The sequence below is a fragment of the Nisaea nitritireducens genome (genome assembly GCF_014904795.1).
Lineage (GTDB): Bacteria > Pseudomonadota > Alphaproteobacteria > Thalassobaculales > Thalassobaculaceae > Nisaea > Nisaea nitritireducens.
On record NZ_JACZFS010000007.1, the window covers coordinates 1 to 57,671 of the forward strand.

General features: G+C 60.2%; 49 protein-coding genes (1 of these 49 running past the window's edge). 27 read left to right on the plus strand and 22 right to left on the minus strand.

Annotated elements, in window-relative coordinates; translation table 11 throughout:
• The 7 genes from IG629_RS00890 to IG629_RS00920 all read right to left on the minus strand — a co-directional run.
• The coding region (locus IG629_RS00890) for an SDR family oxidoreductase (protein WP_193170115.1) at positions 1-681 on the minus strand (681 nt) is incomplete at its 3' end.
• 80 nt (positions 682-761) lie between these two features.
• Positions 762-1,502, minus strand: a complete 741-nt coding sequence (locus tag IG629_RS00895) for a type 1 glutamine amidotransferase (protein ID WP_193170116.1) — start codon at positions 1,500-1,502, stop codon at positions 762-764.
• Positions 1,492-2,106 (minus strand): bifunctional nicotinamidase/pyrazinamidase, encoded by a 615-nt coding sequence (gene pncA, locus IG629_RS00900; protein ID WP_193170117.1) that lies wholly within the window; start codon positions 2,104-2,106, stop codon positions 1,492-1,494. Before pncA ends, IG629_RS00895 begins: the two co-directional genes overlap by 11 nt.
• Before the next feature lie 157 nt (positions 2,107-2,263).
• Entirely contained in the window at positions 2,264-3,181 is a 918-nt protein-coding gene (locus IG629_RS00905) for a methionyl-tRNA formyltransferase (protein WP_193170118.1), read from the minus strand.
• Between the two features lie 87 nt (positions 3,182-3,268).
• Complete coding sequence (locus tag IG629_RS00910; RefSeq protein ID WP_449867035.1) at positions 3,269-4,936, minus strand: formate--tetrahydrofolate ligase; 1,668 nt, start codon at positions 4,934-4,936, stop codon at positions 3,269-3,271.
• A gap of 317 nt (positions 4,937-5,253) precedes the next feature.
• Positions 5,254-5,901: a polysaccharide deacetylase family protein gene (locus IG629_RS00915; protein WP_193170120.1), complete on the minus strand. Its 648-nt coding sequence runs from the start codon at positions 5,899-5,901 to the stop codon at positions 5,254-5,256.
• A 48-nt stretch (positions 5,902-5,949) separates the two neighbouring features.
• The gene (locus IG629_RS00920) at positions 5,950-6,975 is read right to left on the minus strand and encodes a DUF2817 domain-containing protein (RefSeq protein WP_193170121.1); all 1,026 of its coding nucleotides are present in this window, start codon (positions 6,973-6,975) and stop codon (positions 5,950-5,952) included.
• 167 nt (positions 6,976-7,142) lie between these two features.
• Between IG629_RS00920 and IG629_RS00925 the strand changes: the two genes are divergently transcribed.
• Positions 7,143-7,544, plus strand: a complete 402-nt coding sequence (locus IG629_RS00925; RefSeq protein WP_036553030.1) for a GFA family protein — start codon at positions 7,143-7,145, stop codon at positions 7,542-7,544.
• A gap of 24 nt (positions 7,545-7,568) precedes the next feature.
• On the opposite strand, the gene IG629_RS00930 is transcribed toward IG629_RS00925, so the two are convergent.
• From IG629_RS00930 to IG629_RS00945, 4 genes are all read right to left on the minus strand, one after another.
• On the minus strand, positions 7,569-8,003 hold the full coding sequence (locus IG629_RS00930; RefSeq protein WP_193170122.1) for a hypothetical protein: 435 nt from the start codon (positions 8,001-8,003) through the stop codon (positions 7,569-7,571).
• Positions 8,004-8,296: 293 nt separating this feature from the next.
• Entirely contained in the window at positions 8,297-11,422 is a 3,126-nt protein-coding gene (locus IG629_RS00935) for an efflux RND transporter permease subunit (RefSeq protein ID WP_193170123.1), read from the minus strand.
• Between the two features lie 12 nt (positions 11,423-11,434).
• A complete protein-coding gene (locus IG629_RS00940) occupies positions 11,435-12,613 on the minus strand; it encodes an efflux RND transporter periplasmic adaptor subunit (protein ID WP_193170124.1) in 1,179 nt (392 codons plus the stop codon).
• Between the two features lie 95 nt (positions 12,614-12,708).
• Positions 12,709-13,299 (minus strand): TetR/AcrR family transcriptional regulator, encoded by a 591-nt coding sequence (locus IG629_RS00945; protein ID WP_193170125.1) that lies wholly within the window; start codon positions 13,297-13,299, stop codon positions 12,709-12,711.
• A gap of 273 nt (positions 13,300-13,572) precedes the next feature.
• Here IG629_RS00945 and IG629_RS00950 point away from each other — a divergent pair, with 273 nt between their 5' ends.
• The 4 genes from IG629_RS00950 (at position 13,573) to otsA (ending at position 18,197) form a co-directional block, all read left to right on the plus strand.
• Positions 13,573-14,175 carry a PAS domain-containing protein gene (locus IG629_RS00950; RefSeq protein ID WP_193170126.1) on the plus strand — a complete coding sequence of 201 codons (603 nt, stop codon included), beginning with the start codon at positions 13,573-13,575 and terminating at the stop codon, positions 14,173-14,175.
• Positions 14,176-14,251: 76 nt separating this feature from the next.
• Complete coding sequence (otsB, locus tag IG629_RS00955) at positions 14,252-15,019, plus strand: trehalose-phosphatase (RefSeq protein WP_193170127.1); 768 nt, start codon at positions 14,252-14,254, stop codon at positions 15,017-15,019.
• Positions 15,016-16,803, plus strand: a complete 1,788-nt coding sequence (locus IG629_RS00960) for a glycoside hydrolase family 15 protein (protein ID WP_193170128.1) — start codon at positions 15,016-15,018, stop codon at positions 16,801-16,803. The genes otsB and IG629_RS00960 overlap by 4 nt, the downstream gene beginning before the upstream one ends.
• Positions 16,800-18,197, plus strand: a complete 1,398-nt coding sequence (gene otsA, locus IG629_RS00965; protein WP_193170129.1) for an alpha,alpha-trehalose-phosphate synthase (UDP-forming) — start codon at positions 16,800-16,802, stop codon at positions 18,195-18,197. The genes IG629_RS00960 and otsA overlap by 4 nt, the downstream gene beginning before the upstream one ends.
• On the opposite strand, the gene IG629_RS00970 is transcribed toward otsA, so the two are convergent.
• The 5 genes from IG629_RS00970 to IG629_RS00990 all read right to left on the minus strand — a co-directional run bounded on the left by IG629_RS00970 (position 18,194) and on the right by IG629_RS00990 (position 22,627).
• Positions 18,194-19,369: an NAD(P)/FAD-dependent oxidoreductase gene (locus IG629_RS00970; RefSeq protein ID WP_193170130.1), complete on the minus strand. Its 1,176-nt coding sequence runs from the start codon at positions 19,367-19,369 to the stop codon at positions 18,194-18,196. The two genes, otsA and IG629_RS00970, sit on opposite strands and share 4 nt — an antisense overlap.
• A 16-nt stretch (positions 19,370-19,385) precedes the next feature.
• Entirely contained in the window at positions 19,386-20,213 is an 828-nt protein-coding gene (locus IG629_RS00975; RefSeq protein WP_193170131.1) for a GNAT family N-acetyltransferase, read from the minus strand.
• 24 nt (positions 20,214-20,237) lie between these two features.
• The gene (locus tag IG629_RS00980; RefSeq protein WP_193170132.1) at positions 20,238-20,909 is read right to left on the minus strand and encodes a GntR family transcriptional regulator; all 672 of its coding nucleotides are present in this window, start codon (positions 20,907-20,909) and stop codon (positions 20,238-20,240) included.
• A gap of 12 nt (positions 20,910-20,921) precedes the next feature.
• Positions 20,922-21,593 carry a haloacid dehalogenase type II gene (locus tag IG629_RS00985; protein WP_193170133.1) on the minus strand — a complete coding sequence of 224 codons (672 nt, stop codon included), beginning with the start codon at positions 21,591-21,593 and terminating at the stop codon, positions 20,922-20,924.
• A 167-nt stretch (positions 21,594-21,760) separates the two neighbouring features.
• Positions 21,761-22,627, minus strand: coding sequence for a 5'-nucleotidase, lipoprotein e(P4) family (locus IG629_RS00990; RefSeq protein ID WP_193170134.1), 867 nt, complete (start codon positions 22,625-22,627; stop codon positions 21,761-21,763).
• Between the two features lie 300 nt (positions 22,628-22,927).
• Between IG629_RS00990 and IG629_RS00995 the strand changes: the two genes are divergently transcribed.
• From IG629_RS00995 to IG629_RS01030, 8 genes are all read left to right on the plus strand, one after another.
• Complete coding sequence (locus tag IG629_RS00995; RefSeq protein WP_193170135.1) at positions 22,928-23,413, plus strand: bacterioferritin; 486 nt, start codon at positions 22,928-22,930, stop codon at positions 23,411-23,413.
• 176 nt (positions 23,414-23,589) lie between these two features.
• Complete coding sequence (locus IG629_RS01000; RefSeq protein WP_193170136.1) at positions 23,590-26,169, plus strand: hybrid sensor histidine kinase/response regulator; 2,580 nt, start codon at positions 23,590-23,592, stop codon at positions 26,167-26,169.
• Positions 26,170-26,384: 215 nt separating this feature from the next.
• On the plus strand, positions 26,385-28,433 hold the full coding sequence (locus tag IG629_RS01005; protein WP_193170137.1) for an ABC transporter substrate-binding protein: 2,049 nt from the start codon (positions 26,385-26,387) through the stop codon (positions 28,431-28,433).
• Positions 28,434-28,539: 106 nt separating this feature from the next.
• Positions 28,540-29,550: an ABC transporter permease gene (locus IG629_RS01010; RefSeq protein ID WP_193170138.1), complete on the plus strand. Its 1,011-nt coding sequence runs from the start codon at positions 28,540-28,542 to the stop codon at positions 29,548-29,550.
• A 4-nt stretch (positions 29,551-29,554) separates the two neighbouring features.
• Positions 29,555-30,751, plus strand: coding sequence for an ABC transporter permease (locus tag IG629_RS01015; RefSeq protein ID WP_193170139.1), 1,197 nt, complete (start codon positions 29,555-29,557; stop codon positions 30,749-30,751).
• Positions 30,751-31,758 carry an ABC transporter ATP-binding protein gene (locus tag IG629_RS01020; RefSeq protein ID WP_193170140.1) on the plus strand — a complete coding sequence of 336 codons (1,008 nt, stop codon included), beginning with the start codon at positions 30,751-30,753 and terminating at the stop codon, positions 31,756-31,758. Before IG629_RS01015 ends, IG629_RS01020 begins: the two co-directional genes overlap by 1 nt.
• Positions 31,755-32,741 (plus strand): oligopeptide/dipeptide ABC transporter ATP-binding protein, encoded by a 987-nt coding sequence (locus IG629_RS01025; protein ID WP_319024987.1) that lies wholly within the window; start codon positions 31,755-31,757, stop codon positions 32,739-32,741. The genes IG629_RS01020 and IG629_RS01025 overlap by 4 nt, the downstream gene beginning before the upstream one ends.
• Before the next feature lie 341 nt (positions 32,742-33,082).
• Positions 33,083-34,753: a hypothetical protein gene (locus IG629_RS01030; RefSeq protein ID WP_193170142.1), complete on the plus strand. Its 1,671-nt coding sequence runs from the start codon at positions 33,083-33,085 to the stop codon at positions 34,751-34,753.
• A 14-nt stretch (positions 34,754-34,767) separates the two neighbouring features.
• On the opposite strand, the gene IG629_RS01035 is transcribed toward IG629_RS01030, so the two are convergent.
• Positions 34,768-35,472 (minus strand): DUF7666 domain-containing protein, encoded by a 705-nt coding sequence (locus tag IG629_RS01035; protein ID WP_193170143.1) that lies wholly within the window; start codon positions 35,470-35,472, stop codon positions 34,768-34,770.
• Between the two features lie 295 nt (positions 35,473-35,767).
• On the opposite strand from IG629_RS01035, the gene IG629_RS01040 reads away from it, so the two are divergent.
• Genes IG629_RS01040 through IG629_RS01050 form a run of 3 tightly spaced genes read left to right on the plus strand, consistent with a single transcriptional unit; the run spans position 35,768 to position 40,312 of the window.
• Positions 35,768-36,193 (plus strand): response regulator, encoded by a 426-nt coding sequence (locus tag IG629_RS01040; RefSeq protein ID WP_036553042.1) that lies wholly within the window; start codon positions 35,768-35,770, stop codon positions 36,191-36,193.
• On the plus strand, positions 36,190-37,110 hold the full coding sequence (locus IG629_RS01045; RefSeq protein WP_193170144.1) for a chemotaxis protein CheW: 921 nt from the start codon (positions 36,190-36,192) through the stop codon (positions 37,108-37,110). The genes IG629_RS01040 and IG629_RS01045 overlap by 4 nt, the downstream gene beginning before the upstream one ends.
• Positions 37,111-37,114: 4 nt before the next feature.
• Complete coding sequence (locus IG629_RS01050) at positions 37,115-40,312, plus strand: chemotaxis protein CheA (protein WP_193170145.1); 3,198 nt, start codon at positions 37,115-37,117, stop codon at positions 40,310-40,312.
• A 13-nt stretch (positions 40,313-40,325) separates the two neighbouring features.
• Here IG629_RS01050 and IG629_RS01055 read toward each other — a convergent pair whose 3' ends face one another.
• From IG629_RS01055 to IG629_RS01065, 3 genes are read right to left on the minus strand one after another with little or no spacing between them, the layout of a single operon-like run.
• Positions 40,326-41,411, minus strand: a complete 1,086-nt coding sequence (locus IG629_RS01055) for a CheB methylesterase domain-containing protein (RefSeq protein ID WP_193170146.1) — start codon at positions 41,409-41,411, stop codon at positions 40,326-40,328.
• The gene (locus IG629_RS01060) at positions 41,408-42,250 is read right to left on the minus strand and encodes a CheR family methyltransferase (protein WP_193170147.1); all 843 of its coding nucleotides are present in this window, start codon (positions 42,248-42,250) and stop codon (positions 41,408-41,410) included. Before IG629_RS01060 ends, IG629_RS01055 begins: the two co-directional genes overlap by 4 nt.
• Positions 42,231-43,922 (minus strand): methyl-accepting chemotaxis protein, encoded by a 1,692-nt coding sequence (locus IG629_RS01065; RefSeq protein ID WP_193170148.1) that lies wholly within the window; start codon positions 43,920-43,922, stop codon positions 42,231-42,233. The genes IG629_RS01060 and IG629_RS01065 overlap by 20 nt, the downstream gene beginning before the upstream one ends.
• Before the next feature lie 629 nt (positions 43,923-44,551).
• Between IG629_RS01065 and urtA the strand changes: the two genes are divergently transcribed.
• The 5 genes from urtA to urtE all read left to right on the plus strand — a co-directional run bounded on the left by urtA (position 44,552) and on the right by urtE (position 50,146).
• Entirely contained in the window at positions 44,552-45,766 is a 1,215-nt protein-coding gene (gene urtA, locus IG629_RS01070) for an urea ABC transporter substrate-binding protein (protein WP_156901227.1), read from the plus strand.
• Positions 45,767-45,889: 123 nt separating this feature from the next.
• Complete coding sequence (gene urtB, locus IG629_RS01075) at positions 45,890-47,506, plus strand: urea ABC transporter permease subunit UrtB (RefSeq protein ID WP_226886361.1); 1,617 nt, start codon at positions 45,890-45,892, stop codon at positions 47,504-47,506.
• A 3-nt stretch (positions 47,507-47,509) separates the two neighbouring features.
• Complete coding sequence (gene urtC / locus IG629_RS01080; protein ID WP_193170149.1) at positions 47,510-48,688, plus strand: urea ABC transporter permease subunit UrtC; 1,179 nt, start codon at positions 47,510-47,512, stop codon at positions 48,686-48,688.
• Entirely contained in the window at positions 48,685-49,449 is a 765-nt protein-coding gene (gene urtD, locus IG629_RS01085) for an urea ABC transporter ATP-binding protein UrtD (protein ID WP_051284300.1), read from the plus strand. The genes urtC and urtD overlap by 4 nt, the downstream gene beginning before the upstream one ends.
• 1 nt (position 49,450) lies before the next feature.
• Positions 49,451-50,146 (plus strand): urea ABC transporter ATP-binding subunit UrtE, encoded by a 696-nt coding sequence (gene urtE, locus IG629_RS01090; RefSeq protein WP_028464479.1) that lies wholly within the window; start codon positions 49,451-49,453, stop codon positions 50,144-50,146.
• 18 nt (positions 50,147-50,164) lie between these two features.
• Here the strand turns inward: urtE and IG629_RS01095 are convergent, their stop codons facing one another.
• Entirely contained in the window at positions 50,165-52,060 is a 1,896-nt protein-coding gene (locus IG629_RS01095) for a sensor histidine kinase (RefSeq protein ID WP_193170150.1), read from the minus strand.
• Positions 52,061-52,349: 289 nt separating this feature from the next.
• On the minus strand, positions 52,350-53,114 hold the full coding sequence (gene fabI, locus IG629_RS01100; RefSeq protein ID WP_193170151.1) for an enoyl-ACP reductase FabI: 765 nt from the start codon (positions 53,112-53,114) through the stop codon (positions 52,350-52,352).
• Between the two features lie 163 nt (positions 53,115-53,277).
• Between fabI and IG629_RS01105 the strand changes: the two genes are divergently transcribed.
• The 6 genes from IG629_RS01105 to ureE all read left to right on the plus strand — a co-directional run.
• Complete coding sequence (locus IG629_RS01105) at positions 53,278-53,922, plus strand: glutathione S-transferase family protein (RefSeq protein WP_193170152.1); 645 nt, start codon at positions 53,278-53,280, stop codon at positions 53,920-53,922.
• A 193-nt stretch (positions 53,923-54,115) separates the two neighbouring features.
• Positions 54,116-54,979 carry an urease accessory protein UreD gene (locus tag IG629_RS01110; protein ID WP_051284302.1) on the plus strand — a complete coding sequence of 288 codons (864 nt, stop codon included), beginning with the start codon at positions 54,116-54,118 and terminating at the stop codon, positions 54,977-54,979.
• Between the two features lie 39 nt (positions 54,980-55,018).
• Positions 55,019-55,321, plus strand: a complete 303-nt coding sequence (locus tag IG629_RS01115; RefSeq protein WP_028464482.1) for an urease subunit gamma — start codon at positions 55,019-55,021, stop codon at positions 55,319-55,321.
• A 9-nt stretch (positions 55,322-55,330) separates the two neighbouring features.
• Positions 55,331-55,651 carry an urease subunit beta gene (locus tag IG629_RS01120; RefSeq protein ID WP_193170153.1) on the plus strand — a complete coding sequence of 107 codons (321 nt, stop codon included), beginning with the start codon at positions 55,331-55,333 and terminating at the stop codon, positions 55,649-55,651.
• Between the two features lies 1 nt (position 55,652).
• Entirely contained in the window at positions 55,653-57,365 is a 1,713-nt protein-coding gene (gene ureC, locus IG629_RS01125; protein ID WP_193170154.1) for an urease subunit alpha, read from the plus strand.
• A gap of 7 nt (positions 57,366-57,372) precedes the next feature.
• Positions 57,373-57,671, plus strand: partial view of an urease accessory protein UreE gene (gene ureE, locus IG629_RS01130; RefSeq protein ID WP_193170155.1) — the 5' portion only. Its footprint extends 241 nt past the window's final position; the window shows 299 of its 540 coding nt (coding positions 1-299); it begins with the start codon at positions 57,373-57,375; its stop codon lies off the right edge, out of view.

A 57,671-nucleotide genomic window follows, 5' to 3' on the forward strand; every position in this document is an offset into this window, starting at 1 on the left:
CGCATAGACGATGGCATCCGCTATGTCCTCCGGCGCGAGTGTCCCGGGGGCATTGTCATAGAAGTTTCGCGCTCTGCCGCCATCGCCCCATCGGCTTTCCGCGAATTCGGTGCGGGTCAGGCCCGGCAGGATTTCGGTCACCCTGATATCCGTCTCCGCGAAATCCATTCTGAGGCCGTCCGTAAAGGCGCGGACGGCGAATTTCGAGGCATTGTAGATGCTACCGCCGGGATAGACCCGGAGGCCCGCCGTCGAGCCCAGGGTGACGATATGGCCTGAGCCGCGTTCCGCCATCTGGTCGATGATCGCCCGGCAGACCCGGATCGTTCCGTTCACATTGGTGTCGATAATATCCGTCCAGGTATCCGCATCGGCCCGGTCGAAACGGGCACGGCCGCCGACATCGTGGCCGGCACAGACCACGACGCCGTGGATGTTGCGCCAACCTTCGGGCATGCGCTCGACCATCGAGGCGGCGGAAGCCGGATCCGCGACGTCCAGTTGCAGCGGCAGGCAGTGGCCCGGACGATCTTTCGCCAAGGATTGCAGGCGGTCCATCCGGCGTGCGGCGGCGACAACGCGCGCGCCTTCGGCGAGGAGGCCCTCCACGGTTGCGGCGCCGATGCCTGAGCTGGCTCCAGCAACCAGCACGACCTTGTCTCTCAGCTCGAATTTACCCATCGGACGCCCGTATTCCCACATTACATCGCAATTGTTAGCTCACCTTCGCCGCCGCCTTCCGGCCGGTCAAGCGGGATCCCTCATGCATTCCGCTTGATGCGGGCATCTGCGACAAGATCGATCCAGCTATTGGTAAAGGCGGCGCAGAAAGTTCGGGCGCCGGCTTCATACTGTTCCAGTTCCTTTGCGATTTGCGGACGCCACCCCGGGCGCTGCGCATCGAGATAACCGGAATGTGCCGTGCTCCAGCGTTCCGCCAAGGTGCGCCCGACTTCGAAATGAAACTGTGTACCGTAGCTGACGAGACCGACCGAGTAGGCCTGGTTCTCATATGCTGCGCTTGTCGCGAGATGAGTGGCTCCCGGCGGCAGGGTGAAGGTATCGCTGTGCCACTCGAAAACCGGGACACTCGGGTCGATAGTACCGGTCAGGGGATCCGCCCGGCCCGCAACTGTCGGCGTGATCGGGACATAACCGAATTCCAATGGCTGGCCGACGACATTGCCGCCGCCGTGAGCGCGGGCGAGCAATTGTGCGCCCAGGCAGATGCCGAGGACCGGACGGCGTGCCGTATCGAAAGCGCGCATCAGCTCCAGCAGCGGAGGGAAATAGGGAGAGCCGCTGTCGTCCAGTGCATTTTGATCGCCTCCGAGCACGATCATGCCGTCATGATCGTCCGGCCCGGCGGGCAGGGACGTCCCGTTGAAAGCCTGCACGATATCGAGCGTGACGCCGCGTTCGGCGAAGGTGGCGGCCATTTCGCCGACATCGGTACCGCTGTAGTTTTCGATGACGAGAACGCGCATCGCTTCAGATGGCATCGGATGTTGTCACTGTAATGCCGTGCTCTGCCAGCTCGGCCCGGGCGGCGGCAAGCGATCCATCGAGATCGATGGCCCGGCATCCGTCTTCCAGTAAGGTGACCCTGAAGCCGAGTCTTGCAGCGTCGACAGCCGAGAAACGCACACAGAAATCAGTGGCGAGCCCGACCATGATCAGGTGCTCGACAGCGCGCTCCCGCAGGTAGCCGGCAAGTCCGGTAGTCGTGGTGTGATCGTTCTCGAAGAAGGCGGAGTAGGAATCGATCTCGCTCCGGTAGCCTTTACGGATGATCAGGTTGGCGCGATCTGTCTCTAGGTCGTTGTGAAAGGCGGCCCCTTTGGAACCCTGCACGCAATGGACCGGCCAGAGCACTTGCGGCCCGTACGGCATGTCGATCAGGCTGAAGGGATCGTGGCCCGGGTTGTTTGCGGCGAAAGAGCTGTGATCGGCCGGGTGCCAGTCCTGTGTCAGCACCACGTGATCGAAACGCTGCATCAGTCGGTTCGCAACCGGTACAACGGCATCCCCATCAGAGACGGCAAGGGCTCCACCGGGGCAGAAATCGTTCTGCACGTCGATCACGATAAGGGCGATTTCACTCATGGCATTGCTCCGTTCCATCTTCTCAAGGGCACTCTAGAGATGAAGATGTGTGAACAGAACCCGTCCCGTTCGTCCTGGCCATGAAAAGAGAACGGCCCCGCTTGTGGCGGGGCCGAGGGAACATTGGGCAGGAGTTCTTTCAGGGAGTTATGCGTGCTCAGATGCCAAAGCGGGCGCCGACTTCGAGGCCCTGTTCGGCGATAAAGTCTTTGGCGGAGATCTTCTTGCCGCCGTCATAGCGCACGCGCTGGACAAGAATGCCGCCGCGTCCCGCATTGATGACGAAGCCGTCATCGGTGATGGCGCAGATCCGGCCTGTCCGTCCGGAGCCGTCGGCCTTCTGGCTGTCGAAGATCTGCAGCTCTTTGCCGTTCAATGTCGTCCAGGCGCCGGGCTGCGGGTTGCAGCCGCGAATCTGGTTGTAGACTTCGCCCTGGCTGCGGTTCCAGTTGATCTCGCCATCCGCCTTGCGGCACCAGCCTTCGTAGGTGGCCTTGGATTCGTCCTGCGGCGTGTGCGGCGGGTTTCCGGCGCGGATCAGGTCGATGGACTCAAGCACGGCTTCGATACCGAGCGGGAAGACCTTGTCGAAATAGACCGAGCCGAGCGTGTCGTCCGGAGTGATCTCGACTTCCTTCTGGACGCAGATATCGCCTTCATCGAGGCCGTCATCCGGATAGAAGATGGTGAGGCCGGTCTTGTCCGCGCCCCAGATGATCGGCCAGTTGATGGAGGACGGGCCGCGATGCAGCGGCAGCAGGGACGGATGGAAGCAGAGCGAGCCATGCTTCGGCACGTTCCGGGCTTCTTCCGGTATGAAGATGATGACATAGGCCATCATCATCAGATCGGCGTTCCAGCTCTTCAATTCCTCGATCACTTCGGGAAGGGAATAATCGGCAGGTTGGCACACGGTCAGGCCGTGCTCAAGGGCGGCTTCCTTGACCGGATCGACCGGGCGGCCTTCCTTGTCAGGCGCCGTGTAGACGGCAACGATTTCGTCTTCGCCCTTTTCCAGAATGGCTTCGAGCGCGGCCTTACCGAAGGCCTGCTGTCCGTTCAGGATAATGCGCATTGTGCTCCCTCCCCACCGCCCGGCGCGCTCCGGGCGGACATGCTGATTGAAAGGCGCGGGAGCGGAATGCCCCCGCGCCATATCGGATTAGAACAGGCCTTCGATCTGATCCTGATCGTTCAGCGTGATCTTCTCGGCGGCCGGGACGCGCGGCAGACCCGGCATGGTCATGATATCGCCACAGACCGCGACAATGAACTCTGCACCGTTGGAAAGACGCACTTCGCGGACCGGAAGCGTGTGGCCGCTGGGTGCGCCCTTGGCATTCGGGTCGATTGAGAAGCTGTACTGCGTCTTGGCGATGCAAACCGGGAACTTGTCGGCGCCGAGCGCTTCGAAGTCCTTGATCTGGTTCAGAACCTTTTGATCCGCAACCACGCCGGAAGCATCGTAGATGTTCTTGGCGATGGCTTCGATTTTCTGCAGCAGGCCGAGATTTTCGTCATAGAGCGGCTTGAAGTCAGCGCTGCCGCCTTCGACCAGTTCCACGACCTTCTTGGCCAGATCTTCGGTGCCCGCGCTGCCATCGGACCAGTGGGTGCAGATGATGGCCTCGACGCCCTCGGACGCCAGCTCGTCACGGACGGCGTTGATTTCCGCGTCCGTGTCCGTGATGAAGCGATTCAGCGCGACCACAACCGGAACACCGAATTTCTTGGTGTTCACGACATGCCGCTTGATGTTTGAGGTGCCTTTGACCACAGCCTCGATATTCTCGGTGCCGAGATCTTCCTTGGCGACGCCGCCATGCATCTTCAGCGCCCGAACGGTGCCGACGACGACTGCCGCTGCCGGCTTCAGACCAGCCTTGCGGCATTTGATGTCGAAGAATTTCTCAGCGCCGAGATCGGCGCCGAAACCGGCTTCGGTCACCACGTAGTCGCCGAGCTTGAGGGCGGTCTTGGTTGCCATCACCGAGTTGCAGCCATGCGCGATGTTCGCGAACGGGCCGCCATGGATAAAGGCCGGGTTGTTCTCCAGCGTTTGTACCAGGTTAGGGGCTAGGGCGTCGCGCAGCAGCACGGTCATGGCGCCGTTTGCGTCTACGTCGCGAGCGTAGATCGGTTTCCGGTCGCGGGTATAGGCGACGATGATGTTACCGAGGCGGCGCTTCATGTCTTCAAGATCGGTCGCGAGGCAGAAGATGGCCATCACCTCGGAGGCGACGACGATGTCGAAACCGTCCTCACGCGGGAAGCCGTTGGCCACGCCGCCAAGGGAGTTGGCGATCTGGCGCAGCGCCCGGTCGTTCATGTCGATGCAGCGCTTCCAGGTCACCCGGCGCTCATCGATACCGAGCTTGTTGCCCCAGTAGATGTGGTTGTCGATCATCGCGGCGAGCAGGTTGTTCGCGGCGGCAATGGCGTGGAAGTCGCCAGTGAAGTGCAGGTTGATGTCTTCCATCGGCACGACCTGGGCGTATCCGCCACCAGCAGCGCCACCCTTCATGCCGAAACACGGACCGAGGCTCGGCTCGCGCAGGCAGATGATGGCTTTCTTGCCAATCAGGTTCAGCGCGTCGCCAAGGCCGACCGACGTCGTGGTCTTTCCTTCGCCGGCCGCCGTCGGGTTGATGCCCGTGACCAGTACCAGCTTGCCATCGGGGCGGTCCTGAATGGATTTGATATAATCGAGGTCGATCTTGGCCTTCGTGTGACCGAAAGGCTGAAGGGATTCGGCCGGGATTCCCAACTTGTCGCCGATCTCCATGATCGGCTTCATTTTAGCTTCGCGCGCAACTTCAATATCGGACATGACCATGGTCTAAAGACCTCCCCTGGCGTGATGCGGCTTCCGAGTCCCGAACGGGCCCTTGGCTCTTGTTCTTGGTATATTGGTATACCAAGTACCTGATGGCGTAAACGAAAGTTTTCGGTCCTCGGAAACGTGTTGCAAAAGATGCGGTTGCATTTGGTCGCGTTGGATTTTTTGGCGCTATAAAATTTCCGACCTGTTCTGAGCCATGATTGTCATCGGGCCGGATAAGAGTGTGCTCGACAGTGCCGGCCTGGAGCATCTTCATCAGGGGAACGGGATGACCGGCAGGCGGTACTCAACCGGAATGCCTGGGGTCACGCCGCCGCGACATAGGGGGCGAGGGGCATCATGTCCTTGCCGTCGAGCATTGGTACGCACTCTTTCGGGAAGCTGGTGTCAAAGTCGGCGCCGGAGGCCTCGGCCCGGTCCAGAAATGCCTCGAGATCCGCCATCGCGCCTGTCGGCAGATCGTGCAGCACCATGAGCGTGTGTTCCTGGGAGGTAATCTGCTCAAGAGCACGCTCGACCCAGCCTTCCGGGTCGGCCCAGTCTCTCGGAATCGCGTTCCACAGGATGCAGCTATAGGCCTTGTTGTGGAGAAACTCGACGACTTGCGGGTTCAGCAGGTGCGGGCCCAATTTTCCGCCGCCGCCGAAGGGACGGAACAGTTTCCCGGTCTCCCCTGTCTCGGCCACCAGAGCATCCGTTCGTTCCAGCTCGGCGACTGCGTCGCTTGCATCTTCCATCTGCCCGAGTGGTGTGCTGTGCGTGAACGTGTGGTTGCCGATCCTGTGGCCTTCCTCGCGGGCACGCATGGCCAGCTCCATGCGTTCCGGGTCCAGAAGTTTCTGGCCGACAACGAAGAAAGTCGTCTTGAGGCCGCGCCGGGCGAGGATATCCAGAACCCGGGGCGTGACCTCCGGCTCCGGGCCGTTATCGAAGGTAAGCGTGAGTTTTGACATGGGGCTATTCCGGCATCGGGATCGCGTATTGTCAACGTCGCCACTCGATCAGGCGGAAAGCTCTTCAAGGATGGCGCGGCAACCGGATACGCCTTGCGTATAGACCGCCTCCAGCCAAGCCGGATCGTCGCAGAAGAGAGCATCCCGCAGCTCCGCTTTTATCCGGCGGCCAAGCGGTGTGTGCAGATCGCCATGGAATTTCAGCCAGGTGTCCGCCCTGTGCATTGTGACGATGTGGTCTACAGGGTAGGTGCCGAATTCCAGGATGACCTTGATGGGCTCCATCGCGCAGGCGACATCGTCCAGCACGTCGCAGGCGACATGGCGGATCTGGCTGCTCGCGGCATCCTTCCTCGGCTCTTTGTCGCGACGTATCGCCTCCAGGGCGCCGTATTCTCCAAGACCCGTATGCAGGTCTGCTATTGCCAGCCGGTCCGCTCCTGCACCGTGCCGGGCAACGGTCTCCGCCAGGTTCGCAATCGTCCAGCTTCGTGACGTACCGCCGAAAAAGAGGCCGTCCGGATGAGTGTACTGACCGGCCAGAACCTTTCTGCTGAACTTTTCAAAGCCGTTTTCCTCGATGTAAGCCGCAATCCGGGCTTCGGCCGCGTCGCGTTCGGGGCCTGACCAGACCGCCGGGCAGAGCGCGTCATGCAAAGCGTCGTAGTCCGGGTTTTGCGGCAGGGTCTCGAAAGAGAGCAGGTTGTTCCGGTTCGGGTCGATATTGTTCTCGTCTGTCCGGGTCATTGCGGCGGAGCCGTAGGGATTGACGGCGTGAATGAAGACCGCAGCCGTGTCCGCCGGCAACGATGCCTCAATCTCTTCCAGCAGGCCGAGCTGGATACCGGATCCGGTTGTCAGTTCCGTGCCGTGCAGGCCTGAGCTGATGAAGAGAACCCGGCGCGCGCGGTCCGGCCCGATCCTGACCGTATCGGTCGCGATCTCGGCCGGAAATCTTGAGCTCAATGGATGGCGCGCGGTTTCCAGCGCGTATCCCTTGTCCTCGACAGCTTGCAGGAAGCGTTGCCGGGCCGTGAAGTAGGTGTCGGAAAAGAGGCTATGGGATGGATGCATGATCTTGGGCCGTGAGGGTGAGGTGCGTGTCGATGATTAGGCCTTGCCCATGCCATTGCGCAATGATCATTGGCTCGAGCGGGCAATCTGAGCTGGTTATTGACAATCTGGAACAAAAAAGGAACATTCGCGCGATGAAATTCATCACTGCCTAGGGGAGCAGGATTGTGGGTGAACAGGTTAGGGCAGGCGGGTGCCTTTGTGGCGCGGTGCGGTTCGAAATTTCGGGGGAGATGAAGCAACCGGTAGCCTGCCATTGCGCCATGTGCCGCAAGCAGGCCAGCCAGGCCTGGGTTTCCTCGACGCTGAACAAGGACGATCTCAGAATCTCTGAAGACCGCGGCCTTAAATGGTACCGCTCCAGCGACAAGGCGCGTCGGGGCTTCTGCTCGGAATGCGGCTCCGCGCTGTTCTTCGTCGATACCGACAGCTCGCGCATCTCGGTATCGCTTGGCGCGCTCGACGGCCCGTCAGAATTGACTGTCCGAGGTCACATCTATGTTGCGGACAAGGGCGATTATTACGGGATCGCGGACGGCCTGCCGCAGTTTCCAGCATCGGATCTCTAGTTTACTGGATGCGTGACGGCCGCTTCAGTCGGTGCTGCCGGAGAATTGCAGGAATTCTCCTGTCAGGTCCGTTGAATTGTCTTTCGCGATAATGCCCGTCACTGTGGTTCGCCAGACGGCCAGTAACAGATCCTCCGCACACTTCTTGTCTTGGTGAAGGCCAAGCGGCAGCAGCGCGGCGAATATTCTCAGAGGGACGTCGCCGATCGAGTTGTAGCGAACCTCATGGATTTTTGGCCGCTGCTCGACACCCGCTTCAAGGAACAGCGTCAGAATGTGATCCTGATCGGTATTCTGTATCCTCATCGTGTCGCTCGCCAGCGACCCGGGTGAGAGGCGTGGTGCCAGATTGACAATCTCGGAGCCGATAAGGTCATACCGGAAATCTGTGCCGTTCCCGAGATAATGACCGAGACAGAGATGCGGGAGCAGTTCGGCACCGATCGCTACCGGATCCAAATCCCGGCGCTTCTTCCGGCCGGGCAGAGCGTTCCAGATTCTGAACAGGCGGGTGATACGCGCGAATGCGGCTTGCTTGTCAGTATCGGCGCCCAGGGGAGTTCGTTTTGCTGGGCTTGGACCTGAGAACGCCGCTTTTTGCGTACGTCTATGATGGCTCATCTCCATGTTTACCATCGCAGCCTGAACGGTCCGGCAAATCAAGAAATAAGGGAATAGTTTCCGGTGTCGCGGTGATCAGGGGGAAGACCCGGGCGGCTTGAGCCCGCCCGGGTGCATCTTCTTTGCGGGGCCTATTCTGCCGCTTCGGGGCTTTCTTCGACTGCCTTGTTCCGTCCGAACAGACTCATCACGAACACGAAGAAGACCGGTACGAAGAAGACCGCCAGAACGGTTGCCGAGATCATGCCGCCGAGCACGCCGGTGCCGATGGCATTCTGGCTGGCCGCACTGGCCCCCGTCGCGATGGCGAGCGGGAGCACGCCGAAGGAGAAGGCGAAGGACGTCATCAGGATCGGCCGGAAACGCAGGCGGGCCGCCTCGACGGTAGCGTCGAACAGGGATTGGCCCTCGGCGCGCAGGTCCTTGGCGAATTCCACGATCAGGATCGCGTTCTTTGCCGACAGACCGATGATGGCGATCAACCCGACCAGGAAGTAGACGTCGTTCGGCATGTCCCGCGACATGACGGCGAGGACGGAACCAATGGCGCCCAGCGGCACCACCAGCATGACCGAGATCGGGATCGACCAGCTCTCGTAGAGTGCCGCCAGCAACAGAAAGACGAAAACGATGCTGAGCGCGATCAGCAACGGTGCCTGTGCGCCGGACTGGATTTCCTGCAGAGACTGACCGGTCCACTCATAGCCGAAGCCCGGGCCGAGATTGTTGGCGATCCGCTCTACCTCGGCGATGGCATCGCCCGACGAATAGCCGGCGGACGCCTGACCGCTGATCCGGATCGTCGGATATCCGTTGTAGCCGACAACCTGGGCCGCGCCCGTGACCCATTCCACTGTTACGAAATTGGACAATGGAACCATGCCGCCATGGGTGTTGCGGACCGTCATCTTGAGAATGTCGTCAGTGGACATCCGCTGGTTCTGATCTGCTTGAACAGTCACCCGCTGCATGCGACCGACATTCGGGAAGTCGTTGACATAGGTCGAGCCGAGCTGGGTCGAGATCGTCTCGTTGATATCGGCAAAGGTCACGCCGAAGGTGTTGGCCTTCTCCCGGTCGACGACCAGATTGACCTGCACGGCATCCGGTAGCCCCGATATGCGCAAGCCCTGCAAAATGGGGCTTTGCCTGCCCTCAGCCAACAACCGGTTGGTGCCTTCGACCAGGGCCTCGTGACCCAGACCGCCGCGATCCTGTAGACGGAAATCGAACCCGCTGGAGTTACCGAGACCGCGAATTGGCGGCGGAGAGAGGGCGAAGGTCCTGCCATCCTTGATCTGGAACAGCTGGCCGTTCGCCCGTCCGGCGATTGCCGTGGCGGAATTCTCGGGTCCTCGCTCGCCCCAGTCCTTGAGCGGCACGAAGGCGATAGCGGCATTGTCACCGGTGCCGGAGAAGCTGAAGCCGGCCACCGTTACGATTTGGGCGACGCCGTCCTTGCCGATGAAGGTTTCCTCGACCTGCTTGATCACCTCCATCGTGCGGTTGGCACTCGCTTCCGCCGGGGCCTGCATGTCGACCAGAAGATAACCCTGATCCTCGTTCGGAATGAACGCGGTCGGGAGCTGCATCCAGAGATACCCAAGCCCTGCAAGCAGGGCCAGATAGATGATCATGTACCGTCCGGCACGATGGGTCATGCGGCCGACAAAACTGCTGTAATTGCGCGCTGTCTTGTCGAAACCACGGTTGAACCAGCCGAAGACGCCACGTTTCTCCATAGAGTGACCGGCCTCGACCGGCTTCAGGAAGCTTGCGCACAGGGCTGGCGTCAGGGACAGCGCGAGGAAGCCGGAGAACAGGATCGACACCACCATGGTCAGGCTGAATTGCTGATAGATGACGCCGACCGCGCCCGGGAAGAAGGCCATCGGGACGAACACCGCCATTAGCACCAGCGTGATGCCGACGATTGCCCCGGTGATCTGCTTCATTGCCTTGCGGGTTGCTTCGCGCGGGGAAAGACCTTCCTCGCTCATGATGCGCTCGACATTCTCGACCACGACGATGGCGTCGTCGACCAGGATGCCGATTGCCAGCACCATGGCGAACATTGTCAGCACGTTGATGGAGAAGCCGCTGGCCATCATGACGGCGCAGGTGCCGAGCAGAGCGACGGGAACAACCAGTGTGGGGATGATCGTGTAGCGGAAGCTCTGAAGGAAGACGAGCATCACAATGAAGACCAGTCCCACGGCCTCGATCAGCGTGTGGAGAACCTTCTCGATGGAGACTTCCACAAAAGGCGCGGTGTTGTAGGGGATCTTGTACTCAACCCCGTTCGGGAAGAAGCGTGCTAGCTCCTCCATCTTGGCTTCGATTGCGTTGGCGGTTTCAAGGGCGTTACCGCTCGGAGAGAGCTGCACGCCGAGAGCTGCTGTCGGCTGTCCATTCAACCGCGCTGCCGAAGTATAGGACTCACCGCCGATCTCAATGCGAGCAACGTCGCGCAGCCGGACAGTCGATCCGTCGATCTGGGCCCGGAGCACGATGGCGCCGAATTCCTCGGGGGTCTTGAGTTGCCCTTTCACCAGGACACTGGCGGCAATCTGTTGGTCTTTTGTAACCGGTTTTGCGCCGATACGGCCTGCGGCGACCTGGGCGTTCTGGGCCTGGATCGCATTGACAACGTCTTCCGTGGTGAGATTGAGGCCGAGCATCTTGTCCGGGTCGAGCCAGACGCGCATGGATTGTTCGGTGGAGAACAGCCGTGTGTTGCCGACGCCGCCGATCCGCCGGATCTCGCCGTCGACATTCCGGCTGAGATAGTCACCCAGCCCGATGGCGTCGAGCGTGCCGTCCGTCGATGTGAGCGTGACCACAAGAAGGAAGCCTGTGCCGGCCCGCTCGATGCGCATGCCCTGGCGGGAGACGGTTTCCGGCAATCGCGCTTCGACCCGGCTGATCCGGTTCTGGACTTCAACCTGTGCGTCTGCGACGTCCGTGCCGGGCTCGAACGTGACAGTGATGCTGATTTGCCCGGATGAGTCTGATGTCGATTCGAAATAGAGCAGTCCGGGAATGCCATTCAGCTCATTCTCGATCGGCCGGGTGACGCTTTCATACATGTCTTCCGGCGTCGCGCCCGGGTAAGTGGTGCTGACCGTGATCTGTGGCGGCGCAACATTGGGATATTGCGCAACGGGCAGAAACGGGATCGCAAGGGCGCCGGCCAGCATAATGAAGATGGCGACGACCCAGGCGAAGATGGGTCGGTCAATAAAGAAACTTGCCATGTCTGCTCTGCCTTACTGGGCGCTCGAATTAGCGGCTTGCTGCCACGGTTGGGGCGTGACTTTCGCGCCAGGGCGGATCTTCTGGAAACCTTCGACGACAATCTGCTCACCGACGGCGAGGCCGCTTTCCACGACCCACCGGTTGCCGGTGGCCTCGCCAAGGGCGACCTGTCGAAGCTCCAGGGTGCCATCCGGCGCAACGACATAGAGCCGGGCCTTGCCTGCGGTATCACGCTGGATCGCCTGCTGGGGCACTGCAATCGCGTTGTGACGGATGCCCTGCTCGATCCGGACCCGTACATACATGCCGGGCAGAAGGGCTGTATCCGGGTTCGGGAACTCGCCGCGCAGAGTAATCTGACCGGTCGTCGAGTCGACAGTGCTTTCCTGAAGCAAGAGGCGCCCGCTCTGCGGATACGGAGCGCCATCGTCGTAAAGCAGATGGACCGTAGCAGCGCCATCAGCCGAAACCGATACTTCGCCGCCATTCATGGCTTTGCGGAGTTGCCGGAGTTCCTTGGCCGACTGTGTGAAGTCGGCATAGACGGGATCGAGCTGCCGGATCACGGCGAGGCTTTCGGTGCTGGTGTTTCCGACGAGGGCGCCTTCGGTGATCAGGGCGCGCCCGATCCGGCCGGAGATCGGTGCCTTGACGTTTGTGTAGTGAAGGTCGAGCTCTGCCGCGGCAAGGCCTGCACTGGCAAGCGCGACATCCGCGTCGGCCTTGGCGAGAGCGGCGACGGCATCGTCGCGGGTCTGGGCGCTGGCAACCTTGCGGGACTGCAGCTCCTGCTGCCGGTCTGCGGTTCGCTTGGCCTGTTCCTGCGTCGCAAGCGCACGCTTCAGGGTTGCGCGCGCGCTCTGAACCTGAACTTCGAACGGTGCCGGATCGATCTTGTACAGAACGTCGCCTTGATTGACGATGGTCCCCTGCTCGAAGACGCGTTTGACAACGAGCCCGGATATCCGGGGGCGGACCTCGGCAATATTCGTCGGCGCAATCCGTCCGGGAAGCTCGTTCACGACCGGGATATCCTCGGCGGCGGCGGTGACGGTACTGACAGCGACAGGCGGACGAGCCGGAGCCGCGGCCACCGGTTTCTCCTCTGTCAAATCAACGTCGCAAGCTGCCAGGACCGGCAGGACCGCGATAGTGAAAGCCAAGGCCCGGATAGTCTTGGTAAAGGGCATGACGAACTCCTGTGGATGGATCCGGCTTTGATCTATGGGGGGCGTGTGCTGCGGATCTATATGGGCGAAGGGATGATGGGCTATAGAACGGCGGCTCAGGGCGAATCCGTCACTTCGTCGCACGCGCGTTCTTCGGGCTCCTGGTCGACCAGCCAGCGAATCTCGGAAAGCAAACGTTTCCGCTCCTCGCTCGGCCATTTATAAAGGCCAAGCCACTCCAGTGATTTCAGGCCTTCAACGGCGAGAAAGGCAAGGAGTGGACCACGCGGTTTCTCAGATGTTTCCATCAGATGTGCGATTCTCTGGGTGAACATGTCCTGCACCGGCCGGCGCAAATCGGCGTCTTGCGATACGACAGCGCAAAGGCCAAGCGCGACTTTGCGGTCCTCGTCCGATAGCTCCTGCAACTCCGAACTCAAACGGGCGCGGATCGCGACATTGGGCACCGGACCCAGATGCTGCTCGATCCCTTCAATCCGGTTGCTCTCCGTGGCGATGCGGCGCTCGACCAGAGCTTTGAGCAGAGCCTGTTTTGTCTTGTAGTCGTAGAGCACGCTGGCCTTGCTGATGCCGGCCTCGGCAGCGACGGATTCGAGCGTCAGCTGTCCGGCGCCGTCGCGGGCAGCGACGGCTTGTGCTGCATCCAGTACAGCTTCGCGATCGATAGATCTGGGACGTCCAACCATGCTCGTGCGGGCAATCTATTTATTTCCGATTGGTCGGAAAGTAATCACGGCTTGAACGATGTCAAGATTTCAGAGCAATAAAATTGTGCGGTGCATGGTAAGATTATGCTGCATAAGCGAACAATTTTGGCGAAAGCTTTGAGCGGCGGTTTTTTGTAGGGGTGTGGCCGCCGGACGGTTAGAACCTCATCTGAGAAGACACAAGGAGTTTCGAGGGTGATTTCGATCAGCGGCAATACTGGTCCTGATATCGATCCAGATTGGTCGGAGCCGATGCCACAATCCATTGAGGCATCGGCCAATCGCATTATCAATGGCGAGCGGACGCCGGAATTCGATCATCTGCGTGCCGAGATCACGTTTGTCGCCGCCGAAACGGTCGTACCGGAACCCAAGCTGATCTTCCTTTATGACTATTGGGCCACGATCCGTGAGGCGGAAAGTCGCCTACCGATGCGCAAGGACATCGACGTTCTCGAGCTTCGCGAGGCGATCGGGAACATCATGATGCTCGATGTCCTGGACGACGGGTTCGACGCGCGATACCGGGTCTACGGTACCGGTGTCGCCGAATATGCGGGGCATGACTGGACCGGGACAGCGCTCTCCGAAATGTGCAGGAAAACCCGGACGCCATTGGCTCTGCTGTACCGGGCCTGCTATCTCGCCGTCTATCGCACGGGACGACCGATCTACACGGAAACCATGTCACCAAGTTGGCTCGCACCAAAAGCCTGGCGGCGGATGATTCTTCCCTATGCCGATGCCGAGGGAGCCTGTGTCGGCTTCATGGTCGGAAACATTCCGGTAAAGCCGCAAATCAAGGATATCGATCCAAAGGATGCCGCCAATTCCTTGATTTACCGGAACCGTTGACCGGCTTGTCAGCGTCTCTCTCTTTGCTACTATCCAATCTTCTAGCTTGCCGCGCCAATTGTCATTCCGCGAGGTTATGGTCGACATTTTGCAGCCGCCACCACCAGTCGCGGACTGGGCTTATTTCCTCGATTTCGATGGCACGCTCGTGGATATAGCGCCACGCCCGGAAGCGATCCGGGTAAGTGCTGCCCTGCCTGAATTGCTTGAGAATGTCCATCGCGTCACCGGCGGCGCAGTCGCCGTGGTTACCGGCCGCACCCTGGCCAATCTGGACGGTTTCCTTCACCTGCCCCATCTTGCAGCCTCTGGCGTACATGGCCTGGAGCGCCGGGGCTCCAGCGATATCGATCCCCGTGAATTACTGCAGGCGCGGGACGCACTGGCCGAGGTTCGGATTTGTGCCGCCAAGCTGCTTTCGGCCTGCCCGTCACTTCAGGTTGAAGACAAGGGCGTGGCGATCGCCGTTCATTTCCGGTCCGTGCCGGAGAGGGGAGCGGAAGTGTATCGGCTGTTGTCGCAGGCGGCTAAAGCAGGAAACGGGGCTCTTGCGGTCTTGTGTGGGAAGATGGTGGTGGAAGTGAAGCCGTCTGTCGCCACCAAGGGAGCTGCCGTGGAGGCTTTTATGGCACAGCCGCCCTTTGCCGGGCGGCGCCCGTGTTTCATCGGTGACGATGTGACCGACGAGGACGGCTTTCGCGTCTGCAAGGCGCGCGGTGGCGTCACCATCCATATTGGCCCTGACGGGAACGAGACCATGGCCGATTACCGCCTGGCGTCCCCGGATGCGGTGCATGGCTGGCTGGCGCAACTTCTTCATGCAAAGCAGGAGGCGATTTCGTGAGCACGCTGGAACTCGGGCTGATCGGCAATTCCGCGATCAGTGCATTGATCGATGGCACGGGGCGAATATCGTGGTGTTGTCTGCCGCGGTTCGATGGCGACCCGTTTTTCTCCTCTCTGCTCGCCGACGAGGAACAGGCCGCGACGCGCGGTTACTGGTCCGTCGAGATTGAGAGGCAGGTTTCGACGAAGCAGCGCTATGAGCACAATACGGCCATTCTGGTAACGACAATGACGGATGCCGACGGTGCATCCCTGGAGATTCGGGATTTCTGCCCGCGGTTCCGCAACTACGACCGGATGTTCCATCCGACCATGGTGATCCGGCAGATTAACGCGCTGAACGGCAGTCCGAAAATCCGGGTGCGCATCCGTCCGACCAGCGATTACGGATCCAGTCGCCCGATTGTTGCACGCGGCTCAAACCATATCCGTTACGTCTGCCCTGACCTGACAATGCGACTGACGACGGATGCTGCCGTTTCCTATTTGCTCGAGGAGAGCTGGTTTCTGCTCGACAAGCCGGTGACCATGCTCCTCGGCCCTGACGAGAGTTTGACATCGTCTCTGTCCGAGACGGCGCGCACTTTCGAGGAACGGACAGCGGACTATTGGCAGGACTGGAGCCGGGCGCTGTCGATCCCGTTCGAATGGCAGGACGCAGTTATCCGCGCCGCCATTACCCTTAAACTCAGTACTTATGAAGAGACCGGCGCCATTGTTGCCGCGATGACGACATCGGTGCCGGAAGCGGCAGGGTCGGAACGAAACTGGGATTACCGGCTGTGCTGGCTCAGGGACGCCTATTTCGTCGTTCATGCTCTTAACCGGCTGTCAGCGACCAAGACGCTGGAACGCTACCTCGGCTATATCAGCAATGTCGTCGTCAATGCCGAGCATGACGATTTGCAGCCGCTGTATGGCCTGTCCTTCGGGCACAAGCTCGACGAATATACGGTCGACGGGCTCGCCGGTTATCGCGGCAACGGTCCGGTCCGGGTCGGCAACGCGGCCTATACACAGATCCAGAATGACGTGTACGGCGCTGTCATCCTTGCCGCCGCGCAGACCTTTTTCGACAGCCGGATCGTGCGACAGGGGAACGAGGAGCTTTATCGCAAGCTCGCGGCCTTCGGCCGGCACGCGGTGGAGAAGTTCGACAAGCCCGATGCCGGCCCCTGGGAGCTGCGGACCATTGCGTCGGTCCATACCTTCTCAGCCCTGATGTGCTGGGCTGCCGCGGACCGCCTGGCCCGCATTGCCGATCATCTCGGTCATGCCGAGGATGCGGCAGAGTGGAGCGCTCACGCCGTAACCATGCGGGACAGAATTATGAACGAGGCGTGGAACGATGGGCTTGGCAGCTACGTTTCCACCTTCGGCGGGGATCAGATGGATGCCAGTCTGCTGCTGATGCATGAGCTCGGATTTCACGCTGGGACCGACGAACGGTATGTCGGCACGGTGGCGATGATCGAGAAGCACCTGCGCAAGGGCGGTCATCTGTTCCGCTATATCGCGGCGGACGATTTCGGTGTGCCCGAGACTGCGTTCAACGTCTGTACCTTCTGGTTCATCGAGGCACTTGCCGTTACCGGACGGGAAGAGGAGGCGCGAGAGATGTTCGAGGGCATGCTGGCCTGCCGCAACAAGCTCGGGCTTCTGTCGGAGGATACCGACCCGAAAACCGGCGAGCTTTGGGGCAATTTTCCCCAGACCTATTCGATGGTCGGCCTGATCAAGTGCGCCATGCGCCTGAGCCGGAAATGGGAGGATGCGTTTTGAGCCGTCTGGTCGTCGTCTCCAACAGGGTAGCGCCGGTCGAGGAAGGCAAGGCGTCCGCAGGCGGACTGTCTGTCGCGGTCGAGGAAGCCTTCACCGGGATCGGTGGGCTCTGGTTCGGCTGGAACGGGAAGATCGAAAACAGCACCCCGGCCCAGGTGACGATGCATGAAGGCAAGCGGTTCGCACGGGCGACGATGCCACTCAGCCGCAAGGATTATAACGAATTCTACGCCGGCTACAGCAATTCGACCCTCTGGCCGTTGATGCATTATCGGCTGAACGTGATGAACTATTCCCGGGCGCACGCCGAAGGCTATCGCCGGGTGAACGAGTTGTTCGCCAACAACCTGACGCCGTTGCTGGAGCCGGACGATCTGATCTGGGTGCACGATTACCATCTCTTCATTCTGGGGCGTGATCTGAAGCGCCGTGGGTTGAAGAACCGGATGGGATTCTTCCTGCACACGCCGTTTCCGCCGCCGGACATGTTGAAGGCCTGCACCGAGCACGAGGAGATTGTCCGGGCGTTGCTCGATTATGACGTGATCGGCTTCCAGACGGAGAATGACGCACGAAACCTGCTGGAATATGTCCGCCGCATACCTGGGGGAACGGTGCGAGGAAACCGGGCAACGGCATTTGGAAAGTCGTCCCGGGTGCAGGCCTTTCCGATCTCGATTCATCCTGAAGAAATGGCCCGGACGGCTGCTCGCACGGTTAATTCCAATCGAGCCCGACAGTTGCGCCGCTCTCTTGGCGAAAAACAGCTGATTATCGGGGTCGACCGGCTGGATTATTCCAAGGGGCTGGATAATCGTTTTTCCAGCTACGAGCGGCTGATGGAGAACTATCCCGAAAACCGGGGCAGCGTTACCCTGATGCAGATCGCGCCGCCATCGCGGGGGGATGTCCAGAGCTACAAGGAAATCCGGGAAAAACTTGAAGGCATGGCCGGGCACATCAATGGCCGGTTCGCGGAATTCGACTGGGTGCCTATCCGCTATCTGAACAAAAGCTACAGGCGTGATGTACTGGCTGGGTTTTTCCGGATCGCAAAGGTTGGCCTTGTCACGCCGCTTCGTGACGGCATGAACCTGGTGGCGAAGGAATATGTCGCCTCCCAGAACCCGGAAGATCCCGGAGTTTTGGTACTGTCCCAGTTCGCGGGGGCCGCCGCCGAAATGGATGGGGCCGTGATCGTCAATCCGTTTGATGAAGAAGGCATGATGGATGGCCTGCAATCGGCGCTGCGCATGTCCCGCGAAGACCGGATAGAACGCCATCAGTCCATGATGGAGATCCTCAAGCGGAACGATTTGCAGCGTTGGCGGCGGCGTTTCCTCGATGCCTTGAGGACGCCGCGGGCAACCTCGGACCGGGCTGGGGCGGACTAGCCGGCGATATTTCCGGGTATTCCTAGCTTTGCCCGGCCCACTGGATGCTCCCAGTCGAGCCCGGCGACGAGATGCGCTGCGATCCAGCCCCAGTCGTCGGATGATTTTGCGCCCTTGCCGTTGCCGCCGACGGCGACCGCAATCCGGTTATCCAGCACATGATCGATATAGGGCAGGCCGGTTGCGGTCCAGGTAACAACACAGCTTGCTGTGTGCCAGTGCGCGACCCCCGTCAGCGCCGGGATCAGGCCTTCCAGGAAGGGGCGGAACCGGTCCCGGTTTTCCTCGGAGCCAGGATTCTTGAACCAGTGGTTCAGCTCCGTCAGTGAGCGGAATTCCGGATCGTCAGTCGTGCCGATACCGATCTTCAGATAGTTATGTCCATCCGGATAGCGGATCGGCGGCAGGATATAGGCGCCGGTTTCGGCATGCCCCATGGTCGGCATATCCGAAAGCTGCTCCGCTACGACGCCTTCCATCCGGGCGAGCAGAACCGTCCGGCCGAAAACGCGCAGCTTCAGGTCCAGAGGCGGCAAACCACAAGCGTCTGTAAATCCGCCAGTCGCGATCAGGACCTTTTCGGCGCGTCGAACATCGCCGCTTGCCAGTTCAACCTCTACGCCGCCGGGAACGGGGTAGATTGCGATGGCCCGGTCATTGACGATTGTGGCGCCGCGCTTTCGGGCGGCCTCGGTCTGAGCTTTCACCATCGCGCGCGGATTGAGGTGCCCGGCATCCCGGTCTTCATGCAACCCGTCGGCGTCATCAGGCACGGAGAGGAACGGATAGAGAGCCCTGATACCCTGTGCGTCCAGTCGCGTCAGATCGGCGCCAAGTGCCCGGCCGGCCGCCTCCGCCCGGTCGAGGAAGCTGGTATCGGTGCCGCCAATGCCGAGATAGCGGGAGTTGGTGAAGAACGGAATGCCGCTTTCGGCTTCGATCTCCGGATAGCGCTCGATTGACCTTTTCGAGGTGACAGCCCAGTCCGGATCGGGGTCGGAAATGCGGGTCATCCGGCCTTCGTCGTAGTGGCTGGCGAAAACACCGTCGTGGGCAGCGTAGTCGGCGGGTTCGCCCGGGCCGATCAGGGTGATGCCGTCGTTAATGCTGGTGAGGTGCCGCGCGGCAGCGCTGCCGATCATGCCTCTGCCAATGACGATGATGCGGTCCATCTGTCTTTCCTCCCGCTCAACCGAGCGCGTGGCTGGCGAGGCCGTAGATACGGTGCGGTGCCGCTGGCGCGGTCCAGTCTCCCCGAGCCATGACCGGGGACGTGCCCACATCCTCAAGCCCGCTGCCTGTCAGATGCCGGATCAGTGCTGCCGCGTTTCCGGGGCAATCGACGCGTACAAATCCGGGGCGGGCGAGGGCGCTGAACAGGGCGATGGCATCGGCTTCGTTTGCCGACACGATCGGGCCGATGACGGTCCCCCGTCCGAAGGCGCGCGCAAATCCATATCCGGTAATGGTTCCGTTTTCAGTCAGCACCGACACATCGCTGGCTGCGGCCAGGCTTTCCAGGGCGTGTTCGCGCCGGGCGCCAAAAGCCGCCGCATCCAGGTCTGATATGCCTGCAATATCGTTGAAAACGCCGGGACGGATGCGCGGGTCTTTACCCGGAGTGTCCGCATAGATCCCCTGATATTGCCGGGATGTATCGAAGGCTTTGAAGCCAAGCGACTCATAGAGCGGGCGCCCGGCGTCCGTCGCCAGCAGTACGACCGGACGCGGGCCGGCATCCTCTAGCAGCCGGGTGACCAGCTTCCGACCGATGCCGCGGCCTTGGCTTTCCGGCGAGACGATGATGAGCCCGATCCGCGCCAGAGCGTCGCCGAAGGTCCAGTAGAGCCCGACGCCAAGCACCTGGCCATCGTTGGCGTCATGCACCAGACGGCCCCCTCCGAGCCGGATCATCAGATCGATGTCTTCCGGGCGGTGTGGCCATGAAACTGCCTGGACCAGACCGGCAATGGTTTCGAGGTCGTCTGTCGAGACGGGAGAGAAGGTCAGGGACATGTGGTTTGGTTTCTGTGGGACGGCTTATGTGAGTGCGGTTCCGCCGGCTTTTCGGAGATGACGAGCGGGGTCGCCGAAATGCCGTTTCAGCTCTAACAGGATCGCGTCGACGTCTTTGGTCCGGATTGTCTCCGCCAGCCTGAAATGCTCTTCGGCGAGGTCCTTGCTACTGCGATAGCCGCCCATCAGGCGGTGGAGGCAAAGCCGGGTTTCCGCCTGAACAGTGGCGTATGTGCGGGACAGACGTTCGCTTTTCGCGGCATCGACGAGAGTTCGGTGGAATTCGAAATCGAGATCTCCGCCGGCCGTCGTGTCCCCGTTCTTGAGGGCCTTGTCCATGCGCTCCGCAATTGCCGTCAAGCTGTCGGCAACCGCACCCTGCCTGCCTTCCGAACAGATTTTCCGGATCGCCGCCGTCTCCAGCGTCTCCCGAACGAAAAACACATCAAGCAGATCGTCCTCATCGACTTCGGTGACGAACACCCCCCGGTGCGGGGCACTGCGCAGAAGGCCTTCCTGCACCAGCCGCTGCATGGCTTCGCGCAGCGGACCGCGGCTGACGCCGAAGGTGAGAGCGAGTTCGGCTTCCAGCAGCTGGGCGCCACCTGGATAAATGCCCGCAAGAATGTCGGACCGTAGCCGGTCGGCGATCTGGACCGGCAGGGTTATTCTTTCGATGGGGTTCGGAGTGGCCATCTGCGGGTGTCCCTAAGCGATGCCGAGGAGGCCGGGCAGGCCGCCGATATCCGGGATCGCCTGATAGCCATATGCAGGATTGCCCGGCCCGTGCCCGCGTTCGACAAAGACGCGACGGCCGATCCGCAGGTCGCTGGCGGACATCAGGTCGTACCGCAGGCTTGAGGAGACATGCATCATATGCTCCGGCCCGCAGCCGAGTGTGTCGAACATGTATTCGAAAGCGCGCAGGCGAGGCTTGTAGGCCTGGGCCTGCTCGGCTGTCAGGACAGCATGAAAAGGTGCTCCGAGCAGATCGACGTTGGACTGGATCTGGCTGTCTGCGGCGTTGGACAGGATTACCAGCGGGATATCCTGCGCGACACGGGCCAGTGGCGCCGGCACGTCGGCATGCGGCCCCCAGGTCGGTACGGCCTCGACGATGGCGGCTGCGTCCTCCGACCTGAAGGTGATGTTCCAGCGGCGGCAGGTGCGCTCCAGCGCCCGATGCAGCACGTCCGCGTAAGGTTTCCAGTCCCCGAGTACCTCGTCGAACCGGTAGGCCGTGAAATCCTCCAGGAACCCGGTCATTTGATCCGGGGGGATGAGATTGCCCAAGCGCTGCTTCGTCAGATCTCCAACGCGAAAGTTTGTCAGGGTTCCATAGCAGTCAAAGGAGATAAATCGGATCTCGGAAGAGGGCATGATCGGTCCAGCTGTGTAGCGCGTCGTGCAGGATATTCATGTTCGTTTGTTGGATTGTCAACAATCCGATGATTCGGTGTTTCTGTAAGGTGCCGGAGGCGCCCAAAACAAAAGCAGCCCGGGCAAAGCCGGGCTGCTGATGTAACGCTCGAAGGTGACCTGATGGATTACTTCGGGCCTTCCCACTCATCCATGATGGCGTGTTTCATGGCACGTTTCTCGGACCCGGATGCTTTCCAGTTGTTGTTGATCGCCGCGCCTTCCCATGAGCCGTAGGTCGGGTTGGCGAACATGATCCACTGCTTGCCCCACATCGCCTGATGCTTCTCGTAGGTGCCGAGACGCTCGGACGGAGAGCCCTTTACGTTCTCGTCGGTGAAGTCTCCAAGGTTGTCGCCGAGTTGCAGCAGCACGCGATAGCTGGCGACCACATGTTCGCGGCGCGGCGTTTTATTGGAGGACTTCCATTCGTCTTTCTCGCCGCGCAGCAGGACAACGTCAGTGTCCTCGTCGACCGGGTAGCCGAACTTTTTCAGGTTGGCGCGTGTCGCGTCTTCACCCGGAGCCTTGCGGTTTGAAACGTAGATAACCTTCACACCTTTTGACTTGGCGTATTTGGTGAACTCGACCGAACCCGGAATGACGCGGGAGGTCTGGCTCTCCACGAACGGTCCCCAAGTCTTGGAGCTGTAATACTTATCCTTCTCGACAATCCATGCCTGGTAGGGCGAGTTGTCGAGCACGGTCTCGTCGATATCAAGGATCACCGCCGGCGGCTTGGACTGATAATCGCCGCTCTGCTCCAGCGCAGCGGTCCAGCTCTTGTCGGCCAGCGCCTGATCGAGGCGCAGCATGGCGAGCTGGTAGAGCGCATAGGCGTTGGCTTTGTATTCGACTGAATTCTGCGTCCAATAGGTGGCGTTCAGGCCGTCATGGCCCTTGATGTCTTCCGCGCTCGCGGCGCCGGCCGCGCCGAAGGAGAGGGCGGCGGCGGTGAAGCCGGCGAGTGCTGTCGTCTTGATAAGGCGTTGCATGATTTGACCCTTTCGTTACCCGTGGCCGTGGCAAGGGCGAGCCATGCCCCGGCATGGCGCATATGCTGTCATGAATTTGTAATGAAGTGCTAGTGCGTTTGAGCCGCTGTCCTGCTGGCCGGGAGAGTGGAACAGGACGCGCTGGGTTGGGGCTGGACCTGCCAGCGACATTATGACCTATGGTTGCGGTTTTCGCGTCAAACCATGTAAATGACGAAAGTCCCCACGTCTGGAACAAATCTCGTTTCGGCGCATTTAATCCCCGGAGACTTAACCGCAAGAACGGAGACAGGTACGACTATGGCAAGCAAGAAAACCCTGAAAAATCTGCAAACCGCGCTCGGCATGGAACTGACGGCCGCGCACCAGTACCAGCTTCATGCGCATGTCCTCGAAGATTGGGGCATCGATCGGCTTGCCGCCCAGATGCGTGAGGAGATGCAGGAGGAACTCGGGCATTCGGATGCGTTCATTGAGCGTATTCTGTTTCTGAACGGCAATCCGGAACTGAAGTTCGAGAAGGCTCCGTCCAGGGCCCAGTCCCTGAACGATATGTTCCAGGCCGATCTGGAAGACGAGAAAGGCGCCATCAAGTTCTATACGGAAGCGGCGCGTGAAGCAGCGGAAGAAGGCGATATCGGCTCCCGCGTGCTGTTCGAGAAAATCGCGCTGGACGAGGAAGGCCATATGTCATGGCTGGAGCTGCAGCTCAGTCTTGTTGCTCGCATGGGCGAGCCTGCCTACATCGCCAAGCACATGTCCGTGCCTGGCGCTCAGGAAGACTGACCATCTGTTTCGCCGAGTGTTAACACTCGGTTAGCGTTGGTTGCCTAGAGTCCCGATCGGCTCCGCACTTATATTCGGATTTGCTGGTTTGAGCGTGTGACTAGCTGTCGATGCTTTATTCAGAGACCGGAGTGCTTTCGCTGGTGATCGAGTTCTGAGGCTGATAACGCGTTTATATGACAGAAAATCAGAATGATACGCGTGCCGTCGAGGAAAGAGGCGGCACGCGCGCAACGGTTGCCCTTGTCGTGGGGGCTGTTCTCCTCGTTGCCGGCGCGTCGCTGTATTTCGCAGCTCTGCAGAATTCAGAGATTGAGAACCGGCATACCGAGATCCTGACGTCCGAGGTGCAGGAAGCGGCGAACGCCGTGGAGCAGTTTGTCACCGGACGTCAGCGCCTCGTCGAGGCCTTCGCATTTGATAATCGGGATTTACTCGAGGCCTACGCGGAAGATGTCGGAGACGAGAGTCTGCGGACCCGGGTCGACGACAGCCTGCAGCGCTGGTTCCCGAGTTATTTCACGTTCACACTTGCGGACCGTGACGGTGAGGATCTGATCGACGATCTGGAAGGTTTCGTCGGCCGTCAATGCCAGGATAATATCCAATCCTACGTTTCCCGGCTCGTCGCAGATACGCCTGACGCTGGGTACAAGACTGTCATCCATCCTCAGGCCAACAACTATCATTTCGACATTATGGCGCCGTGGCGTAGTGGCGAACGGTTGAACGGCGTGTTCTTCGTCAGCTTTTATCCCGATGTTCTGCAATCCCTGATCCGTTCATACCAAAGTCCGGGTCACTATCTGACGCTGGTCCATCGCGAGCGGGACTATCTGATTGAAATCAATGCTGACGGTGCACGGGATAGAATCGCGGCGCATCGTGAGATCTCGTTAACTGACGGCGAGATTGGCGAAATACGCGCCAGTGTGGACATTCCGGGATCGGTCTGGCGGTTGGTCGGGTATGTCGAGCCGGGTCTTATCGATGCAGAGAGTGCCGAGAATTGGTGGAGCGCGGGTTTTGTTCTGCTTTTTATTCTGATCGCGGGGACGCTGAGCCTCTGGAAAATTCTTGCTCTTGATCGTGAACAGACGCGGGTCCTTGCCCAATTGCGGGACTCAAACACCGATCTGGCCAGGCTTGCCGAGGAGCAGACGGTCCTGCGTACGGCGGCTGAAGCCGGTGAGAAGGCGAAAGCCGAGTTTCTCGCTTCGATGAGCCACGAGATCCGCACGCCGCTGAATGCGGTCATCGGTCTGACGGACCTCGTCCTCAAGACTGATCTTTCGGAGCATCAACGCGGTCATCTTTCGCGGGTCGCCCGCGCTGGGCGTTCTCTGCTTGGTCTTATCAACGATGTTCTGGATTTCTCGAAGATCGAGGCCGGTAAACTTCAGATCGAATCGATTGAATTCGATCTCGACGACATGCTTGAGAACTTGACCACGGTCGTAAGCAGCAAGATAGAGGAAAACGCTAACGAACTGATTGTCACCGTGGACCGGAATATCCCGTCCGCTCTACGCGGCGACCCGTTACGGCTTGGACAGATCCTGATCAACCTTGTTGGAAACGCCGCCAAATTTACCGAACGCGGCGAGATTATCGTAGATGCCGCACGCATAAACGAAGACGGACAAGAGTGGCTGGCATTTTCGGTTCGCGACACCGGGATCGGCATGAGTGAAGAGCAGATTGATCGTCTCTTCAAGCCTTTTACCCAAGCAGATCAATCGATCACCCGGACTCATGGCGGAACCGGTCTCGGTCTCAGTATTTCACACCAGTTGATCGATGCCATGGGCGGAAGTATCGGCCTGGAAAGTTCGCCGGGTGAAGGCAGTCGGTTCTATTTTCGTGTGCCTTATGAACCGGTCGCGAGCGCCGTGCCGCGCCGAGCTTTCGAGGGGATCGATCCGCGGGCGATCCGGGTGCTCGTCGTCGACGACAACCGCGTCGTGCGCGATACCGTGAGCGAGGCGCTGACAAGTCTGCGTTTCAAAGTCGATGTGGCGGCGTCCGGGCAGGAAGCCGTCGAGATGTATCGGAAGGCCCTGGCCCGCGGGCCATACGCGGTCGTTCTGATTGACTGGCGTATGCCAGGCATGGATGGAGTCGAAACCATCAAGCGCATAGAGGCCGAGAGCGGTCAGGAGTCGATGCCGGCCATTATCATGGTCTCCGCCGAAGACATGCAGGGGATTGCCGGTGATCTCAAAGCGCTTGGAATTGAGCATTGCGTGCACAAGCCGATCAATACGTCATTCCTGATCGATACCATGATGGCATTCTTTGAGGCTGCTTCCGACCGCCGTTCGGTGCGCACCGGGCTTCAGGCCGCGCGTACGGGCCCCGTTGCGGCAGCACCGAACATACATCTACTGCTGGCTGAAGATGTCGAACTGAACCGGATGGTGGCCCTCGGCGTGCTGGCGAATGCCGGCATGACAGCGGATGTGGCCGAGAACGGCGCGCAGGTCCTCGATATCCTCAAGCGGGAGGGCGCCGACCGCTATGTGGCCGTGCTGATGGATATCGAGATGCCGGAGATGGACGGCTTAACGGCGACCAGAAAAATCCGCGCAGAACTTGGGTTCACGGATCTTCCTGTGATCGCCATGACCGCCCATGCCTTGGCCGAGGAACGCGAGCGCTGCATAGACGCGGGAATGAACGCCCATATCAGCAAACCGTTCGAGGCGGTGGAGCTGATCTCCACGATAAATCGGTTTGCGGCTACTCGCACTTAACTCGTAATGTTGCGCCGCACCCAATAACTCACCTTTTTTGTGCCAACTAATCACCTATGAGCGTGCGACGCGCTCAGATTGACAACAATTCATACTGGCGCGACTGTCATAAAAGCGTCATCGTATTGCATTGCAATATTAACAGACGCGGAATAGCGTCGGTCGGTCCGGGTTCTGGGTGAGTAGCTCGGATTGCATAATCCTTGGGGGACTTCATGCGCAAAACACTTCTTCTAGCTGGCGTAGCTGTCTGCGCCTTCGCGGGATCGGCATTGGCCGATTGCCCGCAAGTTACCGTGGCCGATATGAAAGGCGTGAAGGCTGGTGCCTTCCCGCAGCAATATGAACTGGCCGAATTCGAAGCCGCAGCCGGTTGCAAGCTGGCCTTCGCCGGCAATCCGAAAGCGGCCGACCTGAACGGCAAGATCCAGGGCAATGGTGCATTGCCGGCGCTTGCCGAACGTGTTCCGTCCGAACCGCTGGTGGTCGTGCCTTATGCCGAAATCGGCACCTATGGCGGTGTTCTTGACGGTCTGTCGAACGCGCCGGAAGCCGGCACTTCGGACCTGTTGTCTGTCCGCCATGTCAGCCTTGTTCGTTACAGCGACGATCTCGCAACGATCGTGCCGAACGTTGCCAAGGGCTGGGAATGGAACAGCGACTTCACGAAGCTGACCATGACACTGCGCAAGGGCCACAAATGGTCCGACGGTGCACCGTTTACGTCCGAGGACATCAAGTTCTGGTACGACGACATGGTGTTCGACGAGAACATCATCAAAAAGCCGAAAGATTACGTGCTGGTTGCCGGTGAGCGGATGACGGTGGAGACGCCGGACCCGCAGACCGTGGTGTTCAACCTGCCGGCGCCGAAGCCGGGCCTGCTCGCCCACTTCGCGACGCACTATTCCCAGCCTTTCATGCCGAAGCATTTCCTCGGCACGTTCCATCCGAAATACAACGCGGATGCGGACAAGAAGGCGAAGGAACTCGGCTTCGAGAACGGTTATGCGGTGATCTCCGCCTATTACGGCAACTCGGACTGGACCGACACCCCGTCGATCATGCTGTCCGACCCGGCGAAAGCGCCGAAAATGCCGAAGGGCGTTTACCCGACGCTGGAATCACACATCGTCGTGGCTGAATCGACCGAGGGCCGTCACCTGGTGGCGAACCCGTACTTCCATATGGTTGACACGGCAGGCAACCAGCTCCCTTACATCAACGAAATCGACGAAGTGCACATCAACGAGAACGAAGTGCGCATCCTGAAAGCTGTGAACGGCGAGATCGACTACAAGTCGCAGTCCATGCAGCTTCCGTCGGCGCCGCTCATGCTGGAGAATCAGGAAAAGGGCGGCTACACGGTCGACCTGAAGCCGACCATCGCCATGCCGGTCTTCGCCTTCAACGTCACCTCGGCGGATGAAGAGAAGCGCAAGGTTTTCGGCAACCTGAAATTCCGCCAGGCCATGTCGGTGGCGATGAACCGGGCAGAGATCAACGAAGTCGCCTTCTTCGATCTCGGTCAGCCGAAACAGTATGTCGCCTTTTCGCCGACCCCGGATTTCGTCGATCCGAAATGGGAAAAACATTACGCCCAGTTTGATCCCGCTCTGGCCAATAAGCTGCTGGATGAGATCGGCGTAGTGGACAAGGACGGTGACGGTACCCGCGATCTGCCGAATGGCGCTCCGCTGGTGCTGAACCTGCAGTTTGCAACGCAGGGCATGCCGGCTCAGCTCGCTGAGCTGGTCGCGCAGCAGTGGACCAATGTCGGCGTCAAGGCGACGGTGAAGGAAGTGACCCCGGACGAATATCGTTCGGCCCAGTCCTCCAACCAGCTTGATGTGCTGATGTGGCAGAAAGGCCAGCCGCTTGCCATCGTGCTCGGCAATTCCGAGCTGTTCCAGCCGCCGTTCGAGAATTATTTCGGTGGCCGCACGGGCATGCTCTGGGCCGAATATGTCGACAGCAACGGCACCAAGGGTGTCAAGCCGCCGGCATATGTCGATCAGATGCTGGCTGACATTGATGCCTTCCAGTCCGCTCCGGTGGGAACGAAAGAATCTGCCGAGATCGGACAGCGTCTTGTGAAGAACATGACCGAGAACCTGCTCTTCCTTGGCACGGTGCAGGCGCCGAACCCGATCTATCATCGGAACGCGCTGAAGAACTTCCCGGAGTTCAAGACCTGGTCCTACGAGTATTACCGGACCTATCCCTATCGTCCGCAGCAATGGTTCCTTGCTGACGAAGGCTGATGATCGCCGCGCGGCGGGGCCGGGGCATTTGCTCTGGTCCCGCCGCGTCGGTTTTAGATCGATGACCTGAATAGATCGGTCGATCTAAGACCGACGGGGGCGGGATATGCTGCGATTCATACAATTTGCCTGCACGCGCGCGGCCATGGCCGTGTTCACGCTGCTGCTGGTTTCTTTTATTGTCTTCACACTGATGGAGATGGTGCCGGGGAACTGTGCGGAACGGTATCTCGCTTTCAAGAACACCCAGGGCGAGCAGATCAGCATCGAGAATATCCGGGCTGAAGAGCAGCGTCTCGGCCTCGACAAGCCCTATATTCAGCGTTGGGCCGGTTGGGTCGGCAATGTGTTCCTGCGCGGCGACTTCGGTGACAGCTGCATTCTGCGCGTCAATATCAACCAGCTTCTGGGCGATAAGATCTGGATCTCTCTCGGGATCTGCTTCACAGCCCTTCTGGTCGCCTACCTGATCGCATTGCCCGTCGGTATCATATCGGCAACGGTGTCGAGCCCGGGGCTGAACAACAGCTTGCGTCTGGTCTCCTATCTTGGCCTCGCGCTGCCGAATTTCCTGCTGGCACTGATGATCATGCTGTTTTCCACGATGGTCTTCGGCGACACCCTGACTGGGATGTTCTCAAAGGAATTCCGCGATGCGCCCTGGTCCTATGACCGGGTGATCGATTTTCTGTCGCACGCCTGGCTACCGATCTTCATTCTCGGCTGGTCCGCCACGGCCTTCGCTCTGCAGACGGTGCGAGCGCTGATGTCTGACGAATACGGCAAGCTCTATGTCACGGCGGCGCGGGCGCGCGGGGTCACCGGCGGCAAGCTTCTCTGGCGCTATCCGGCCCGCCATGCATTGGGCCCGATTATCAATTCTCTCGGTTTCGATTTGAACCGGGTCTTCAATGAGCTGCCGATCGTGGCGGTAATCCTGACCCTGTCCGAGGCGGGATCCCTGCTGCTGGAGGGGTTGGCTCGGTCGAACGATCAGCAGCTCGCGGGAGCGATCATCTTCATGCTGACCGCCGCCATCGTGTCGCTTAATTTCGTGACCGATATCCTGCTCTCGGTAATTGATCCGCGGGTGCGTAAAAGCGTGATGGGGGGCTAGGGCGATGGTCGATCAAACATCCACGGGCGTCCCCGTGAAAAGCGAAGACCAGAAATCCAAGGAAGCCTATTTCACGGCCAGCCAGATGCAGCTCGTCTGGGCGCGCTTCAGGAAAAACAAGGCGGCCATGATCGCGGGCATGGTGCTGATCGCCATAGTCCTCATGGGTTTCTTCGCGCCGTTTCTCTCGCCCTACGATCCGACCATCGCGGGCCGGGACAAGGAATATCAGAACGGCGCGCCGCAGATCCCGATGTTCTGCGATCACAACGGCTGCTCCCTGCGGCCCTTCCTGCACACGCTGGAGCGGACCCGCTCGATCAAGACGAACTTCCGCTGGGTGACGTCGATCAACACGGAGCAGCGGCGCTATGTCGAGCTGTTCCCGACGGGCTGGGAATACCGGATGCTCAGTTTCGAGCTGAACCTGCCGGGCGAGGCGCTGGACGTCTCGATTCCGGGTTTCCGTATGACCACTCATCTCTTCGGCGTGGACAAAGGCGGCATTCATATCTTCGGCACGGACCATGCCGGCAAGGACATCTTCTCCCGCACCCTGCATGCGATCTATACCTCGCTGGCCGTGGGCACTATCGGCGTCTTCATCAGCTTCGTACTGGCTTTGGTGATCGGTGGTGTCTCCGGGTACTTTGGCGGCTGGGTTGATGGTGTCCTGCAGATGTTCACGGATGCGATCCGGACGGTGCCGGCCATCCCGCTGTTCATGGCGCTGGCTGCGTTCGTGCCGGACGAGTGGAGTTCGGAAGCCCGGTTCTTCTTCATCTCCATCATTCTCGGCTTCATCGGCTGGCCGACACTGGCACGGCGGGTCCGGACACATTTGCTGACCGAGCGGAACCAGGAATATGTGCTGGCCGCAAAGATGTGCGGAGCTTCGCCCAGTCACGTCATCCGGCGCCATCTGCTGCCGAGCTTCACCAGCTACATCATCGTCGATCTGGTGATCTCCTTTCCGTACATGGTGTTGTCCGAGACAGCGCTCAGCTTCATCGGGCTCGGCCTGAAAGAGCCTGTCAATTCACTCGGCGTGCTGCTGCAGAGCGTCACCAGCGCGGACGTGCTGCTGAATTACCAGTGGTACTTCATCCCGGTTATTTTCTTCGTCGGCATGGTGCTGGCCTTCGTCTTTGTTGGCGACGGGCTGCGCGACGCGGCCGACCCATATTCGGATCACAAATGATGGCGGCCCCCCTTCTTTCCGTCCGCAATCTGACGGTGCAGTTCAAGACCGACGAAGGTCTGATCACCACGGTCGACAATGTCTCTTTCAATATTGCTGCGGGCGAAGTGCTTGGGCTGGTTGGCGAGAGTGGCTCCGGCAAGTCCGTGACCGCGAAGGCCCTGATGAAGCTGAATGCGGGCAACACGGTCTATGGCCCGGAGAGCAGCATCACGCTCAATCTGGATGACGGCCCCGTCGATATTCTGTCGCTGCAGAAGGCAAAGGACCTGAAGATCGTGCGCGGCGGCGCCATCTCGATGATCTTTCAGGAACCAATGGCGAGCTTCGCACCGGCCATCACCATCGGCGACCAGATGGTTGAGCAGCTTCTCCTGCACAGCGCGATGAACAAGAAACAGGCGCGGGAGCTTTCGATCGAGATGCTGGACCGGGTCGGTATTTCCGATGCCGGCAAGCGGATCGATCAGTACGCCTTTGAGTTTTCCGGCGGCATGCGACAGCGGGCGATGATCGCCATGGCGCTCTCGACCAAGCCGAAGCTGCTGATCGCGGACGAGCCGACAACGGCGCTGGACGTCACCATCCAGGCCCAGGTGATCGATCTGATGAAGGATCTGATCGGCGAGTTCGGCATGGCGATCCTCTTCATCACCCATGATCTGGGGGTGATCGCGCAAACGGCGGACCGGGTGGCGGTGATGTATCTTGGCCGGGTGATGGAAACCGGCAGCGTGCGTGAGGTCATTCGCACACCAGCCCATCCCTATACCCAGGGCCTGCTCAACGCGTTGCCCAAATTGGACCATCTGGACGAGCCGCTGACGCCTGTTCCCGGCGATATCCCGAGCCCGCTCGAACGCCCAGACGGTTGCGTGTTTCATACAAGATGCCCGAAATTTATCCCGGGGACCTGCGATACGGCCCGGCCCGGGGAGGTGAGCGTATCGGCGAGCCACCAGGCCGCCTGCGTTGCGGTAGAGTCTGTCCTGGAGGCCGTATCGTGAGTATTCAAGACAGTCATGTCTGGGTGAATAACCTCTCCGTTCATTTCGGTGTCGGCAAAGGCTTTCTCGGCGCGGGCAATGTTCTTAAGGCCGTCGATGAAGTGTCGCTTGAAATACCCCGGGGATCTTTTTTTGGCCTGGTCGGCGAAAGCGGCTCCGGTAAAACGACGCTGGGGCGGGCGATCCTGAAGGCCGCGCCAATTTCGGATGGCGAGGTGCGGTATCGCGATGAAGATGTCGAGTTCGATGTCGCGATGATGACCAAGGCCGAGCTGAAGGAATACCGTCGCCGCGCACAGCTTATCTTTCAGGATCCCTATGCGGCGCTCAGCCCGCGCATGACGGTGCGGGATATCATTGCCGAGCCGCTGGAGGTGATGAAGCTCACCAAGTCGCGGGCGGAAACGGACGAGCGCGTCCGCGAAATCGCAGCGAAGTGCAGGCTCAATCTGGAGCATCTGCGGCGTTTCCCGCATGCTTTCTCGGGCGGGCAGCGTCAGCGAATTTCCATCGCGCGGGCTCTCGTCTGCGAGCCGAAATTCCTCGTTGCCGACGAGAGTGTGGCTGCACTCGATGTGTCCATTCAGGCCGACATCCTCAACCTTCTGAAGTCACTTCAGAAGGATATGGACATCACTTTCCTCTTCATCAGCCACGATCTCAGTGTCGTGGCTCACACTTGCGACTATGTGGCAGTGATGTATCTCGGGGCGATTGTCGAGATGGCGCCGAGCCGGGAGCTTTTCACCGCGCCGAAGCACCCTTATACGAAGGCTCTGCTTTCCGCGATCCCGTCGCTTGACCCGGACGACCGGGGCAGGGCACAGAAGCTTGAGGGGGAGATTCCTTCCCCCCTGAACAAGCCTTCCGGATGCCGTTTCCACACGCGGTGTCCGGTTGCCGTGGATCGCTGTTCCGCTGAAATACCGGCTTGGCGTGAGCTTTCAACCGGGCACAAAGTTGCCTGTCACTTCGCAGAATAATCCTGCTGCCTGTCTCTCAGGAATACGTGGTTATGAGAGCGGAAGGCCGAATAATGCCGTTACCGACTGAGATTTATCGAAATTTTGAGTGTTGTGCGAACAGGCACAAGAATTGCATTTTATTCCGTAACTTCAATTCGGTCGCATTCGCGCTTGAGTTGGAGCGTAAGACTGTTAACATTCTATTAGCAATAAATTCGCGCTAATATCGGCCAAACTCGCGAGAGAACATCGCTGCACTGGTCGATTGAAGACAGAAAGTAAGTGCGGGTACACACGTGTTTGGCAGTTCAAATAAAGTATTCGAGATACTGACGCTCCGGGATGGATCGTGGTCAATCATGGCCACCGAGACATCCAAGGATGGCGCTCAGGCCGAAGCGATGAAGATCCTCTCCCAAGCCGGGATTGAGGGTGTTCGGGTCGTATCCGATACTGGCAAGCCTGTTAATAGTCTGAACCCTGAAGACATCCTCTTCGAGCGGATCAAGCCGAAGGGTGATGAAAAGGTCTTCATCCAGAATATCGACGATGCGCCGGTCTGCTACACGCTTGAGGACTTTTATGCGACGGACGGCCGAACGACGATCAACCGTCTGTTCCGGGCCTATCTCGACAAACATAATCTGACAGCAACCGAAGCGATGCATTCGGCGCGCGAGATGAAGCGCCTGCTGGATGACGGCACGCTGCTATTCTCCGCCGTTGCGAAGGTGGCGACCTTCCAGGCCGCGAAGCTGGAAGACACGAACGCGAACGAACGCCGTGACACCTTGTTCGCCTATGTCGACCAGATTAATCACCTGGCACAGAAGACCCTGCAGCGTCCGATGCCACGCATCAGGGATGTCGGTCTCAACGAGGGTGTGGCCGAACTGAAAGCGTCTGCCGCTCCTGAAGAACTCGATTATCTGATCAGGTCCGCGCTTGCGACGGAGCTCGTCGAAAACCGTAGTTTTGTCGGCAAGCTGGGGCAGGCTGTCGATTGGGCGGTGATCGCCGAGGACCCGGCGACGATAGCGGCGCTGGATATCTACATTTCCGATATTCTCCATAATTCCGATGTGCTGCGCGACATGCTGGGACATCAGCGCGATCTTGCCAGCGCGCTGATCACGATGATCTGTTTCGCGAACGGTGAGCCGGTCGGCGAAGAGCCGGAAGAGCTGACGATCGAGCATCCGGCATACACGAACATCCAGCTGAACAGGCTGATCGGTGCGGGTAAGCTTCCCGAGAGCAAGATGGTTCTGGTGGATCGTGTCCGCCGCCAGCTTGAGGGGCTGGCCCCGCTTTCCAAGGGCGACCGGGAAGAGGAACGTGAAGTCTTCCACGGTTTGCTGGAAAAACTGATCCCGGACGTCAACATCGTCGGCGGCCCGGACATGGCGGAAGCGGTAACCGCCCGCCAGTCGACGATCATCAACAAGGGTGGCCAGAAAGGCATGAAAGAGGCGGCGGCGTCCGTCTTGCCGACGCTGGCCGATCCCGGGCGCAAGGCCGGCTATCTTCTTTCGCTGCTGGAAAGCAAACTCGGCGCTGAAGTGCTTGGCGCGGAGATCGACAATCATCTCGATGCGCTTCTGGTTGGTTCACCCTCGGTGAATCATCTGGTGCGGGAAAAGCTGCCGCCGAACAAGAAGATGGCCAAGATCACGTCGATCTTTAACCAGATCGACAAGTCAGCCCTGCCCGACAATCGTAAAGAACAGTTGATGACGCGGATCGACGAGTTGCTCGCCACCTATATCGTGGACGGCAAAATTCTCGACAAGATCGACAAGTCGGACCGGCCGCTGCATGTCCGCGCCTTCATGCTGGTAAGCATGGTGCAGCCGGAAATGCTGCCGAAGGGTAAAGCGTCAAATCTGGCTCGCGAAATTATCGTCAATCATCTGAAGCGGCCGAATTTCGAGGCGGACCTGGTCTCGCAAATTCCTGATCCCAAGGATCAGGCGAACACTCTGCGGAAGTTCCACGAGCAACTGCATCGATGCGGTTTCTTCGGGTGAGTGAACGCCGCGTGTCAGCCCATATCCATTTCGAGTTCGTCGGCGAAGTCGCCCCACTCGTCCTCGCTGTCCTCGGCGGTACGGGCCGTCTCTACGAGAGCCTCCAGAATCGCGTTGTAGCGCGCCCAGGTTTCGGCATCGCCACGCGCCCGGTTCGCGGCCCAGGCCGCGGCAAGTCCGGTCGCCCGGGCGGCATGGGTGCGGGCTGCGGCAGCGCGCGCGGCCTCGGCCGCAGCCGCGGCGGGAACATTGTCATCCCGGGCATAGGCACGGGACAGGTCCCGCGCTTCGGCCCTGGCGGCGACACGGAAGTTTTCGTTTCCGGTTTCAAGATATTTGCGGACGCCACCCGGAATGTCCCAGAGATCGGCGACGTCGAGCGCAACCTTGCGGGCGAACTCCCTGAGCAGGTCCTCGCCGTCGACGCGCCACAGCACAGTGCGGGTCGCGCAGACCAGCTTGTCGTCCTGCCGTGTCGCCAGATCCTCGCATTCGACCCGGCAGATGGTGTTTCCGGGAGCGTATTTCAGGGCGTCGAGGATGCGTTCGGAGGCATGCAGGCCGGAAACGCAAAGCGAGGGCGCCGCGCCGTGCGCGAGTTTCTCGCCATCCGCCGGCACGGGCCTGCCGTCGCGCAGCGCTTCGTCGACGAAGTGCCAGGCCAGCAATTCTCCGGAACCGTTCTGGGTTCCGCTCGGGGTCACGTTCTGTTCCGTCATGTCATGTCCATCGCGATGCGTGTCATGGTTCGTCCCTATCGTCCTATAGGCTCAGGTGGAGGGCAAGCGCTTGATGGCGCATTGCTTTCAAGAAATTCAAAACGCTCCGGCATCATGGGAGCGCGCACCGGGGGTCGGTGTCGCCGGCGCCGCATGTCAGAGCGCCGCGAGAGACAAAATATTCATCCTCGCAGGCGGCTGTCCGGCATTTTGCCGGTAGGCAAAGCCAGGCTGATATGGAACCATGAACCCCTTGATTCGAAGATAGTTTCCACCCCTGGCAAATGGTTTCCGCATGCCTAAGGTTCTGATTGTCGATGACTCGCGTCTGGTCCGCCTGACGATCAAGACCATTCTTGATCGGGCAGAGGGATTCGAGGTCGTCGGGGAAGCCGAAAACGGCCGTGAAGGCGTCGATCTGGCCAGGGAGCTGAACCCGGATGTGGTTACGCTCGATATCGAAATGCCGGTAATGAACGGGATCGAATGCCTGCGCCGGCTGCGGATTCTTTCTCCTGCAAAGGTCATTGTCCTGTCTTCGCTTACCCATCCGGCATCGCCCAAGGCTGTGGAGGCCAGACTGGTCGGTGCCGACGCGGTGATTGGCAAACCCTCCGGCTCCGTCAGCCGTGACGTTGACGCGAGCGGGGGAAGCTTGCTGATCGATACGATCAACCGGCTGATGCTTCCTGACGCTGCGGCCGGGGAGGCGTTGGCATGAACGCCGTGGAGAGTGTCCTCGAGACCCATAAGATTCCCGTTCTGCTGTTTCAGTCGGACGGCCGGCGCTATGGCGTAAGGCTCTCGGGCGTCCGTGAGGTCGTCGAGATCGAGAACATGGAGCCGATCGAGGGCGAGGCGGACGAGTATATCGGTGTCATGGTGCTCCGAAAGGAGCCGATACCGCTGGTCGTGGTGCGTGCCGGCCCGAACGGACCCGAGACCGATCTGCCGATGTGCATTGTCCTGCAGCGCGGTCATGCAGTGATCGGCCTCGCGGTCCAGAAGATCATCGGCATCCGGAATTTCGATCCGGCCCATGCGACCAAGGGGCTGGTATCGACCGACCAGCCGCAGCATGCCTATCTCGACGATGACGGTAATCTGGTCCAGGCCGTCGATCCTGACCGCTGGTTCAACGCGCAAAGTGCCCTGCCACTGATCTCGGATCAGCGCGCCATGAAGCTTGCCGACGAGCAGGAAAAGGTCGTCGAACGGCCGCGCCAGCGTTACATGGCGCTGACTATCCGTGACCATCTCTATGCCGTCGATTCCAGTCTGGTCGAGAGGGCGCTTGATGAGGTGGAGACAACACCACTGCCCAAGCGGCCCGGTGTGAAGCTCGATTCTGTCATCGAGGTCAGCGGCACCGTGATGCCCGTTCTGCGTCTGTCGCGCGGCGGATTCGAAGAGCAGACCATCCATATTATCGTGAATTATTATGGTCAGAAATGGTCGATCGCTACGGAGACAGTGCTGGGTATCGTTGTTGACGAGAGCCCGGTGCGACCGTCCGATGACGACACTCAGGCACGGGTCATCTCCCATAAGGGGGCATTCCACGAGGTGATCGACGTGCCGGCACTGATCGCCCAGATGGTGCCGGATTTCGTCCGCTCCGGCGACGGCAGAGGATAGGCGCATGAGCGGTTTCGACGACGACGGCGCCGGCGGCGCGATGTGGGAGCTCTTCGAGCAGGAGAGCGAGGACTATCTCGGTCAGATCGAGGATATCCTTTCCGGCAGTGCGGCCGATCTCGAGAACGGGGAAACCATGAGCGCGCTGTTCCGCGCCATGCACTCCCTCAAAGGTGTTTCCGCATCCCTTGGCCTTACCGGCATCGAGCTTGTCGCGCATCACGCCGAGGATTTGCTCGACATGTTCCGGAACGGCGAAGCCCGGCCGGACGAGGCAACGCGTGAACTTCTGTTGCAGACCGCCGATACGCTGATTGCCTTGCGCGAACAGAGTATCGCGAACACCAGCGATGCGCCTGCGGACATGCAGCTGGTGGCGCAACTGACGGCTGCCAAGGCGCAGCTTAAGAGTGGTGGTGCGATTGCCGCACCCGCACTGCAAGCCGCTCCGCAACAACCTGCTCCAGCCGCACCTGCACCACCGCCGCAGGCAGCACCGGCCCCTCCGCCTGCGCCCCCTCCGCCAGTTGAGGCGGCTCCGGCCGAGGCCAATGACGGCGGTGCCGCACGGCAGATGTCGATGCAGGTCTCCCAGGCCCCGGCGGATCCGTCCGAGCCTGAATTTCAGCCGGAAACGGTAGGGCCGTTCGATGAGGTGGTGCGCAGCGAGCTTGGACAGCTCGCCGAGGCACTGGAAAACCCGACGCTGGAAGCGCTCGACACGCAAGCCATATCCGGCTCGGTGCTCGCGATCCGTGAAGTGGCGAACGAAGTCGGCTATCTCGGCATTTCGGATGTTCTGAGCGATATCATCGATTTGCTCCGCGAGTCCGACCCACTCGACAAGACGGAGCTGACCCGGGGCCTTTGCATCTTTGTGCACCGGTTGCGGCTGCTGTCGGAACTCGCCAATTCGGGTCTCTCGATGGAGGATGTGGACGATTCAATGTCGCCTCATATCTCCCGAGAGGCGCGCGAAGTGGTCGACCGGCTTTCGGCCGGTGGCGGAACCACGAAAGATTGGGAGCTGGTCGGCATTCTTGCCCGTGCTCTCGGCGTGCAGCGAATTTCCGCATTGGCCCGGCTGTCCAGCGAGTTGACTGCGGAAGCTGACTGGCGCGACCGCTCGGGCGCCCTTGCGGTGGTCGAGGAGATCCGCCGCGAGAGCCAGGTGATCGGGATCGAGGGACTGAATGTTGCCTCGCTCGATATGCTGCGCAGCACCTATGACCGGCTGCGGGACCAGATGGCCCTGTTGCTGACCAATGCCGAAGCGGCGGTGGCCGAGCTGCGGACGTCTCTCGGTGACGAGATTTTCAACAGCCTGTCGCCGGACGCACGCCAGCAGATCGCGGACTTCCTGAAACAGCCGAATGCCAACCTCGTCGAGATCCAGGCCATGCTGCCGGACGGCCCGGCCTCCACACAGCAGATCATGGGCCGGATCTATCAGGAAAAGGTGATGTCCAACCGGGTCCTGGTGGATACTCACCCGGATCTCTACCAGTTCCTCGTCGGCGTGATAGGCCCTGCCGATCCGATGATGAATGCCGTGCAGGCGATTGACGGCGCGCGTGCCGCACTCCAGTCGTGGCAGATTCTGGCAAGCAATGAAGTTCAGAATGCGAGGGCTGCGGCCCAGATGGCTCCGGCCCAACCGGCGCCGGCACAACAACCAGCGCCTGCTGCACCGACTGCAGCGGCAGAACCGAGCGTGATGCATATCGGCGACGACTGGACTGTCGGAGGCGGTAGTTCGCCTGGCGCTGCTGGTGGACAGCAAGCCGCACCGGTCCGGCCGGCGGCACCGCCTCAGGCAGCACCACAGGCTGCGCCTGTTCCGCCGCCGTCGCAGTCTTCTGCTTTGGAGCCTGTCGCGGCCGACGCGAAGACTCCTGCTGAGCGCACGGACACGGGCGGGGCTGGTCGTGGGGGCGGTGGCAGTTCGCTCCGGGTGTCGTCCGAGCTTGTCGACAATTATCTCGATACGGTGGCCGAGCTACGCCTCTGCATTTCCCGGATCGAGCAGGGTGCATCTGAAGCCGGGTTTGCCAGCACGATCGCGGAGCTGCGTTCCCTGGCTAAGCAGACCGGGGCGCGCAAGGCAGAGCGGTTGCGGTTCGCGGCCAGCCATATCGACGATGCGGGAAAGATTCTCGCCAGCCAGATCGCGAAAGCGGAAACCACGCTGCGGATGCTGCATTCCGTGACGCTGCAGCTGCGTGTGGTGCCGATTAGCATCGTTCTCGGACGCATGCCGCGTCTGGTACGGGATCTTGCCCGCAGCCTGGGCAAACAGGTCGACCTCGATATCGAGGATGGAGACATCCAGATCGATAAGTCGATGGTGGATGCCCTGATGGAGCCGCTGGTCCACATGATCCGCAATGCCATGGATCACGGCATCGAATCACCGGATGAGCGACAGAATCTCGGGAAGCCCGAGAAAGCGATCCTGACGCTGCGGGCGACCCAGAACGGTAATGTCGCGCAGATCATGATCGCCGACGACGGACGCGGTTTGAACACGTCCCGGATCAAGGCCAAGGCCATGGAGCGCAACCTGCTCTCGGATCAGGATGCGGCGCGGATGTCCGAGCGGGAAATCCAGCGTCTGATTTTCGCGCCAGGCTTCTCGACGGCCTCGGCCATCACGGAAACATCCGGTCGCGGCGTCGGCATGGATGTGGTGCTGACCACGATCCGGCGTCTTGGCGGATCCATCGATATCGACAGCGTCGAGGGTGAGGGCACCAAATTCTATCTGAGCTTCCCGGTCTCCGCGGCTCTGCAGAGGATTGTCGTGGTAACCGATGGCGAGCGGGACCTGGGCCTGCCCGAGCGTTCAATTGTCGAAGTCATTGAGGTCGCGCGCAGCCAGATCCAGGAAGTTGGCGAGTTTGCCGGTATTCAGCACCGGGACGGTTTCCTGCCGGTCCGTGCGATCGAAACCATGCTCGGCTGGGAAACGCCCGAAGTCGCTGCAAACCAGACGGCATTCCCGGTGGTGATCATTGGCACACCGCAACGCCGGGTCGGTGTCGCCGTGGCCCGGGTCAAGCGGCGTCAGGAAGTTTTCATGAAAGAGCTGCATCCGGCGTTGAACGCGGTTGATGTCCTGGCCGGCGCCACGGTTATGGGTGAGGGCCAGCCACTGCTGGTGCTCGATCCAGAAACCCTGATTGCGATCGCCGGGGCCTAGGCTCCGGCCGACATTATTTCGGCAGGTTGAGTGTGACGCCGGAAATCCACCCGGCGATCTTCTGCAGAGGCAGGACAGTATCCGCCGCTTTCTCCTCGAAGGCGACTTTCGGCATGCCATAGACGACGCAACTGGCTTCGTCCTGGGCGAGGGTCCGCGCGCCCACTCGGCGCATTTCAAGCAAACCTTCCGCGCCGTCCCGGCCCATGCCCGTGAGGATCACACCCACTGATTTCTTGCCCAGTTCCTGCGCCGCCGATTTCATCATCACATCGACCGCAGGACAATGGCCGCCGATGCGTTCGCTTTCGCCGAGAGCGGTCCAGATCCCCTTGTTGCCTTTACGCAGCCGGAATTGCCGGTCGCCGGGCGCCACCACTGCGAGACCGGGGCGAAGGGGCTGGCTGTCATATGCCAGCGTCACATCAATCGCGCAGGACTGGTTCAGTCGGTTCGCGAAATCCTCGACATAATCTTTCGGCATGTGCTGGACGATCGCGACCGGCGGGCAATCTTTGTCGAGGCCGGAAAGCACGGTCATCAGGGCATCCGTGCCGCCGGTTGAAGCGCCGATGCAGATCACGGTGCCAAGATAGGGGGCGCCAAAATCCTCGGGTGGCTTCGGCTTCGCCGGTTCGACGGAAATTGGTGTTCGCGCCGGAGTCGGGCGCGGTGCGGCTGACGCCGGTGTGGATCGTGGGCGATCCACGCGGGCCTGCCGCAGGGCGGATTCAATACGTGAAGACGCTGCCGTCAGTTCCGAGCGGATATCGAGCTCGGGAATGGAAATCAGCTGCCCTGATGGAATTTTCAGCTGGGCGGCGACGGTCCGTCCTTCCGTGCTCTCCCCGGCCGTGACCAGCAGGAGCGGGCGCCCGCAGGTCTTGGTCAGCTCGAACACGTTCTTCAGGCTGGGGAAGTCATTGTCGCGGGCAGCAAGTACCACGACCTCGGCGCCGGCAAGGCGCTCGGGCGTGGCGCGCGTCTGCGACACCGCGATGACTTCAGTCTCACCGATAAGGGGCGTTATCGTTTCCGTCACGACCTTGCGAAGCAGCGGGTCGGAAGCGACAACGAGAATACCGTTTTGTCCGCTCAAGTAGCCTTCTTCCTGAAGATCGCGGGACGGATCTGATCCAGATAAATCCGTGCGTGATCCGGGTTGTCGGTGTGGCCGATGAAGAGATAACCGCCGGGCGCAAGCATCGAGCTCAGATTCTTCACCAGGTTTTCCCGGGTCGTGTCGTCGAAATAAATCATCACGTTCCGGCACAAGATCAAATGAAAGCGGCCACGCAACATTTCGAGCGGTTCAGTCAGGTTGAGCCATCGGAACATCACATCGTCGCGTACCTGCTTTACCACGCGATAGGTGTTGTCGCCGAGATATTCCAGATATTTCTGCTGCCAGGCCATGGGCATATGACGGAAAGCCTCGGCTCTGTACTCGCCGATGGCGCCCCGGCGCAGGGTTGCCTTGGCGATATCGGTCGCCAGAACACCGGCATCCAGATCCTGGTAATGCGTTCCGAAATATTCCCGCATCGCCATGATGATCGAATAGGCTTCCTCGCCTGCAGCCGCAGCCGAACTCCAGATACGGATATCTTTTGTTCGGTCCCGGCGCAGACGTTCTTCGAGCTCCGGCAGCAAGGTCGACGCCATGAATTCGAAGTGCGCCGGCTCCCGGTAGAAGTAGCTGTGATTGGTCGAAAGGTGCTCGACCAGATTGATCAGCAAGTCCTCGCGCCCGTCGCTACGAGCGTCGCGCAAGAGATCTGGAATGGATTCATGACCGGTTTGGCTCATGAAGCCGCGCAGGCGCGAATCCAGGAAACTTTCCGCGTTCGCTGGAACGATAATCCCGAATTTGTAATGCGCCAGACGGCGGAGTTCGTCGAACTCCGCCGTGACCGGGTTAGTATTTTCCAAAGTCACCGGACGTAATCTTCTCGTCCTGTTCTGGGGCACGTTCTTCGTCGGCGCTCTCTTCGGAACGGGCAGGGGCTTTGCTTGCCGGATTTGTCCGAGCCGGTGCGTCGCCTTCGTTCAATTTGAAGCGGGAGACGGATTCCTGCAGCTCGCGGCCCCGGCCGGCAAGGGCACCGGATGTCGCCGCCATTTGCTGCGCTGCCGCAGCATTTTGCTGAATTACGGTGTTCAGGCGGTGGATGGCGACATTGATCTCGTCCGCGCCGACAGACTGCTCCTCACTGGCGGCGGTGATGCCCTGAACCAGATCCTTGGTCCGGGTGATTTCCGGCAGCAGGTCATTCAGCAGGCGGTTGGTATTTTCGGCAGCTTCCCGGCCGTCGGCGGAGGCATCCTGGATCTCGCTTGCGGCCTGCTTGCTGATTTCAGCCAAGCGGGAGACTTCGGAGGCAACAACTGCGAATCCGCGTCCGTGTTCACCGGCACGCGCGGCTTCGACGGAGGCGTTGAGGGCCAGCAGTTCGATCTTCCGGGTGATTTCCTCGACAACGAGGATCTTGTCGGAAATATCCTTCATGGCGGCTGCGGTCTGGGTCATTGCTTCGGCACAACGCCCGGCTTCACCGGCCATGCGCTCCGATGCTTTTTCCGTTTCTTCCGCGTTCTTCGCGTTCTGGCGGATACCGGCAGTCATTTCTTCCATGGCAGCGGAAGTTTCCTGCACGCTGGAGGCCTGGTCGTTCACACCGTCAGACACCTGTTGCGCAGTCTGACGAAGCTCGGTGCTGCCGGAGGTGACGCCGCCGGATGCCGTTTTAATGGTGCCGAGCATTCCCTGCAGATTTTTCTGCATGGCGTCGATCGCTTTCATCACCCGGCCGATTTCATCGTTCGAAGATGTTACCGGGACCGGGAAAGAGAGGTCGCCGGCCGCGAACCTGTCCACGGTCCGAACCGCGGCGTTCAGGCGGCGGCGAATACCGATGGCGAGCGGAATACCGATGATCAGAGAGAGTGTGACGGCGACGATTGCAGCAATGGTGAGGCTGCTGATTGCCAATTCCTCGGCGGCCTGGATCTCTTCGACCGATCCCTGGGACATGCCATTGACCTTTTTCAGCAGTTCATGCACGCGTGAACCGACGATGACCTGGGTCTCTTCGATCTTGTTCATATGAGAGCTGAGGTGCGACAGTCGGGGAATGCGCCCCCCAGCCGCTTTGATCAAGGACTTGAGCTGAACAATAACAGTGTTGCCGGTCTTCGTGATGTGGTCGTGCGCTTCTTCGATTTCAGCCAGCAGCTTCTGGATTTCTGCATAGCGGATGCCGCGGTCGCCGCCAGCTTCAACAATCGGGGAAAGCAGCAGGTTTACCGAGGAGAGATGTTCGTCGACAGAGGTGCCGTGTGCCGCGAACTTCGCAATATAGTCGTCTGCGGCATCGCCGCGTCCCTGTGCGGCAATCGATATGGCGATATGCAGGGCCATTTCCTGTTCGAGCTGGCTTTCGACGATCGAGCCAACCAGAACGGAAACCGGTGTGTCGGTCAAAATGATCTGGTCGACCTGACCTTTCACGGCGGTCATCGTCCAGATGGAAAAACCCGCGAATGCGCAAAGGGCGGTGGCCATAAATACGACCAGCGCCATGAGTTTCGTAGACATATTCAAAGACATTTAAGCGGCCCCCTGATGTTCTTCGAATGGCCCCGCGCAGCCCAGGCGTTCTGTCGGGCAAATCCATGTGCGGGGATCAGTATATCTTTGTGATTCCGCCTGTGCAGCCACATTGTTGATTATTCGTTGATATTTATTGAGAAATTGTCGGATCCCGGTTTTTTATCGGCCGGATGCACTGAAATTAGCAATGTTTTCGGGGGATTTTCGTATCCCCTCCTACCCGTGCGTCTGTGAAGACGCACGGGCCAGGGCCGTGTGGTGCAACAACAACCCCGTCGGGGAGTAGTGTTCCCCACACCCGACATGCGACTTCATCGGCAAAAGGTCAATGTGTGGTATTCGGTTACAGTTAGGTTAAAAAACAGGCAATGCCCAATATTGGTGCAAAATTAAATGTTCGGTTCTCTTTCTGGTTTTCTATTTGAGTGTCGTTTTTCATTTTAAATATCTGAAAAATAATATGTTTTAGGAAATTAACCCGGGTGCGGGAACTGTGGCACAGCGTTTGCTGTTTGGGGTGCGGTGCAACAACAACCCTGGACCTGGGAGACTAAAAAATGGGGAAGCTCACAAAGTGGAAAAGCGCCCTTGCGGCAACAGCCTTCGGGCTGGCTGCAACGGCCGGGATGGGGGCAGCGCAGGCGGCGGACACGATCAAAGTCGGCATCCTCCACTCGCTATCCGGAACCATGGCAATCAGTGAGACCACACTGAAGGACGCCATGCTGATGCTCATTGACGAGCAGAATAAAAAAGGCGGTCTTCTCGGTATGAAGCTCGAGCCCGTCGTTGTCGATCCGGCATCCGACTGGCCGCTTTTCGCGGAAAAGGCCCGCGAACTCATTTCGAAGGACGGCGTCTCCGTAACTTTCGGCTGCTGGACCTCAGTGTCCCGCAAATCCGTGCTTCCGGTCTTCGAAGAGCTGAACGGTATGCTTTTCTATCCGGTGCAGTATGAGGGCGAGGAATCTTCCCGGAACGTCTTCTATACCGGTGCGGCGCCGAACCAGCAGGCGGTCCCGGCGGTCGACTATCTGCTCGGCGAAGAGGGCGGCGAAGCGAAACGCATTGTGCTGCTCGGTACCGACTACGTTTATCCGCGCACGACCAACAAGATCCTGCGCTCCTACCTGAATGCCAAGGGCATCGCCGATGCCGACATCATGGAAAACTACACGCCGTTCGGTCACTCCGACTGGCAGACCATCGTTGCCCAGGTGAAGGAATTCGCCAGCCAGGGCAAGAAGACCGCGGTTGTCTCCACCATCAACGGTGATGCCAACGTGCCGTTCTATAAGGAACTGGCGAACCAGGGCATCAAGGCGGAAGACATTCCGGTCGTTGCCTTCTCCGTCGGTGAAGAAGAGCTTGCCGGTCTCGATGCCGGACCGCTCGTCGGTCACCTTGCCGCATGGAACTATTTCATGTCGGTCGACACCCCGGAGAACGACGCGTTCATCAAAGCCTGGCACGCCTTCATCAAGGACGAGAAGCGCGTGACCAACGATCCGATGGAAGCGCATTACATTGGCTTCAAGATGTGGGTGCAGGCGGTTGAGCAGGCCGGTACCACCGATGTCGATGCGGTGCGTCAGGCAATGTACGGCCAGACCGTCAAGAATCTGACCGGCGGTGTGGCGGTGATGAATACGAACCATCACCTCTCCAAGCCGGTGCTGATCGGTGAAATCCTCGAGGACGGCCAGTTCGAAATCGTGTCCGCCACCGACGATGTGGTGGTCGGCGATGCCTGGTCCGACTTCATCCCGGAAAGCGCCAAGCTGACCGCCGACTGGACCTATCCGTGGGTCTGCGGCAACTGCGAAAAGCCGCGCTTCTAAAAAACTTCCGGACCGGAGCGCGGGATGTCCCGCGCTCCGGAACCGCTTGAATAGCGCGCAGGGATGGAAGGAAATTTAATGTCCTTAAGGCAATGGATGCGCGGGGGCGCACTCCGGTTCTTAATGGTTTTCTGGGCACTCGCGGTTTTAGTGCCGCATTCCGGTGCATCGGCTGCTGAAGATCTCGGAACACTCGTTACCGAGCTCGGTGCGGCGAGCCTTTCCAAGAAGCAGGCTGTTGTCGATCGCATGGTCGCGACAGGCGCGCCCGAGGTGGTGCCTATCCTGGAAGCGCTGGTCGGACGGGATCTCTACACGCGCAAGAGCGACGGCGTGGTGGTCATTGGCCAAAAGACCAGTGGCGGGAAGCTTCTCCTGACCGATCCCCTGACAGGTTCCGAGGTTGGAACGGTCGGATCGCGTGAGGTGAAGCGGATCAAAACGAACAACCGGCTCCGTTCATCTGTCAAAGCTGTCATGGGTACACTGACACTGATGAGCCCGGACCCGCAGCGCAGACTGGAAGCGGCGGACGGTCTGCTGAAGTCGAGCGATCAGGCAATGCTGCCATTGATCGAGACGGCGCTGGCCAAGGAAGCGGATGCGGCGGTGAAAAACGCGCTGCAACTGGCGAAGGCCTCTATCAAACTGCAATCCGGCAGCGCGGAAGAGCGTTTGGCGGCGGTGCAGTCCCTCGCGGACAGAACAGATCCGGAAAGCCGGGTCATGCTCTCCCGTCTGCTTCTGAAGGACGGCGATGTCTGGCGCGAACCGGACGAGACCGTACGTGAAACCGCTGGAGAAACCCTCGCCTCGATGGAGCGCCGGCTGGAGATGTGGCGCACCGTCGAGCATCTCTATCAGGGGATCAGCCTCGGCTCGGTCCTGCTGCTTGCGGCCATGGGGCTTGCCATTACCTTTGGCGTGATGGGTGTCATCAACATGGCGCATGGCGAGATGGTCATGCTCGGCGCCTATACGACGTTCGTCATTCAGGAGGCCTTCCGTTCTCTGGCGCCGGGGCTGTTCGACTGGTCGCTCGCGGTCGCCTTGCCGGCTGCTTTCCTGGTATCGGCGCTGGTCGGGATTGCCATGGAGCGGGGCTGTATCCGGTTCCTCTATGGCCGCCCGCTTGAAACCCTGCTTGCCACCTGGGGCATCAGCCTCGTCCTGCAACAGACTGTGCGCTCGATCTTCGGGCCGACCAACCGGGAAGTCGGTGCGCCGGAATGGATGCAGGGCGCGATGGAGTCCGTCGCTGGTATCACCCTGACCTACAACCGGCTCTGGATCATCCTGTTCTCGTTCTGCGTCCTTGGAGCCGTCCTTCTTGTTATGAAGAAAACCGCGTTCGGCCTGCAGATGCGTGCGGTGACGCAAAACCGCGAGATGGCGCGGGCCATGGGCATTCCGACCGGCCGGGTCGATGCCATGACCTTCGGCCTCGGCTCCGGGATTGCCGGTATCGCCGGCGTTGCCCTCAGCCAGATCGACAATGTCAGCCCCAATCTCGGGCAGGCCTATATCGTGGACAGCTTCATGGTCGTTGTGTTCGGCGGCGTCGGTAATCTCTGGGGCGCCTTTGCCGGTGCGATGTCGCTCGGCATCGTGAACAAGCTGCTCGAGCCTTGGGCCGGCGCGGTGTTGGGCAAGATCCTGGTGCTGGTGGCGATCATTCTCTTCATCCAGAAACGGCCACGCGGACTGTTCGCGCTTCGCGGCCGTGCCGTGGAGTCCTGAGCCATGTCGCTGTTGCAACGTCTTTACGCGCCGCAGGCCCAGGAGCCCGGCAAGGGCAGGCTGGCGAGCGCCATCCTGCTCACCGTTCTGGCAGCGATCGCGATCCTCGTGCCGCTCCTCAATCTGACGGTCCCGGCCGACTCGGCCTTTCATGTGCCGACCTATCTGGTCAGTCTGCTCGGCAAATATCTGTGTTTTGCCATGCTGGCGCTCTCGATCGATCTGATCTGGGGCTTCTGCGGCATTCTCAGCCTCGGTCACGGGGCCTTTTTCGCTCTCGGCGGCTATGCCATGGGCATGTACATGATGCGGCAGATCGGTGATCGGGGCGTCTACGGCAACGCTGAGCTGCCGGACTTCATGGTGTTCCTGAACTGGAAGGAGTTGCCATGGTACTGGTACGGCTTCGACTTCTTCCCCTTTGCTGTGGTGATGGCGCTGTTCGTGCCGGGGCTGTTGGCCTTCGTGTTCGGTTGGCTGACCTTCCGTTCCCGGGTCAGCGGGGTCTATCTCTCGATCATCACCCAGGCGATGACCTATGCGCTGATGCTGGCCTTCTTCCGCAACGACATGGGCTTCGGTGGCAATAACGGCCTGACGGACTTCAAGGACCTGCTGGGCTTCGACCTGCAATCGGACAACACGCGGGCCGTATTGCTGGCCTCGACCTGTGTCGCATTGGCCGGATGTTATCTGATGTGCCGGGCCATCGTCGCCTCCAAGCTCGGCCGTCTGATTGCAGCCATCCGGGACGACGAGGCGCGGGTGCGCTTCCTCGGCTACAGGGTGGAGAATTTCAAGCTCTTCGTCTTCGTCCTCTCCGCCATGATCGCCGGGCTGGCGGGCGCGCTCTACGTACCGCAGGTCGGTATCATCAATCCGGGGGAGTTCGCCCCGGCCAACTCCATCGAGGCTGTGATCTGGGTTGCTATCGGCGGTCGCGGCACGCTGTACGGCGCGATTGCCGGCGGCGTGCTGGTCAATTACGCGAAGACGGTGCTGACCGGGGTTATCCCGGAAGTCTGGTTGTTCGCTCTCGGCGGCATGTTCATCGCCGTCACCTTGTTCTTCCCGAAAGGCCTGGTCGGCAGCCTGCCTGCCGCGATTGACTGGGTGAAGCGGCGGATTGGCAAACGGAACCCGCCTGCATCCTCACCCCTTGCCGAGGAGCCGGGCCAATGAACGTGACCGGAAGAGCTTCATATTCAGAATCCCAGCTCTATGTCGACGGGGTCACGGTCAGCTTTGACGGTTTCAAGGCGCTGAACAATCTGAGCTTCGTGGTCGAGCCGGGCGAAATGCGGGCCATCATCGGGCCGAATGGCGCCGGCAAGACGACGATGATGGATGTCATCACCGGCAAGACGAAGCCGGATGAGGGACGGGTCATCTTCAAGGGCGATATCGATCTCGGTAAACGGGACGAGGCGGCAGTCGTCGCCCTCGGTATCGGCCGGAAGTTCCAGCGGCCGAGCGTGTTCGAGAACCATTCGGTGTTCGACAATCTGGAGCTCGCCATCAAGTCGGACCGGAGCACTTTCGCCTGCCTGTTCGACCGGTTGGATGCGGACCGTAAATCGAAGATCGAAAGCACGCTGGAGCGGATCGGCCTGGCCGGTGAGCGCGATCAGATGGCCGGGAAATTATCGCACGGGCAGAAGCAATGGCTGGAGATCGGCATGCTGCTGGTGCAGGACCCGGAACTGCTGTTTCTGGACGAACCGGTGGCCGGCATGACCGACGCCGAGACCGAGGCGACGGTTGAGCTGCTGCGTGATCTGCGCGGGGAACGCTCCATCGTGGTCGTCGAACATGACATGGCCTTCGTCCACGCCCTCGGCGTGAAGGTCACCGTGCTGCATGAGGGATCGGTGCTGGCCGAAGGGTCCATGGATCAGGTGCAGAACGATCCGCACGTCATCGAAGTCTATCTGGGACGCTGAGATGCTGAAAGTTTCGGGACTTCATCTGCACTATGGCGCCAGCCACGCGCTGCGCGGCATCGATCTGGTGGCCGAGCGCGGCAAGGTTACCTGCGTGCTCGGACGTAACGGGGTTGGCAAGACCAGTCTGATGCGGGCCGTGACCGGTCTGGAGAGCCCGAGCGCGGGCAGCATCCTCTGGGACGATATCGATCTGCTGGCGCTGCCGGTTCACCGTAGAGCCTCGGCCGGTGTCGCTTTCGTGCCTCAGGGCCGGGAAATCTTCCCGCTGTTGACAGTCGAGGAGAATCTGAAGACCGGGTTCGCTGCCCTGCCGCGCGCCAAGCGTACGATCCCGGACGAGATTTTCGATCTGTTCCCCGTCTTGAAGCAGATGCTGAAACGGCGCGGCGGAGATCTTTCCGGCGGTCAGCAGCAACAGCTAGCCATCGCCCGTGCTCTGGTGCTGCGCCCGAGCCTGCTGGTGCTGGACGAGCCAACCGAGGGAATTCAGCCATCGATCATCAAGGATATCGAACGGATCATCGCTCTGCTGGCAGCACGCGGAGATATGGCCGTGATCCTGGTTGAGCAGTATTTCGAATTTGCCCGCGATCTGGCGGATGAAATTGCGGTGATGGACCGTGGGGAGATCGTGCTTGCCGGGGCGAAGACAGCGCTCGCGGAGGAAGATGTCCGCGGCCATCTGACTGTGTGATCGCCTTTCCGGAGCAGCTCAGTCGGCGGCGTCTATATCCTGCGCCAACGAGGTGTCCTGCCCGACCCTGGGCAAGATTACCGTGACACTGGTACCCGCGCCGGGTTCGCTCTCGATCATGAAACTGCCGCCGAGAAACTGCGCGAGAGAGCGGACGATGGACAGTCCGAGGCCGGTGCCTTCCTTGGCAACATGGGGGTGGATGGAGGAGTGAGAGAACGGCTCGGCGATTGTCGGCAGCCGATCCTTTGAAATTCCGACGCCGCTGTCCTCGATACGGAAGACAATCTCGCTTCCGTCGGCTTCCGCCAGACAGCGGATCGCCCCGCCGTCAGGTGTGAATTTTACGGCGTTCGACAACAGGTTCAGGAGGATCTGCCGGATCGAGCGTTCATCCGTGATCATAAGGTCCGATGCCATCTCGACCGAGGTAGAGATGGTGATGGCCTTGTTCCTGGCCTGACCATCGACCTGCGAGATGCAGTGCGTGAAGATCGCACCGATGCCGACTTCTTCAAGCGTCAAGATTCGCTTGCCCGCCTCGATGGCGGAAATGTCCAGAATATCGTTCACCAGTTCCAGCATATGCTGGCCGCTTTGCTGAATAGCCCCGGAATAGTCGGCGAGGCGTTCCACTGCCATGTCTCTGGTGTTCGGCATTGCGAGCAGGGAGCTGAAACCGATGATGGCATTTAAAGGTGTGCGGAATTCGTGGCTCATCGTTGCCAGAAATTCCGATTTCGTCCGGTTGGCATGTTCCGCGCGTTGCAGGGCTTCGTTCCGGGCTTCGGCAATAAGCCGTTCATTGGTGACGTCGGCGCCGGTGCCGCGATAGCCGATGAATGTTCCGGCTTCATCGTAGAACGGCCTGCCGTTGATGCTGACGGTTTTGCGGAGGCCCGGCTGGGACTCGATATCATAGCGGAAATCGCGGAATTGACGGCGCTGTTCGATAACGTCGTTCAAGCCGCGCCATTTTGGCGTCTGAGTGTCCTCCGAGGAGGTTTCCGCCAATGTGCGGCCGTAGATCTCTTCGCTCCGCTTGTTGAGGGTCTTGGTGAAGCTGGCGGAGATGTAGCTGATACCGCCGTCACGATCAGTTTCCCAGAACCAGTCCGAAGAAATTTCGGCGAAATCCTGAAAACGCTTCTGACTGCGGAACAGCTCGCTGGCTGTGAGGTCTCTGACTTCTGAATTACGGGTGATGTCGCGCATCAGGCGGGCCCCGCTGGCTGCGATTTCCCTGTATTCCAGGAAATCGAAATCGTCGGGCTCGGGCAGTGGGCTTTGCTTCGGGTCGTCCGCATTCAGATGGCGATAGGCGGCGGCGAGCTGAAGCAGAGGCCGGGTTACAAACCTCTCGGAGATGTAGAACAGGATAGCGGCGAGCGCTGCGATGCCTGCCGCCATGGCAAGAAGAGCCACGGCCAGACGGTTCGGCCACTCCTCGGATATCCGCCAGGAGGAGGCTGTAATCCGAAGAGATCCCACTGTGATGCCTGGTGTCGCCGGGTCGCTGAGTTCAAGCGCTAGCGCATGTGTGACGGGCGGAAAAAGCTCCGGATACCAGTGGTCTTCCGAGGGCGGAAAAGTGCGCTGTTCGCTGATTATAATGGCGCCGGTTTGGTCCGTCAGTTCGACGGAAATGATTGCTTCGAAATGGAGCAGGCCGGTGGCAATTTGCGCGGCCAGCTCAGGGTCGCGGCTAACGACGGCAACAGAGGCGGTCTGTTCAAACGCCTGTGCCGCCTTTTCCGTGGTTTCGAACAAGTCCGACCGTAGTCCGAAATACTCAAGGACAGACTCGCCGATGCCAATGGTCAGGCCAAGGAGTGTGGCAACGATGATAACCAGCCGTGCCTGATGACCACTGACGCTTTTCACCGTTGAGGAACGTGTCGGGCTCGTGCTCATGGCCTAACCTTGCATGAGGCAGGGACGAATGGCCGAAATCGCGATGACAGGTTTTTGCCGGAAACGGGGGAAGGTCGTTGCTTCATGCTTTTATTCAAACTTCGGAACAGACCGCGCTCCTTCTTCGCTGAAGGTCAGAGATCAGCTGAGTATCTGGAAGTCTCTACGTAATGGATTGAAAACTCAAGATTGATAGAGACGGGGTGATGGCAAAACTCGATCCAGGCCGGACCGTCGAGACGAAGAGTAACGTTCTCGAACGTTAAAGCTAGCAGCCTGAATTGTCACCTCATGCTACGACGCTGTAGCCACCATCAATATAATGGATGCCGCCGGTGACATTCGCGGCTTCACGACTGGCGAGGAAGGTTGCGAATGCGCCGACATCCTCGATGGTCGCAAGTTTGTGGATCGGCGCGCGGGCCGCTGCCTCGTTCATCAGGTCGTCGAAATAGTCGATCCCGGAGGCGGCCCGGGTCTTGAGAGGCCCGGGAGACAATGCGTGCACGGATATGCCCTTCGGGCCAAGTTCGGCCGCTGCATACCGGGTCACGGATTCGAGGGCCGCCTTGACGGGGCCCATGATGTTGTAGTGATCGACCACGCGCTCCGCACCGTAGAACGAGACGGTCATGCAGGTTCCGCCTTCGTGCATCAACGGCTCGGAACGCCGGATCAGGCGCAGGAAGGAATGCACCGAAATATCCATCGCCGCTGCGAAGCCCTCGGCCGAGCAATCGATCACCCGGCCATGCAGATCGTCCTTCGGGCAAAAGGCAATGGAGTGAAGCAGCGTATCGAGGCGGCCCCACTGCGCCTCTATCTCTCCGAACAGCGCCTCGGTCTGATCTTCGTTGCGGACATCCAGCGGCATGACGATATCGGCGCCGAGTTGTTCCGCCAGCGGCCGCACATGGGGCTCCGCCTTGTCGTTCAGGTATGTGATGGCGAGTTTCGCACCGCGGTCTTTCAGTGCCTTTGCGCACCCCCAGGCGATGGACTGATCGTTTGCAATGCCGACGATCAGTGCGGTTGTGCCTTCGAGCGAGAACATCTGGGCGGCCTTGGTTTATTGCGATTGCACAATTATGCTGCGCTGCACAATAAAGTAAAGTGACGTTCTCATTATCGGCTCTGGCAGTATGATGCGATCAGGTCGGAGACAGCGGGCTGCAGCGAACTGTATCTGACGGCCCGATTTCAGTTGGGGGGCGGCCATGCTCCAGATTTACACCATTCGGGTCAGTCTCTATTCCGCGAAACTTCGTATTCTGTTGCGGCACAAGGATCTGGTCTGGGAAGAAATTCCGCCGCCGGGCGGATACGGATCGATGGAATACAGGCAGATCGTTCCCGCTGGAAATCTGCCTGCGCTGCGGGACGGGAACTTGTTGTTGGCTGACTCAGAGGCCTGCGCTGAATACCTCAACGAAATACACCCCGAGCCCCCGATGCTGCCGGATACCCCGGCGGGCCGGGCACTCGTTCGGGAGCGCTCCCGCTACCATGATACCCGGCTTGAGCCTGCAGTTAGGGCGTTGTTTCCGTATATGCCTGAACGCAAGCGGGGTGGTTTCGAGGCAGAGCATCATGCGGACGTGCTGACGGATCGGTTGGATGGCCTCGGCCGGTTGCTCGAGAAGGCGCCACCATCCACGATGCTTACTCTGGGCGATTGCGGTTTCCCGGTGACACTCTGCTGGCTTGATCTGCTGATACCGCTGCTTGGTCTTCCGGTCGATATTCCGGCGCCGGTGCTCGATTATTGTGACGGCCTTTATAGACATAAGGCGGTTGCCGAGGAGATGGCGGATTACCGTCCGAAACTCACGGCGGAGATGAAGCTGTGGGCGGCGGAGTAGGGCTCTTTGCCCAACAATTGAGCAGGATTGAGCGTGTTGCCCGTGGTGTGAGCGGTTATCTGTAACCTGCTAACGAGACCCGTGCGATTGGGTTTTCTAACTATTTGAAAACAAACATCTAAAATTCTCCGAGAGAACAGAGTAGCCTTTGGCACGGCGATTGCGATTGTTCTCGCAAAAAAGGGGAGCTGTATTGAGTTTAGCGCTCGCTCATACCGATGAAACCGTGCAGCTGAACCGTGCGACCGGAGCGGCACGCCTTTCCGTTGAAAGCCGGGACGGGCGCTCCGTCATGTCGGACCTCTATTTCGCCCAGCCCTTGCGCATATTGATGCCGCGACCGGGTGTCGGCGAGCTGTTGACCGCCGTTCTGGCGAACCTCTCCGGTGGGATCGTCAGCGGTGACCTTTACGAGACGGATATCAGCGTTGGCTCAGGCGCCAGCCTGACCCTGACCGCACAGGCGGCTGAGAAGATCTACAAGTCTTCCGGCGCCGAGGCGGGAAACCATCTGACCATGCGGGTTGCCGAAGGGGGCGTGCTCGAGTGGCTGCCGCAGGGCACCATCCTGTTTGACCGCGCGCTGTTCCGTCAGCGCGTCCGGTTCGACCTTGCCGCTGACAGCACACTCTTCGCCGGTGCCATTTCGGTTCTTGGCCGGAGCGCCATGGGGGAGACCTTTTCCTCCGGGCGCTACCGTGAGCATTGGGATCTGAAACGGGACGGGCGGCTGGTCTGGGCCGACCGGTTCGAGCTGGCGGACCCGGCCGGTGCCGCCGCCGTTGCGTCCGGCCTTCGTGATGTGAGCAGTTTCGCCACGGCGCTGTTTGCCCGGCCGGATGCGGCCGACGATCTCGACTGGGCCCGTGAAGTTCAGACCGGTGCGGCGGGAGATATCCGTTGCGGGGTGACCGCGATCGATAACAATCTTCTGGTGATGCGCTGGCTTGGGCCGGATGCCATGCGGCTGCGCAACGCGGTCGGCGCTTTCTGGAGCGCGGCGCGGGTGCGCTGGCTCGGACTGCCGGCCCGGATGCCGGTGATCTGGCGAATTTGATGTGGCAAATTTGATGTGGATGTCTGAGGGGAGGCCGGGGTGAATCTGACACCGAGGGAAAAAGACAAGCTGATGGTTTCGGTCGCGGCCATGGTCGCGCGCGGCCGGCTGGAGCGGGGCGTGAAGCTGAACTACCCGGAATCGATCGCGTTGATCACCGACTATGTGGTCGAGGGTGCGCGCGATGGCCGTTCCGTTGCTGACCTGATGGCGGCGGGTGCCAGTGTCGTCAAACGCTCCGACGTGATGGAGGGGATTGCCGAGATGATCCACGAAGTCCAGGTAGAAGCCACCTTTCCGGACGGGACCAAGCTGGTCACCGTCCACGATCCGATCCGCTAGGAGGGCGCCATGATCCCGGGAGAAATCATTGCGGCCGACGGGGAGATCGTTCTGAACGAGGGCGCCGAGGCCATCACCATCGAGGTTGCGAACACGGGCGATAGGCCGGTGCAGGTCGGCTCGCACTATCATTTCGCGGAAACCAATCCGGGCCTTTCCTTCGACCGGGAAGCGGCGCGCGGCATGCGGCTGGATATCCCGTCCGGCACTGCGGTCCGGTTCGAGCCGGGCCAGACGAGGACGGTCGATCTCGTGCCCTTCAAGGGGGACCGGAAAGTCTACGGTTTCAATCAGGCGGTGATGGGGCCGCTCGGTGGGGGAGGAGCCTGACATGCCTTACAGAATCTCAAGACAGGACTATGCGGGCATGTTCGGGCCGACCGTCGGCGACAAGGTCCGGCTCGCCGATACCGACCTCTTCATCGAAGTCGAGGAGGATCGGACCTTCTACGGCGAGGAAGTGAAATTCGGCGGCGGCAAGGTCATCCGCGACGGCATGGGGCAGTCCCAGACCACGCGCGCCGACGGTGCCGTCGACACGGTGATCACCAACGCATTGATCCTTGATCACTGGGGCGTGGTGAAAGCCGATATCGGCATCAAGGATGGCCGTATCTTCGCCATCGGCAAGGCCGGCAACCCGGATGTGCAGAGCGGCGTGAACATCATCGTCGGCCCGGGCACAGAAGCTATCGCGGGCGAGGGCAAGATCATCACCGCCGGCGGGATCGACCCACACATCCATTTCATTTGCCCGCAGCAGATCGACGAAGCGCTGAATTCCGGCGTCACCACCATGATGGGCGGCGGGACGGGCCCGGCAACGGGCACGAACGCCACCACCTGCACACCGGGCCCGTGGCACATCGAACGCATGCTGCAGGCCGCTGAATCCTTCCCGATGAATCTTGGTTTCTTTGGCAAGGGCAATTCCAGCCAGCCGGAAGGCCTGCGCGAGCAGGTGCTTGCCGGGGTCTGCGGTTTGAAACTGCATGAAGACTGGGGCACCACACCGGCGGCCATCGACAATTGCCTTTCGGTCGCGGACGAGATGGATGTCCAGGTGCTGATCCACACGGACACGCTGAACGAGTCAGGCTTTGTCGAGAACACGGTGGACGCCTTCAAGGGCCGCACCATCCACGCTTTCCACACAGAGGGTGCGGGCGGCGGCCATGCGCCGGACATCATCAAGGTCTGCGGTCTCTCCAACGTGATCCCGTCCTCGACCAACCCGACCCGGCCTTTCACGGTGAACACCATCGACGAGCATCTCGACATGCTTATGGTCTGCCATCACCTGTCGAAAAGCATTCCGGAAGACGTCGCCTTCGCGGAAAGCCGGATCCGGCGGGAAACCATCGCCGCCGAGGATATTTTGCATGACCGGGGCGCTTTCTCGATCATCTCTTCCGACAGTCAGGCCATGGGCCGGGTCGGTGAGGTGCTGATCCGGACCTGGCAGACCGCCGACAAGATGAAGAAGCAATTCGGCGCGCTGCCGGAAGAGAAGGGCAACAACGACAATTTCCGAGCCCGGCGCTATATCGCGAAATACACCATTAATCCGGCCATCGCGCAGGGTATCGATACCCATGTCGGCTCCATCGAAGTCGGCAAGCTGGCCGATCTGGTGATCTGGTCTCCCGCCTTTTTCGGTGTGAAACCGGACATGGTGCTGAAATGCGGCACCATCGCTACCGCGATCATGGGCGATCCGAATGCTTCTATTCCGACGCCGCAGCCGCAGCATTACCGGCCGATGTTCGGCAGCTTCGGACGCTCCCTGACGAAGAGTGCGGTCACGTTCGTCAGCGAAGCCGCCTTCGAAGCTAACATCGGAAGCCATTTCGGACTGCAGAAAGAGACCCTGCCGGTGCGCAATACCCGGTCGGGGATCTCGAAAAAGTCGATGATCCTGAACGATGTGCTGCCGGATATTTCGGTCGATCCGGAAACCTACGAAGTCCGGGCCGATGGCGAGCTGCTGACCTGTGAGCCGGCGACGGAGCTGCCAATGGCTCAACGCTACTTCATGTATTGAGGTCCTGATGGCAAACGCGGCTTCTGTGGAGAAAGATCTCGGCCGGGCGGTTGCGCATGCATCGTCCGGACACTGGGACGTAGGCGGCGAAATCGACCGGGTGACACTCGCCTTTGACGACCGTCACCGGAGGCGTATCCGACTGGACACGGATGGCGGGGCGACACTGTTGCTCGACCTGCCCCGGGCTGTTGCACTCTCCGACGGTGACGGTCTGTCGCTGGAAGGAGGCGGCTGGATACGTGTCGTGGCGGCGCCGGAGGCGGTGATGGAAGTGCGGGCGACCGACCGGCATCATTTGCTGCG

What these genes read in the sequence shown, in the direction of transcription:
- IG629_RS00945 (WP_193170125.1), bottom strand. Translation starts at nt 13,299, where the DNA reads ATGGTTGGACGTCCCAGATCTATCGATCGCGAAGCTGTACTGGATGCA.
- IG629_RS01050 (WP_193170145.1), top strand. Translation starts at nt 37,115, where the DNA reads ATGAGCGGTTTCGACGACGACGGCGCCGGCGGCGCGATGTGGGAGCTC.
- urtE (WP_028464479.1), top strand. Translation starts at nt 49,451, where the DNA reads ATGCTGAAAGTTTCGGGACTTCATCTGCACTATGGCGCCAGCCACGCG.
- urtA (WP_156901227.1), top strand. Translation starts at nt 44,552, where the DNA reads ATGGGGGCAGCGCAGGCGGCGGACACGATCAAAGTCGGCATCCTCCAC.
- ureC (WP_193170154.1), top strand. Translation starts at nt 55,653, where the DNA reads ATGCCTTACAGAATCTCAAGACAGGACTATGCGGGCATGTTCGGGCCG.
- IG629_RS01030 (WP_193170142.1), top strand. Translation starts at nt 33,083, where the DNA reads ATGGCCACCGAGACATCCAAGGATGGCGCTCAGGCCGAAGCGATGAAG.
- IG629_RS01015 (WP_193170139.1), top strand. Translation starts at nt 29,555, where the DNA reads ATGGTCGATCAAACATCCACGGGCGTCCCCGTGAAAAGCGAAGACCAG.
- IG629_RS00990 (WP_193170134.1), bottom strand. Translation starts at nt 22,627, where the DNA reads ATGCAACGCCTTATCAAGACGACAGCACTCGCCGGCTTCACCGCCGCC.
- IG629_RS01040 (WP_036553042.1), top strand. Translation starts at nt 35,768, where the DNA reads ATGCCTAAGGTTCTGATTGTCGATGACTCGCGTCTGGTCCGCCTGACG.
- otsB (WP_193170127.1), top strand. Translation starts at nt 14,252, where the DNA reads ATGGTCGACATTTTGCAGCCGCCACCACCAGTCGCGGACTGGGCTTAT.
- fabI (WP_193170151.1), bottom strand. Translation starts at nt 53,114, where the DNA reads ATGTTCTCGCTCGAAGGCACAACCGCACTGATCGTCGGCATTGCAAAC.
- urtC (WP_193170149.1), top strand. Translation starts at nt 47,510, where the DNA reads ATGTCGCTGTTGCAACGTCTTTACGCGCCGCAGGCCCAGGAGCCCGGC.
- IG629_RS00975 (WP_193170131.1), bottom strand. Translation starts at nt 20,213, where the DNA reads ATGTCCCTGACCTTCTCTCCCGTCTCGACAGACGACCTCGAAACCATT.
- IG629_RS01065 (WP_193170148.1), bottom strand. Translation starts at nt 43,922, where the DNA reads ATGTCTTTGAATATGTCTACGAAACTCATGGCGCTGGTCGTATTTATG.
- IG629_RS01035 (WP_193170143.1), bottom strand. Translation starts at nt 35,472, where the DNA reads ATGACGGAACAGAACGTGACCCCGAGCGGAACCCAGAACGGTTCCGGA.
- IG629_RS00940 (WP_193170124.1), bottom strand. Translation starts at nt 12,613, where the DNA reads ATGCCCTTTACCAAGACTATCCGGGCCTTGGCTTTCACTATCGCGGTC.
- IG629_RS00970 (WP_193170130.1), bottom strand. Translation starts at nt 19,369, where the DNA reads ATGGACCGCATCATCGTCATTGGCAGAGGCATGATCGGCAGCGCTGCC.
- IG629_RS00910 (WP_449867035.1), bottom strand. Translation starts at nt 4,936, where the DNA reads ATGTCCGATATTGAAGTTGCGCGCGAAGCTAAAATGAAGCCGATCATG.
- IG629_RS01095 (WP_193170150.1), bottom strand. Translation starts at nt 52,060, where the DNA reads ATGAGCACGAGCCCGACACGTTCCTCAACGGTGAAAAGCGTCAGTGGT.
- urtD (WP_051284300.1), top strand. Translation starts at nt 48,685, where the DNA reads ATGAACGTGACCGGAAGAGCTTCATATTCAGAATCCCAGCTCTATGTC.
- IG629_RS00980 (WP_193170132.1), bottom strand. Translation starts at nt 20,909, where the DNA reads ATGGCCACTCCGAACCCCATCGAAAGAATAACCCTGCCGGTCCAGATC.
- IG629_RS01005 (WP_193170137.1), top strand. Translation starts at nt 26,385, where the DNA reads ATGCGCAAAACACTTCTTCTAGCTGGCGTAGCTGTCTGCGCCTTCGCG.
- IG629_RS01120 (WP_193170153.1), top strand. Translation starts at nt 55,331, where the DNA reads ATGATCCCGGGAGAAATCATTGCGGCCGACGGGGAGATCGTTCTGAAC.
- IG629_RS01010 (WP_193170138.1), top strand. Translation starts at nt 28,540, where the DNA reads ATGCTGCGATTCATACAATTTGCCTGCACGCGCGCGGCCATGGCCGTG.
- IG629_RS00985 (WP_193170133.1), bottom strand. Translation starts at nt 21,593, where the DNA reads ATGCCCTCTTCCGAGATCCGATTTATCTCCTTTGACTGCTATGGAACC.
- IG629_RS00920 (WP_193170121.1), bottom strand. Translation starts at nt 6,975, where the DNA reads ATGCATCCATCCCATAGCCTCTTTTCCGACACCTACTTCACGGCCCGG.
- IG629_RS00905 (WP_193170118.1), bottom strand. Translation starts at nt 3,181, where the DNA reads ATGCGCATTATCCTGAACGGACAGCAGGCCTTCGGTAAGGCCGCGCTC.
- IG629_RS01000 (WP_193170136.1), top strand. Translation starts at nt 23,590, where the DNA reads ATGACAGAAAATCAGAATGATACGCGTGCCGTCGAGGAAAGAGGCGGC.
- IG629_RS01105 (WP_193170152.1), top strand. Translation starts at nt 53,278, where the DNA reads ATGCTCCAGATTTACACCATTCGGGTCAGTCTCTATTCCGCGAAACTT.
- IG629_RS00915 (WP_193170120.1), bottom strand. Translation starts at nt 5,901, where the DNA reads ATGTCAAAACTCACGCTTACCTTCGATAACGGCCCGGAGCCGGAGGTC.
- IG629_RS01045 (WP_193170144.1), top strand. Translation starts at nt 36,190, where the DNA reads ATGAACGCCGTGGAGAGTGTCCTCGAGACCCATAAGATTCCCGTTCTG.
- IG629_RS00935 (WP_193170123.1), bottom strand. Translation starts at nt 11,422, where the DNA reads ATGGCAAGTTTCTTTATTGACCGACCCATCTTCGCCTGGGTCGTCGCC.
- pncA (WP_193170117.1), bottom strand. Translation starts at nt 2,106, where the DNA reads ATGAGTGAAATCGCCCTTATCGTGATCGACGTGCAGAACGATTTCTGC.
- IG629_RS01020 (WP_193170140.1), top strand. Translation starts at nt 30,751, where the DNA reads ATGGCGGCCCCCCTTCTTTCCGTCCGCAATCTGACGGTGCAGTTCAAG.
- IG629_RS00950 (WP_193170126.1), top strand. Translation starts at nt 13,573, where the DNA reads ATGCCACAATCCATTGAGGCATCGGCCAATCGCATTATCAATGGCGAG.
- IG629_RS00995 (WP_193170135.1), top strand. Translation starts at nt 22,928, where the DNA reads ATGGCAAGCAAGAAAACCCTGAAAAATCTGCAAACCGCGCTCGGCATG.
- urtB (WP_226886361.1), top strand. Translation starts at nt 45,890, where the DNA reads ATGGTTTTCTGGGCACTCGCGGTTTTAGTGCCGCATTCCGGTGCATCG.
- IG629_RS00895 (WP_193170116.1), bottom strand. Translation starts at nt 1,502, where the DNA reads ATGCCATCTGAAGCGATGCGCGTTCTCGTCATCGAAAACTACAGCGGT.